Origin of the sequence: Cupriavidus sp. YAF13 (genome assembly GCF_052113425.1) — a bacterium.
Classification (GTDB): domain Bacteria; phylum Pseudomonadota; class Gammaproteobacteria; order Burkholderiales; family Burkholderiaceae; genus Cupriavidus.
This window is the reverse complement of sequence record NZ_JBFRDD010000048.1, coordinates 1-56643: the sequence shown is the minus strand read 5'-3', so window position 1 is coordinate 56643 and position 56643 is coordinate 1. Positions and strand designations below refer to the sequence as shown.

Genomic DNA, 56643 nt, shown 5'->3' with positions numbered 1-56643 from the left:
ATGCTCTGCTACAAGCATCCGAAGAATCAGCAGCACCTGTCGGAGCAGGAACGCGAGTACATCCTTGCCGGCCAGGAGGCACAGCACAAGGATGCCAACGTGGCCAAGGCTAGCTGGCTCGAGATCATGCGCAGCCGGAATTTCTGGTCGATCGCGATCCCCCGCTTCCTGTCGGAGCCGGCCTGGCAGACCTTCAACGCCTGGATACCGCTTTACATGGCAACCGAGCGCCATATGAACATCAAGGAGATCGCGATGTTCGCATGGCTGCCCTTCCTTGCCGCCGACATCGGCTGCGTGCTGGGGGGCTATCTCAGCCCGTGGTTCCACAAGCACCTCAAGGTGTCGCTGTTTACCTCGCGCAAGCTGGTCATGCTGGTCGGCTGCCTGGCGATGATCGGTCCGGCCTGCGTTGGCCTGGTGGACAGCCCGTACAGCGCCATCGCACTGTTGTGCGTCGGCGGCTTCGCCCACCAGACCTTGTCGGGCGCGCTCTACTCGATCACGTCCGACGCGTTCGGCAAGAACGAAGTGGCGACAGCCACCGGCCTGGCCGGCATGAGCGGCTACCTGGGCGCCACCCTGTTCACGCTGCTGTTCGGCATCGCCGTCACGCATATCGGCTACAGCCCGCTGTTCGTCCTGCTGGCAGTGTTCGACCTGATCGCCGCCGCCATCGTCTTCCTGATGGCGCGTGAACGCGCTGCGCCCGCCGCGGCGGCGGCCAACCTCGGCTCCCCCGCACTCCACTCCTGACGCCTGACGAAACACAGGCAGCGACAAGCCTCCTTGGCCCGAACGCTCGCTCGTTCGCGGCCCAGGCGAAGTGCTGCCCACGATTGGCGGATGCACGCCCACCAGTACGGCGCAGGGCGCACGAATAGCGGCTCGCGGCTAGCGGTTGTGCAAAGACATCGGCACGGGACCAGCCGTGCTCGAAAAAACCAAGAACTCTAGACGAGATCGTTGAAATGAGAATGAAATTGCTTGCGGCCACGATGGCTGCCCTGGCCGCTGGCGGCGCAAATGCTCAGTCGAGCGTGACGCTGTATGGTGTGGCGGATGCCGGCCTCGAATACACGAACAAATCCTCCGCGACAGCCGCTGGCGCTCCCGGCGGCAACGCTTACCGGTTGACCTCGGGCAATCAGTCAGGCTCGCGTTGGGGCATGCGCGGCGTCGAGGATATCGGCGGCGGCCTGAAGGGCATCTTTGTCCTGGAAAGCGGTGTGAACTTCGACACCGGCGCGTCGGGCCAAGGTGGCCGCCTCTTCGGGCGCGCAGCCTATGTGGGCCTCCAAAGCCCGTACGGCACGTTCACCCTGGGCCGCCACACGACCCCGTTCTTCGACTTCGGCCTGCTCTACGATCCGATGGCGATCTCGACACGCTACGGCATTACCTCGACCGCGCCGGAATTTGGCTCGCGTGCCGACAACAGCGGCAAGTACATCGGCACGTTCGGCGGCCTGACCGTGTCCGGCCTTTACAGCTTTACCAACAATGGCAACGAAGTGCCTGGGGCATTCACCAACGGCCGCGAATACAGCTTCCTGGCCAGCTATGCGGCGGGTCCCTTGGCGGTGGGCGCGGCTTATGACCAGGCGAATAACACCGCCGCCGCCAGTGCGCAGATGATTCGCCGTGCCACCGCGGCTGGCTCTTACACGCTGGGGGCTGCCAAGGCATTCCTGGGCTACCGTTGGGCAAAGGCTTACAACGGCGCCTCGCTGCCCGGCGGCCAGTTCGCCAACGGCGGGTCGAACCTGTACTGGACAGGCCTGGCCTACCAGCTGACCCCGGCATTTTCGCTCACGGGCGCCGCGTACTACCAGGACTTCCGCAATAGCGGTGCCGACCCATGGGACTTTGTCGCGACAGCGGATTACGCCTTGTCCAAGCGCACCGACCTTTACGCTTCCCTGTCTTACGTCAAGAACAAGGGCAACTCGAACCTGAGCGTGAACGGCTTCAACAACAACAGCCCGACCGATAGTGCGTACGTTCAGGCTGGCGCGAGCCAGATTGGCGCGACGGTCGGCATTCGCCACAAGTTCTGATCCGGTGCGAGACGCCGGCATCCTGACCGATGCCGGCGGCGCGGCGGGGGCGCCAATTCAGGACGTCCCCTCTCTCAGGAACAAGGTGCTGCTCATCAAGGCCTTGGCGACCAGTTCAGCCTGGTTCTCCCCTTCGGCATAGACCGAGACCTCGGTCGCCACCTGGCGGCGCCCTCTGCGCACCACGCTGGCAACAGCGCGCAGGTTGGCCGCGCGGGCCGCTTCGAGATACTGGATATGCAGCGAACTTGTGGCGCCACCGCGCAGGTTGCCGGCATCGGCGCCCGAAGCCGCCGCTGCCGCGCCCGCCACGTCGATCAGGGTGGCGATCACGCCGCCGTGCACGATCTCGCCGACCGTCACGTTGTCGGCCCGGAACGGCAGCAGCAATTCCACCTGGTCGACAGCCAGTACATCCAGCGTGATGCCCAGGGCGCGGGCCACGGGCGAGCCCATCAGCACCTGCTCGACGGTGTGGCGGATACGGGGGTCGACAGGCGGCGTGGCGGCGGCGCTCGCGGCGCTGGACAAGACGGGAATCAGGGACAGCATCATGGGCTCCTCGGGGTGATCGGTACGATCAGGCTGGCTCCAGCGTAAGCGCGCCGGCGGCGCCGCTCAATTACCTCCCACGTCATCAACCGGCGGCCAGGACCGCGCAGCCAGCCGTTTATAATGAGCGCCCATCCGCCCCGCCACCCAGCCGCATGCCGTCAAACCCGCACGACCCCAGCCAATCCGCCCAGCTAACCGATGGGCAGCCGGAGTCACAGCCGGAATCACAGCTGAAATCACAACCGAATTCACCACGCGGCGACGAGAGCCTGTTCGACCGCCCGGACAGCCCGTGCATCGGCATCTGCTCGACCTTGTTCGACGAGATCTGCCAGGGTTGCGGGCGCAGTGCCATGGAAGTCAGCAACTGGGTCTTCATGGACGACGCGGAAAAGCAGGCCGTGTGGGAACGCATCACGCGCGAGGGCAAAGGCAAGCGCTTCCGCCAGGGCTGAGCCAGGGCCGATGCTTCCGCCCGCGGTGGCCCAGCTTAGGCTCAACCACCTGCCAGCCGCCGCTCCATATCCTCCACCTCGCGCCGCTCCAGCCGCTGGCGTGCCAGCTTGCGCCAGTTCTCGGCCAGCGCCGGCAGCGCCGCCATGGCGCACAAAGCGCCCGCATCCAGGCGATCCACATAGAGCGCATGCAGCAGCCGCTGCAGGCTCCAGTCCGGATACGGCCGCTCGACCAGCACCAGGCTGTCGCCCCGCACCAGGCCGCCCTCTTCCAGCACCCGGTAGTACCACCCCGTGCGCAGGCTTTGCTGGACCGCGCGCGCCATGCCGGCGTGCCCGAACCGATGGTTCAGCTTCCAGCAAGGCTGGCGTGCCTGCGACACCTCGACCAACGCCCCGCCCAGGCGAAAACGATCGCCAATGCAGACATCGGCCTCGGTCAGGCCAGTGGTGCTCACGTTCTCACCAAACGCGCCAGGCCGTGCCAGTACCTCTGCCGCCTGCGTGGATAGCGGCGAAAGTTCTTCGCGCCAGGCGGGATAGTGATCGAAGGCGTAGTGGTGGATGGCCTTTTCCGGGCCGCCATGGTGCTTGGGGTCTCCCTGCCCGTCTCCGGCCAAACCCAGCACGGTAACGCGCACCGCCCCGTCCACCGCATGCTTGTCGATGCCGCTAGGCACACCCTTTGGCCCAAACGGGCGCACAGTGCCCAGCAACACGCAGCCAATGGGAATGGACACCTCAGTCATAGTCATAGTCATAGTCATTGCCTGCCGGCCGGCTGCAGCACCAGCGTGTCGAAGGCCTCATTGCCCGGCGCGCGGCGGCCCGGCGCCATGGTGATGTACTGCACCGCGGCCCACTTGTCGGTCCAGTCGCGGTAATGGGTCGACGTCACATTGCCCGATTGCCCGGTCGAATTCATGAAGCGCGACTCGGCCAGGTCGGACAGGTCGTAGATGGCGCGCAGGCTGGCCGCGTGCACGCTCTCGAACGGCGCCGCCTCGTCGCGCAGGTTGTGGCGCCCCACGTTGACCGTATAGGTGTCGCCGCCACTGGGTACCTTGACGTTGAACAAACCCGCCAGGTAAGACTGTTTGCCGAACGGCTTGTGCTCGGAGCGGGCCGCATGCGCCTGGCCCCAGCGCCAGCGCTCAGGCTTGTCGCCGTAGCGCCGGTCCAGGTCGGCAATGGCAAGGTGCCAGGCTTTGGCCACGGCATCGTCGCAGCTCTCCGGCGCCGGGGTCATGTTGTTGTCGCACCAGAATGCGCCCTGCCCCCGCGGATTGCGCAGTACGTTGAGCATGGGCTGCTGCACGTTACGCTGCTCCCACAGGCGGTTGAACAGCGTATCGCCGACCTTGTCCTCGAACAGCACGCGCGACAGCCTGCGCAGCCATGCGGTTGCCACCAGCGGCTCGGACAGCCTGGCCTGCATATCGCCATCCCATTTGCGCAGCGACTCGATCAGCGCGCGCTCGCGCTCGGGCAGGGCCGGGTCGCTGGCGAAGGGAGATGCCAGCAGCAGCGGCAAGGCATCGCGCACGGCGAGCGAGAGCGTGTCTTTCTGGATCGCGCCAAAGCTGTCCATGGTGTGCCGCTCGGTGGCGTCGATCAGCGTGCGGATGCGCTGGTAGCGATACGGCACGGTCCATTCGCTGGTCAGGAAATACGGGTAGTCGTCCTCGACGATCTTCTGGTTGGCGGTGGCAATCACGCCCTCGGGCGGATTGAAGCTGCGCGGTAGTTGCTCGAAGGGGATAAAGCCCGTCCAGTCGTAGCGCGCATCCCAGCCGGGGGCCGGCGCCAGCCCTTTCAGGTCATTGTCGGCGCGGCGCAGCGGCACACGGCCCGGCGCGATAAAGCCGATGTTGCCGTCGACGTCGGCGTAGACAATGTTCTGCTGCGGCGAATGGAAATCGCGCAGCGCCGCCAGGAAGCTGGCCCAGTCGGTGGCGCGGTTCAGCGCCAGCCCGGCCTGCACGGTCCGGTCGTCGGCACGCAGCGCGCTCCACTGGAAGGCCACCACGTACTGCGCCCCGAGCGGGGCCGCGGCGGTCGCCACCGGCTCGGCCGCATCCGAAATCACCGGGCCGTGGCGCGTCTCGCGCACGTTCAGCGTTACGTCGGGCGCGCCCTTGACGTGGATGGTCTCGGTGCGCGTGATGAAGTCTGCCCAGCCGTCCGGAGTCTGGTAACGCTGTGTGCTGCCAGGTTGCACGCGCTCGATATAGAGATCCTGCACGTCCGGCGCGGTATTGGTGAAGCCCCAGGCGATGCGCTGGTTATGCCCGAGCACCACCGCCGGCATGCCAGGCAGCGTGGCGCCTGTGACATCCAGCCCGGGAGCCTGCATCTGGGCGAAGTACCACAGCGCCGGCGCCTGCAGCCCGAGGTGCGGATCATTGGCCAGCAGCGGCTTGCCCGAACGGGTATGGGCGCCCGACACCACCCAGTTGTTCGAGCCCATGCCCTCCACATAGCCTGCCGGCGCCTGCTGCTCGACACGCGCCATGGCCGTGGCCAGCGGCGCCAGGTGCCGGTAGAGATTGCCGTAGTCCATGGTGCGCAGCGGCCGTTCGCCTGGATACGGCGCCAGCAGCTCGTTGATGCGCGACACGGGCAGCACCTGCGCCAGCCGCATGCGCAACGTCTCCTGGGTCCAGTTGCCGCCCAGGTCCCACGCCATCATGGTCTGCCAGGCCAGCGTATCGGCCGGCTCCCAGCGCTCGGGCTGGGTACGCAAGATCAGGAACTCCGGCGGCAACGGCCCCTTGCGGCCATCGATATAGGCATTCACGCCATCGGCATAGGCCTGCAGCATGGCCCGGGTCTCAGCGGAGGATTGGGCCAGGATGGCTTCGGCGTTGCGCCGCACGCCCAGGGTGCGCAGGAAACGGTCGGTATCCAGCGCGCTCGGCCCCAGGATTTCCGCCAGGCGGCCGGACGCGATGCGCTTGTTCATCTGCAACTGCCACAGCCGATCCTGCGCGTGGACGAAGCCGAGCGCAAAGTAGGCATCCTGCGCATTGGCCGCCTTGATATGCGGCACGGCATGACGGTCCCGAACGATCGATACGCTCTCGCGCAGGCCGGGCAGCTTCAGCGTGCCCGCGGTCTGCGGCTGCGATGCCTGGCGATACCAGACATAAGCGCCAAAGGTGCCGACCAGCAGCAGTACCGCCAGCGTCAACACCAGCCAGGTCAGCCGTTTCAACCAACGCATCGATCCCTCTCCCCGCGTGGCGTGTCGCGCCCGCGCTTTTATTTATGTTTTTGGTCCCGTGTTTCTTGCCCCGTCCGCAGGCCGGCGTTCAGTCCCACGCTCAGTCCAGCTTGCCGGCCAATGGAACTTCGGCATTATCGCCGAATCATGCAGGCAACCAACGTGAATCGAGCCAGCGAACCCACCCATGAAAAATGCCCGGACCAGCCGGGCATCGTTCCTCGCCAGCCGCCGGCCTCAGGCAGCCGGCTTCTTCATCTGCAGCGACTTGTACTCGAGGAATTCCTCGAGTCCGTACTTGCCGGCCTCGCGCCCGTTGCCGGACTGCTTGTAGCCGCCAAACGGCGCCTGCATGTTGAACGGGCCACCGTTGATGTCGACCTGGCCGGTGCGGATCCGGCGCGCCACGCGGATGGCGCGCGCCTCGTCGCCCGACCACACGCCGCCGCCCAGCCCGTAGATGCTGTCGTTGGCGATGCGCACGGCATCTTCCTCGGTGTCATAGCAGATGATCGACAGCACCGGGCCGAAGATCTCTTCCTGCGCCACCGTGGCCTTGGGATCGACATTGCCCAGCACCGTCGGCTTGACGAAAAAGCCCTTGTCCAGCCCTTCGGGCGCCTCGGGGCCGCCTGCAACCAGCTCGGCGCCCTCGTTGATGCCGCGCTGGATATAGCCGGTCACGCGGTCCTTCTGCGCGGCCGAGATCAGCGGGCCAAGGCGGCTGGTTTCGAGCAGCGGGTCGCCCACGGTATAGCCCTCGACCACCTTCTTGGCAATGGCCTTGACCTCTTCGTAGCGCGCGCGCGGCACCAGCATGCGGGTATGCGCCGAGCAGGTCTGCCCGGAGTTGAGGAAACAGGCGCCAACGGTACCCTTGACCGCGGCAGCCAGGTCCGCGTCGTCCAGGATCACCGAAGCGGACTTGCCGCCCAGCTCCAGCGCCACGCGCTTGACGCTCTGCGCGCCCAGCTCGGACACCCGCTTGCCGGCGCGCGTGGAACCCGTGAACGACACCATGTCGACTTCCGGGTGGCTGGCCAGTACCTCGCCCACCACCGGACCGTAGCCGGTGACCAGGTTGAACACGCCCGGCGGCAGCCCGGCGGCTTCGATCACCTCTGCCAGCACGWAGGCATTGAGCGGCGCCACTTCCGACGGCTTGAGCACGACCGTGCAGCCCGCGGCCAGCGCCGGCGCCACTTTCAGCGTGATCTGGTTGAGCGGGTAGTTCCACGGCGTAATGGCCGCGACCACGCCCACCGGCTCGCGAACCACCAGGGAATTGCCGACTTCTTCCTCGAACGCGAAGGTATCGAGCAGCTTGGCGGCCTGTGCCCAGTTGTAGACCGGGCCGCCCACCTGAATGGCCCGCGCCATCTTGATCGGCATGCCGACTTCGCCGGCGATCAGTTGCGCCAGTTCCTCGCTGCGCGCCTTCAGGCCCTCCGCAATCTTGCGGATATAGTCCGCGCGCACGCTGGGCGGCGTGGCCGACCAGCTGTCGAAGGCGGCTCGCGCTGCCTGGATGGCATCCTCGGCGTCACGCGCGTGGCCTTCGGGGATACGGCCCATGACGGCTTCGGTCGTGGAGTGGATGACGTTGATCAGGCCGGTACCGTGCGGGGCAATCCACTTACCGTTGATAAAGAGTTTGTCTCGTTGTTGCATGGCCACAGTTTTCAGTTGGGTGAATAGGCGGGTGCAAATTTTGTTACTTTTATGGTGCACCACATTGTAGTGCGCTTTGGCGACTCGTTTTTTTGCAGCGCGCCAGCAGCCCAAACAACGTGGCGATAATCGGCCGGCGAGCCGCATGGCGAAAAGTGCAGCACACAGTACTGCACTGGCCGGTCTATAACAATGGAGCGAGACATGACCGACCCGGTTTTTCATAAGACCGAGCAAGGCCAGGATGAAATCCGCACGCGCGCGCGCAAGCTGGACCATAAACTGCGCGCCTTGCTGCTGATCGTCAATGGCGAGCGCCGGCGCAGCGAGCTGCTGGCCCAGACCGGCGGCATGGGCGTGGGGCCGGAGAGCATCGACGCCCTGCTGGCTGCCGGGCTGATCCGCGCGGAGAATGCGCCACAGCCTGCGGCAGCGGATACCCGCCCCGCAAGCCCGCCAGCCAGCGTGGATCACCATGGCGATGCCAAGGCCGACAGCCTGTTCTCCATGTACAGCATGCGTGGTGCCAATGTGCCGTCATGGGACGACGCCTTGCCCGCGCCAGCCTCCCCGCAACCCGCGGGCGGCACTTACCAGCGGCTTTATCACTTCTATACCGATGTCATCGGCCATCACCTGGGCCTGCGCGGCTACCTGCTGCAAGTCAAGGTGGAAAAGGCCGGCAGCCCGGCGGAACTGGCGGCGCTGCGCGACCCGCTATACAGCGCCTTGCACAAGGCCAAAGGGGAGATTACCGCCGGCGCCATCATCGACCAGCTCGACAGGATGGTGCGCGACGACGGGCATGCATCGGCCTGAGTGGCCGCAATGGCTCCCGGCCGCAAAAACAAGAAGGGCCGCGCTTGGCGGCCCTTCTTGTTTGCCCGAGGCTTTTGCTGCTTAGTCGTTGATACCCTGCGATTCCAGGTACTCGTCATACGTACCCAGGTAATCGGTCAGCGTGCCGTCGTTGCGCACTTCGATCACGCGCGTGGCCAGGCCGCTCACGAACACACGGTCGTGCGAGACGAAGACCAGCGTGCCGGTGAACTTGTCCAGCGCGATCTGCAGCGATTCGATCGATTCCATGTCCATGTGATTGGTCGGCTCGTCGAGCGCCAGCACATTGTGGCGGCCCAGCATCAGCTTGCCCCAGATCATGCGGCCCTTCTCGCCGCCGGACAGCACCTTGACCGACTTCTTGATGTCGTCGGCCGAGAACAGCAGGCGGCCCATGGTGCCGCGCAGCGACTGGTCGTCGTCGCCGGCCTGGGTCCACTGGCTCATCCAGTCGATCAGGTCGCGGTCGACCGGGAACTCCTCGAAGGTGTCCTGCGGCATATAGCCGACATTGGCGTTCTCGGCCCACTTGATGGTGCCGCGATCGACTTCCACGCCGCCCTTGACGGTGCTGCCCAGCAGGCTGCGCAGCAAGGTGGTCTTGCCGGCGCCGTTCTCGCCGATGATGGCCACGCGCTCGCCGGCCTGGATCGCCATCGACAGGTTGTTGATGACCTTGCGGTCGTAGGTCTTGGTGACGCCTTCCGCTTCCACCGCCAGGTTGTGCAGCTTCTTGTCGAACTCGAAGCGGATGAAGGGATTCTGGCGCGACGACGGCTTGATGTCCTCGACCTTGATCTTGTCGATCTGCTTCAGGCGCGAGGTGGCCTGGCGTGCCTTGGACTTATTGGCCGAGAAACGGCGCACGAAGTCCTGCAGTTCGCCGATACGCTCCTTGGCACGGCTGTTGGCCGCCAGTTGGCGTTCGCGCGCCTGCATGGAGGCTTCCATGTAGTCGTCGTAGTTGCCCGGGTAGACCTTGAGCGTGCCGTAGTCCATGTCGGCCATGTGCGTGCACACGGAGTTCAGGAAGTGGCGATCGTGGGAGATGATGATCATGGTGGAATTGCGCTCGTTGAGCACTTGTTCCAGCCAGCGGATCGTATTGATGTCGAGGTTATTGGTCGGCTCGTCGAGCAGCAGCACGTCCGGGTTCGAGAACAGGGCCTGTGCCAGCAGCACGCGCAGCTTCCAGCCCGGCGCCACGTTGCTCATGGTGCCCTGGTGCTGGTCGGTGGGGATGCCCACGCCCAGCAGCAGCTCGCCGGCACGTGCTTCGGCCGTGTAGCCGTCGTACTCGGCATACTTGGCCTCCAGCTCGGCGGCCTTCATGTAGTCTTCGTCGGTGGCTTCCGGGTTGGCGTAGATCGCGTCGCGCTCGGCGGCGGCGGCCCACATCTCGGTGTGGCCCATCATGACCACGTCCAGCACGCGCATGTCTTCATAGGCGAACTGGTCCTGGCGCAGCTTGCCCAGGCGCACGCCCGGCTCCAGCATGACGGTGCCGGCGGACTGCTCGAGATCACCGCCGAGGATCTTCATGAAGGTGGACTTGCCGCAACCGTTCGCGCCGATCAAGCCGTAGCGGTTGCCCTCGCCGAACTTGACCGAGATATTCTCGAACAACGGCTTGGGGCCGAACTGCATGGTGATGTTTGCGGTAGAAAGCACGTCTGGGACCTTGTATGGATGATGAGGCGCGGGACTTGCCGCGCTTGCCTCGGGCTGCCGCCCTGCTGATGGCTGCGCAAATGGCTGTGCGAATTGCTAATTGCCAATTGCTTAGCCTGGCTTGCTTAGCTGCATGAACGGCACAAAGCCAGGCATGGCAACCTGGCGGCGCGTTGGCGCGGGGCCCGGGCAGGGAAATCGGGAAACAACCGGCGATTTTACCACTGGCGGGCAAAGGAACGAAGCGATAAGCCTCAGATGCGGGCGCAAGGCGCCGCTTTCAACACCGGGTAACCCGACAGCGACAGCGAAAACCCGTCCGCACGTGCGCTCAACTGCGCCTGCCCTCCCACCGGCAGGGTCAACTTGCGCGGGCAGTGGCCGAACGGCAGGCCGGTGAGGACCGGCACCGACAAGCGCTCCTGCATGTACGCCACCACGGCGGGCAGGTCGTAGCCGTTGTCGTAATCCGTCACGCGGTAATTGGAAAAGTCGCCCAGCAGGATCGCGCGCTGCGCGCCGAGCACGCCAGCCTGGTCCAGCTGCAGCAGCATGCGCTCGACCCGGTAAGGCGGCTCGTTGACGTCTTCCAGGAACAGGATGCCGCCCTGCACCGCCGGCATGAACGGCGTGCCCAGCAAGCTGCACAGCATCGCCATGTTGCCGCCCCACAGCGTGCCCGACAACGCGCCCGTAAAAGGCTGGCCGCCAGCCTGCGGCGCATCCACGTCGATGGTGTAGGCCGGATCGCGCAGCACGCCGTTGAAGTGCTGCCACATGAACGGATCGACCACGTCCGCGCCAAAATCCGCCAGCAGCATCGGACCGGCAAAGGTAACGCCGCCAGTGGCCGCCAGGTACGCCAGCTGGAAGGCCGTGAAATCGCTGTGGCCGACGATGGGCGTCTGGCTGGCGCGCGCCTGCTCGGCAATGCGGGCAAAGTCCACCTGCTCCAGCAGCCGTGCAATACCGTAGCCGCCGCGCACAGCCAGCGTCAGCTCGTGCGCCGCGCCGGTGCCGATGGCATGCAGGTCGGCCAGCCGTTCGGCATCGCTGCCGCCAAAGCGCAGGTAGCGGCGCGCCAGCACATCCGGGTTGCCGACATGAAAGCCCTGCCCTTTGAGCCAGGCGCAGCCGCGCGCGGCGATGGCGACGTCGTGCGGATAGCCGGAAGACGCAATCAGGCGGACTTCGGTGGCTGGCGTGGGCGTAGGCGTGGGCTGGCTCATGCGTCGGGGTTCTGGTTTGGGTCGGTGTCGGTGTCGGTGTCGGTGTCGGTGTCGATGGAGGCAGCAGGCGCGGCAGCGGCGCAATGCGCGCAGGCAGGCGCATCGCTGGCCCCCACGGCCTGCGCGGCTTCTTGCCCGGCTTCTTGCGCCGCCTTCTGCGCGGCCTTCTGGGCCCGGCGCCTGCCGCCGAAGAAATCCTTCAGCATCCGCGAGCACTCGTCGGCCATCACCCCGCCGGCAATGGTGGTCTGGTGATTGAGCTGCGCCTGCTCGAACAGGTTCAGCACACTGCCCGCGGCGCCGGTCTTGGGATCGCTGGCGCCAAACACCACGTGACGAATCCGCGCATGCAGGATCGCGCCGCTGCACATCACGCAGGGTTCCAGCGTCACGTACAGCTCGCACTCCGGCATGCGGTAGTTGCCGATCACGCGGGCAGCGGCGCGCAGCGCCTGCATTTCAGCATGCGCGGAAGGATCGACCGAGCGGATCGGCAGGTTGTGGCCGCGCGCGATGATGGTGTCGTTCCACACCACGACCGCGCCCACCGGGACTTCGCCAGCGGCTTCGGCCAGGCGCGCTTCGTCAAGCGCGGCCTGCATATAGCGGCGATCGCGCGCAAGCGCAGGATCCATGGAAAGATCCGGGCTTGCCAGGCTGGCCTCGGGCGGCAGGGTCGGCTCGGTCATCGCGGCTGCGTCATGCGGCGAGTCAGTCCTGCGCCGGCAGGCTGAAGGCAGCGCTGACCTCGGCCCAGCAGTTCGGGGTCTCGAACAGCACCAGGCGGGTGAGCTGCAACTGGTGCCCGAAGCAATCCTTGAACACCGGGGCCAGCATGTCAAAGGCGATCTGCGCCAGGTTCTCCACGGTCGGGATGGCATCGAGCACCACCGTCTTGTGCCCGTCCATGGTCTGCAGGAAGTTCAGCAGCGCGGTATCGCCGCGATGGATCAGGAAAGCGTGGTCCCACTTGGACACCAGGTGTTCCGTGGCCAGCGCCTTGATATCGCTGAAGTCCAGGATCATGCCCTCGTCCGAGGCGCCGGCGCGATGCAGCACCTCGCCCGACAGCGTCAGGTCCAGGCGATAGCGATGGCCATGGATGTTGCGGCACTGGCCGCCATGGTTGGGAATGCGGTGGCCGGAGTCGAACTCCAGACGGCGGGTAATGGAAACTTGCTTGTTCATGTGGGCCAATGGGTGCCGAGGTGTGCCGGTGCGTACCGGCGCGATTTGCGCGATTTGCCTACCGGATGCCGAGCAGCTTGTGGGTCTGCAGCGAAAGGCGCCAGAGCGGACGGCGCTGGCAGAACTCCACCGCCAGCGCGGTATTTTGCCGTGCCAGCGGGCCGTCCATGGCCTGCACCAGGAAATAGCGGAAATCAAGGCGCTCGTATGCGGCGAAATCCTGGCCATCCTGCGGGATCACCACCTTGAGTTCGTCGCCGCGCCTGACCACCAGTTCGGAGCCCATCTTGGGGCTCACGCAAACCCAGTCGATGCCCTCGGGCACCGGCAATGTGCCATTGGTCTCGATGGCGATCTCGAAGCCGCGCGCATGCAGCGCGTCGATCAGCGGCGCATCCAACTGCAGCAGCGGCTCGCCGCCCGTGCAGACCACCAGCGGACGCCCGGCGCCGCTGCTATCCACAGCCTGTGGCCACTGGGCCGCTACCTTGTCGGCGAGCGCCTCGGCGGTGCGGTACTTGCCGCCCTCGGTGCCATCGGTGCCAACGAAGTCGGTGTCGCAGAACTGGCAGACCGCGCTGGCACGGTCTTCCTCGCGCCCACTCCAGAGATTGCATCCGGAGAAGCGGCAGAACACGGCTGCGCGGCCCGCGTTGGCGCCTTCGCCCTGCAGTGTGTAGAAGATTTCCTTGACGGCGTAAGTCATGCTGGCTGGTAAAGCTCTGGTAGCTCTTGTAGGTCGTGCTGTGGGTGGTGCAGTGAGGCAGTCGGTGCAGGCGCGCGGCGAATGCCGGGCGGGCAACTGGCGACGCGTGGCGACTATTGGCCAGGAAACTGCGGCGAACTCGCTATTTTCGCACAGGAGCGCAATCCGCTCCAGCCGCCTCCTTGATTTCCCCTATTGCCAAGGCCACGCTCAGGCGCTGGCGCTTGGCCCGCCGGCCTAAAGTTGCGCCCAAGCCGCCTCGCGCAGCTTGCCGCCAACAAAATCCAGGAAGCTGGCGATGCGCGCCGAAAGCTGGGTGTTGAGGTAATAGACCGCGTTGATCGACTGACGTTCGTCGATGGTGTGCGCCATCAGCACCTGCACCAGGTCGCCGCGGCGCCGGTCCGCGTCGGTCATGAAATCCGACAGGCAGACCAGGCCCTCGCCCGCCAGTGCCAGCTGGCGCAGGGTTTCGCCGCTCGATGCCGACAGATGCGGCGTGATCTGCACCTCTTCGCCCACGGCGCCGCGCAGGGGCCAGCGATTGAGCGATTCGGGCTGGTTGAAGCCGATCAGGCTGTGCCCGGCAAGGTCCGCCACGCTTTCCGGGCGGCCCCGCGCCTTGAGATAGGCTGGGCTGGCCAGCACGCGCACACGGCTGCTGGCCAGCGCGCGGGCATGCAGGGTGGAGTCCCGCAGCGCGCCGATACGGATCGCCACGTCGGTACGATGCTCGAGCAGGTCGATGATCTGGTCGTTGGTATTGAGCTCCAGCTCGATTTCCGGATAAGCCCGGCGGAATTCCCCGACCAGCGGCACGATCGCGTGCAGCATGAAAGGGGACGCCGCATTGACCCGCAGCCGCCCCGCCGGCCGCTGGCGGCGCACGGCCATCTGCTCCTCCGCCAGTTCCACCGAAGCCAGGATCGCGCGCGCGTGGGCCAGCAGTGCCTCGCCCTCCTCGCTCAGCGCCAGCCGGCGCGTGGTCCGGTGCAGTAGGGTGGTGCCCACCTTGTCTTCCAGGCGGCTCAGCGCACGGCTGATGCCGGAGACGGTCTGCCCCAGTTGCTCGGCCGCAGCCGTGATGGAGCCGCTGTCCACCACGGTGGCAAAGGCCTGCAGTTCTTCGAGTGTGATCTTCATTGTTGAATACTAATCAAATATCTTATCCAGATCACCCACTTAATCTGCAAGAAAGACAGCGGCAAACTGCGTCCATCCTAATTCCGGACGCTCCTGGAGCCCACCATGCCCATTGCCCTGTTCGCGCTGACCATCAGCGCGTTTGCCATCGGGACCACCGAATTCGTCATCGTCGGCCTGATCCCCACCATCGCCGCCGATCTGCACATCACGCTGCCATCGGCCGGCCTGCTGGTGAGCCTCTATGCGCTCGGCGTGGCCATTGGCGCCCCGGTGCTGACCGCCCTCACCGGCCGCCTGCCGCGCAAGGCGCTGCTGGTATCGCTGATGGCCCTGTTCACGCTGGGCAACCTGCTGGCGTGGAAGGCGCCCGGCTACGAATCGCTGATCCTGGCGCGTATCCTGACCGGCCTGGCCCACGGGGTGTTCTTCTCGATCGGGTCCACCATCGCCACCAGCCTGGTGCCGAAGGAAAAGGCCGCGAGCGCCATCGCCATCATGTTCACCGGCTTGACCGTGGCGCTCGTCACCGGCGTGCCGCTGGGCACCTTGATCGGCCAGCATTTCGGCTGGCGCGAGACCTTCCTCGCGGTGTCGGCGCTCGGCCTGGTCGCCCTTGTCGGCAGCGTGATGTTTGTCCCGGCCAATATCCGCCACGGCGCCCCCGCCTCGTTGCTGCAACAAGCCAAGGTGCTGGCCGAGCCGCGCCTGCTGCTGGTCTACGCCAAGACCGCGATCGGCTATGGCGGCTCGTTCATCCCCTTCACCTTCCTCGCCCCCATCCTGCAGGACGTATCGGGCTTCAGCGCCAGCGCGGTCGGGCTGGTGATGCTGGTGTACGGCGTGTCGGTCGCCGCGGGCAACATCTGGGGCGGCCGCCTGGCCGACCGCCACGGCCCCATTGCCGCGCTCAAGATCGTGTTCCTGCTGCTGTCCATCGTGCTGTTTGCGCTGACCTTCACCGCGCCGCACCGCTGGCTGGTGGTTGCGACCGTGCTGGCCTGGGGCGCCGTTGCCTTCGGCAATGTGCCGGCGCTGCAGGTCTATGTGGTCAAGCAGGCGGAGCGCCATGCGCCGGGTGCCGTCGATGTGGCATCGGGCCTCAATATCGCCGCCTTCAACCTGGGCATTGCCGGCGCGGCCTGGGCCGGCGGCCTGATCGTGACCCATTTGGGCCTGATGCATACACCGTGGATTGGCGCGCTGGTGGTACTGGCGGCGCTTGGCCTGACCGCGCTGAGCGGGCGCCTGGACCGGCTGGAGCAACACCCCTTGGGCGAGCGCAAGCTGGCCGCCGCCAGGGCCTGACCCCGGCGCATCACGCCTGTGCCAGCACGGATGGACACACCGCCGCGCCGCTTCGGGCCGGGATAGGGTAACAGGCTTTGCACCCCGGTCACCGTCAGGCCGGCGCCGATCTCGATCAGGACAGGCCGAGATAGTCGCGCTTGCCCACCGGCACGCCCTTGTGGCGCAGGATGTCGTAAGCCGTGGTCACGTGAAAATAGAAATTCGGCAGCACAAAGCCCAGCAGGTAGGACTTGCCGTCGAACGTGACGGGCTCGGGGCGCAGCTTGAGCTCGATGGTGCGCGTTTCGCTGCCCTCGAGCTGGGCGGGCTGGATGGTATTCAGGAAGGCCACCGTCCTGGCGATGCGCTCCTGCAGTTCCGGAAACGTGGTTTCGGTGTCGGCAAAGGCTGGCATCTCGATGCCAGCCAGCCGCGCCGCGCAACCCTTTGCGGTGTCGCTGGCGCGCTGCACCTGTGCGGGCAGCGGGTCCATGTCCGCCACCAGGCGGGTCTGGATCAGGTCGGCCGGGTCCATGCCCTGCGCCTGTGCGAATGCGGCGCCTTTGTCCAGGATGGCCGACAAGCTGCCAAAAGCCCGGATAAAGGCTGGAATCGATACTTCATACATCGAGAGCGACATGGGGGTGTCCTTGGTTGTGATTGCCAGACGCGGCATCCCGCCGGCGGGCGAATTGCGCCGCGGCGGGTTGCGCGACACGGCGAGGATAAACCTTCCGGCGGTTTCTCGCCGGCCGGCCCGTTCAATCCCGGCAAGGGCCGGCGCCCAGCGGGGCCCTTGATTCTTGATTTAAGATATCCCTCCCCTCCGGATGAGCGCACATCGCCTCGACGACATGAACGCCCCCTTTCCGATTCGCAAGGAGTGTCCGCCAGGCGCCTGCACATGCGGTCGCGAGGCGTTGCTGGACGACCCGCAATCCGACATGCGGATCCTGAGGCTGACCCGGGAAGAGGAAAAGCGACTGATCGCCCGCCTGGAAAGCCTGTCGAGCCTTGCCGAGCTCAAGGACATGGAAAAGCGCATGCATGCGCAACTGGGCATCGTCCTGACGATCACACCTAGCATCCACGAAGTGCGCACGGTGCGCGGCATCAACATCCAGGTGGAAGAGCAAACCGGGCTGTGCCGCAAGACCAAGCAGGCGATTCCCGCGGCGATACGCCGTTGCCTTGAGGCAAAGCCGGATATGGCGTACGCGATCCTGAATGCGCACGACTTGCTGGGCGGCGCCTGAGGCCTCTTCCCCCCTTCCCTCACTCCACTCCTCATTCCGCCACGATCTTCCTGTCGCTGGCGATGTGCTTCCACTGCGCAAGATCCTGCCTCATGCGCGCGCCGAATTCGGACGGACTCATTGCCTTGGGCGCCGAGCCGTCCGGTTCAAGCACGATGCGCACATCCTGCGACGCAGCGATCTCATTGATCTCGCGGTTCAGCCTCTGGACCAGCGGCGCGGGCGTGCCGGCAGGTGCGAGGACGCCGACCCAGATCTCGATCCCGTAGCCTGGCACCGATGCCGCCAGCGACGGCAACTCGGGAAACGCCGGGTTCGGCCGCTGCGAGGTCACCGCCAGCGCCCGTACCTTGCCGGACTTCAACTGCGTCACCAGCGAGCTGTAGTTGGACATCATGACGTCGATCTGCCCCGCGGCCAGATCGATCATCGCGTTGGAAGCCCCTTTGTACGGGACATGCATCATCTGGACTTTCGAGATGTCGCACAGCAATTCCGTCGCCAGTTGCGCCAGCGAACCGATCCCCGCCGAGCCGTAGGTGAGCGCGCCCGGCTTGGCGCGCGCCGCCGCGATCAGCTCGGCCGGCGACCTGATCTGGGTCGAGGACGAGACCGCCAGCAACAGCGGCCCCTCGGCGACCATGGACACTGGCGCAAACGCGGCAAGCGGATCGTAGGGCGAACGAGGCTGGGTGGCGGCAGCGGTCAGGAAGGTCGACGACGTCAGCAGCAGCACGGACCCGTCCCGTGGCGCCTTGGCAACCGAATCGGCGCCAACGACGCCTGCCGCACCCGGCTTGTTTTCCACGATGACCGTAGTCCCCAGGCGCTTTGCCAGCCCCGGCGCGATCGCACGCGCGATCACGTCATTGCTCGCGCCCGCCGAAAACGGCACGACAATTCTTATCAAAGGCGGCACCTTGGCATCGGTCTGGGCCGCGGCCATGGTTACCACGGACATCGCGGCAAGCAACAGCGCAATGTGGGCTAACGTCTTTCGCATTCGGCGCTCCTATCTCAATGGGCAGCAACGGGTAGCAACGGGAGTAATCGGTAGAGCAGCATGGATGTCAGGATCCAGACCCCGGGTGGACACCCGGGGTCCCGTGGAATCCGGCGATGTCCTGCCTAGGCCGGGATATCCAGGTCCAGCAGCGGCGCGTACTGCTGGGCGCCAAAGATGTYGCCATCGCCGGCGCTGCCGCTGGGCCGGGTGCGATAGATCGTGAACTTGATGGCGTACGCGGGATCGTATTCGACGAAATCCGAGATCCGTTCGACCGGAATCCCATAGAGCGCGGCCATGCTTTCCCGGCTCAGCGCGCGCGAGCGCTTGACGCGTTCGTACTCGGCCGCCTCGCGAAAGATGATGTCGAAGGTGATCTTGTTGACCCCCGCGTTCTTGCTGCGGATGGTCTTGGCGAGTTGATGCAGTTTTTGCGTTGTCATTGCTGTCGTCGTAGTCATCGTAGCCGTTGTCGTCGTCGTTGCCATATGCGGCGCCCGTCTCAGACGCCAACTTCAATGAGGTGGGTGGGGAACAGCGCCATGGGGTCTTGCACCTCCACCGTGTGGTTCAGCGTCCAACGGTAGGCCGCGCTGGCGTGCAGGACTTCGTCCAGCGGGAACGACACCGAACCGGCCGTGCCTTTGACGTCAGGCAGCCGCGCATAGAACATCTGGCGCAAGCCGATCATCGTCACCTCCTCGGCCATCTCGCGGGTCGGGGCGACCCCTTGCACCAGCACGCAGAGCTCATGCCCCGGCCGGTCGCGCAGCGGCTCCAGCTCGCCCATCACGCCATCGCGGCCATACACGTTGTAGTGCAGTTGATAGCCGCTGTCGCCAAAACGCGTGCGCACCTGCTCGCGTGCCCACGCAATCACCCGGTCCACGTTGGCGATGGTGTAGGGGTCGCGGATGCCGCACAGGCCGACGAAGCGCTCGCCCACCTTCCCCGCGCCTTCCAGCTTGACCCGGACCGTTTCCGCCTCGATAAAGCGTGAGCCCGTGATGCGCGTGGTGCGATCGTCCACCTGCGCGTAGCGGCAATGCGTCATGTCCAGCCTGCCCCCGGCGACAAACTCCTCATACGGATTGGAGCGCTCGTACATCGCATGGCCGGATACGGAGGCGACGGTGCAGCGCTGCTCGGGATGCATCGCCGTGACCTGGACGTCCTCGTGCGAGATGACGCCCATCACGGTCTCCTTGCCGCCATAGGGCTCGGCGCAGAACGATGCGCACTCGAGCACCTTGCCTAGGTAGTAGGAATGATCGGCGGAAAAGCCGTGGTGCAGTGCCGGCGCGGCAAAGACCGCGGCATCCGAGCTGCGCCCGCCAATAATCACGTCGGCGCCCTGGCGCAGCAGCGCCACATAGGGATGGACGCCCGCCATGGCGACGATACGGTCGGTTGCATCGAGCTCGCTTTCGGTCAGGTCTGCAAAGCCATCGAGCCCGCTTACCGTCTTTCCGCGCCGCATTGACTCGCGAAGGAAAGCCTTGTCCACCTCGGAATAGAAGTAGCCGACCCGGAACTTCTTCAGGCCATGCTTGGCGGCCAGTTCGCCGATGATCCGCACGAACAGGTCCACACGGCTGTTCGACCCCGTGTCGCCGGCCGAACCGATGATCATCGGTACGCCGAGACGGCGCGACGCCAGCAGCATTTGCTCCAGATCGTGGCGTTGCCAGGCTTCGGGACTCGTCGAGGTGTCCGACCCCAGCGGCACCGGGCCCACGTCGTCGCTTCCCGAATCGGCCGCGATGTAGTCAGGGCCCGCCTCCACCCCCAACCCAAAGCTCTCGGTGCGCAACGGGGCGAAGCCGAGATGGCCATTAGGACAAATGATCTTCAGGGACTGCATGCAGTGTTCTCCAGATGGTGTCTTCCCCAAGCCGGGCTTGACGAATCATCTAGAGCAGATTGCATGCCACAGGGCGAATTTTGAAAATATCTTTATATTTCATAGATTTAGCGTAACGCCCTTCACCTTCCGCGTGATTCTCACGCGGAACAGGCGCCGCAATTGCGTGAAATTCACGCATCGTCCTCGTCGCTTCCGGCAGTCGGGGCCAGCAGGCCCAGCTTCATCATCTGGTGCCGCAAGGCATGCCGGCTCAACCCCAGTCTCTCGGCCACCGCACTGAGGTTCTGGTGGCACGACACCAGCGTCTGCTCGATCAGCGCACGCTGGAAGCGAGCCGTGGCCTCGTGATAGTCCTGCCCCGGCTCGGACCCGGCACGCCCGTTCATTGCATCCGGCTGCGCCACGGCATCGTCCAATGCGTCCGCAGGCCGCGCCACGTCCCGCAGGATGCGCGCCGGCAGGTGGCACGGCCGGATGCAATCGCCCTCCTCCAGCAGGCAGATGCGCTCCAGCAGGTTTTCGAGTTCACGCACATTGCCCGGCCACCGGTACGCGCGGAAAATGCGCTCCACCTCCGGATCCAGCCGCCGGAAATGGCTGCCGTACTGGGCGTTGTACTTCGCCAGCGTGTTGCTCGCGAGCAGAAAGATGTCGTCGCCACGCTCGCGCAGCGGCGGGATATTGATGGCGATCACCTGCAGCCGGTAATACAGATCCTCGCGAAACTTGCCGGCCTTGACCTCGCTCAGCAGGATCTTGTTGGTCGCTGCGATAAAGCGGGCGTCCACGCTGATGGGACGCACCGCGCCGACCCGCCGGAACCGCCGCGTGTCCAGCAGCGTCAGGATCTTGGACTGCATCACGGGATCCAGCTCGCGGACTTCGTCCAGGAAGACCGTGCCGCCATTCGCCGCCTCGATCAGTCCCTCCTTCCTGCTGACCGCGCCGGTAAACGATCCACGCTCATGGCCAAACAACTCGGATTCGAGCAACTGGGCGGGAATCGCAGCGCAATTGATATCGATGAACTCGCGCCCGGCCCGATTGGACTGCGCGTGGAGCATGCGCGCCACCAGGCTCTTCCCCGTCCCGGTCTCGCCATAGATCAGCACGGTGCTAGCCTGGCTGCGCCCAACGCGGGCGACCAGTTCACGCAGAGCGACGATGGAGGCATGCTCCCCAACAAGCTGCGGGCGAGAAGGTTCGTTCATCTTGGGATACGAGAGCCGGCCGCCCGGGTGGAGGACGCCCCGGCGGCCGGCGAGTTGAGGCCGATCATCTGCGCGGAAGATTAACCTATTCCGGCACGGCGACGGGGGGGCGGGCGGATGGGTGCATGCGCCAGGGGACAAACACCGCGGCGGCGAGCCGTGTTCAACGCACGGCTTGGGCCAGCATCGCTTCGATCTGCCGATCCTTCTCCTCCCACAGTTGCGTCAGCCAGCGATGAAACTCGCGGCGGAACGCGGCATCGCCATCGTAGTCACCGCTGCAGAATTCGACCGGGATCGGCAGTTCGCGAATGCGCACGACGACGCGTCCGGCCCGGCCGCAGGCTAGTTGCCAGAAACTGGGGGTGCCGTCGGGATAGACGATGCTCACGTCCAGCAGCGCGCGAAACTGCGTGCCCATCGTATTGAGCGCCAGCGCCAGTGCGCCGGCCTTCGGCTTGAGCAAGTGCCGGTAGGGTGAAGACTGGGCCCGGTGCTTGGCGGGGGTAAAGCGGGTGCCCTCGGCAAAATTCATTACGCTGGTCGGCACCAAGGCGAACTTGGCGCAGGCACGCCGCGTGGTCTCACGGTCTTGCCCGCGCAACTGCGGGCGCTTGCGCAGCGCCGCCTTGGAATGCCGGCGCATGAACGGAAAATCCAGTGCCCACCAAGCCAGGCCGATCACCGGCACATAGACCAGTTGCTGCTTCAGGAAGAATTTCAGCAACGGGATGCGCCGGTTCAGGATGCGCTGGAGCACGAAGATATCGACCCAGGAGCGGTGGTTGCAATTCACGAGATACCAGCCGGCATAGCGCAATTGGTCCACGCCTTCCACATCCCAGGGCTCGCGTTGCAGAAGGCCGATCCAGGCATCGTTGCAAGTGATCCAGGCAGTGGCGAGGCGATTGAGGACAGGGTCTATGCGTAACCGTACGGCGGGAAACGGCAATAGCAACTTCAACACCGCGAGGATGAAAAGCGGTGTGCACCAGAACAGTGTGTTCAGCGCCAGCAGCGACAAACTGAGCAGGCCGAGCATGGCGATTTCCTCGAATGAATGAAAAGAGCTCCGGAAACGAGCATGCCATGCATTCTGTCTTCTTGGCTTCGCAAAACAAGCATGATGAATGCGCATTTTAGAAAAGCCTGACCCAGATCAAGTGCCTTCCCGGCGACTGCTCTGAAGACTTGCCGAGCCAGGCAATCTGGTGCGGGCCAGTGGCGTGAAACGCCGGGCAGTGATTGTCAAACGGTGGCAATCAGGGCATCCCGACATGCCCGCTGTGCCCAGCCTCCCGCCGATCCGGGTGCCGGGGTGGCAGCCCGCCCGTGGCCATGACATGGCGGAAACACCGCACAGCGCGCAGCAGTTGCAGGCCGAGCCAGACGTTGGCAGCCGCGAACAGCACGCCACCGGGCCAAGCCAGCCATCGCGGCGCCAGTGGCAGCGCCAGCAGCAGGACATAGGCGAGCAGCAGCAAGTTGGCTTGCCAGCGCTGCTGCCCGGGTGAAATCATCGCTTGCATGGCGGGGATCCGGGCCGGCAGTGGCAACCGGCGGCGCAAATGCAGCCAGATCAGGAAAGGCACGATCTTGCCAGTCATCGCCGTTACCGGCAGCACCCCGCATCCGACCAGCACGGCGCATCCTATCCACCACGGGATCGCGACGGCCGTTGGCAGGGCGATGGCCGCCAGCGACAACGCCACCGCGCCCAGGGCGCTCGCGCAGGCGGCCGCCCAAAGACGCCAGCCGGGATCATGGCGGCGCCGCGCACGCAGCATGCCGCCCAATCCGAATGCCGAGAGTGTCCCCAGGAGCAGCAGAAGAGGCGCCGCGCCGGCGCCGGCGCGCTGCGGCAGATCGATCACCGCGCCGCTATAGCCCAGCAGAAGCAACCAGATTCCCCAGGGCAAGAAGCGCTCCAGGCCGGCAGGCAGGCGCCTGGTCTGCCAGAACATCGGCACCACCGTGGTCGCGACACCGGTCGCGAGCGTGGCCAGCCAGCCAACCAGCCCCCAGGCGACATGCAGTTGCAGCAGCGGCCCCAGCGCTAGCTGCCATTGCCCGCCAAGCACGCCAGCCAGCGCCGCGCCGGTCGTGACCGTCGCGATCAGCGCCGCGCCTATGCCTGCCAGGGTGCGCGTGGTGGCGTCCACGGCAACCACGCGCGCGCCCGCCCGCAGCAATGCCAGTCCGACCAGGCTGAGAAAAGGCGCCCCCAGCATGATGGCCACGCGAAAGCCGAGTGGTCGGCCAGCAAGGAATCCACCTGCCAGCGCGAGCGCGGTGCTCCCTCCTGTCAACGCGACCCAGGGTGCCAGTCCGGCAGTCCCGCGTATGCGCACCCCGGCGACCACCGGCATCATCTGGAACAGTGCCCCCAGCATGACGGGAACCAGCATCCCCAATGCGAGCAGATGGACCGCCGCCAGCACGGTTGGGGAGAACCGGGATGGCAGGCCGTCCGCGGAGCCGAAGGCCAGCAGCAAACCCGCGGCGGCGCCAAGCCATGGCGCCGGCAGCAGGCAGCCAAGGACCACCGATGGGCCGGGGGCATTCTCGTATTTCAGGTGCGCGGTCTTCATGCTCGCTGCCATGCCGCAAGATGCTCTCGGGATAGGGGATGTGGCGCACAGGGGTCCTCGCAGATATCGGAAGGGGAAAGTGGTCTCGGCATCGTGTCAATCTCCGCGCTTAGGCAAGTGGGGGGCGGGCAGCGGCTGCCCTGCCCTCGCTGTCAATCTTGGCGCAGCCATGCTAGCCGCCAAAGACCGGCGCTGTCCTTGATCGCGGTAAAGCGTTGCACTACTGGCGAAGGGGCGAAGGCCGCCAGCGGGCCATCACCGCGACTGCTTGCGCTATCTCAAAAAGGCGCGCCGCGCTTCGGGCGATACTTGAAACCAGACCAGTCTGTCCGCGCCTGGCCGAACCCGGCAGCGGGCGATTGGCGATGGCCTGGCCAGGCCAACCCGGAGCGCGACAATGTTTTCTCCCATCGCCAGTCTTCCTGGCTTCGATTCACCGATTGAGATGCTGCTGGCCTGCCACGACAAGGTGCGGCGTTTCGCCGGCCTTTGCCCCAGGCTGGAACAGCATGTGGCGCTGCACGGCGCGGATGAAGAGGCACGAGCCGCCGCCGCCAGCGTGCTGAGGTACTTCCAGCTGGCTGCGCCGCTGCACCACGCGGACGAGGAGGAGGACCTGTTTCCCGCACTGCGCGAGCTGGGTGATGCCAGCTTGACTGCGCGAATTGACGAGCTCGATGCCGAGCATGGGCACCTGGGCGAGCTGTGGTACTGCGTGCAGCCCTGGCTGGAGGCGATGTCGCAAGGGGCAAGGCACCCTGCCCCGCCAGAGCTCGGCGCGTTCGCCACCCTCTATCCCGAGCACGCATCGCGGGAGGAGCGCGAGGTTTATCCTGCAGCCGTCCGGCTGCCGCCCGATCGCCTTGCCGGAATTGGCCAGCGCATGGCGCAAAGAAGAGGCGCCCGCTAGTGACCGCGCGCAGCCATCCGTGCGTCACGTCATTTGCGGCGAAGCTTCCCAGCCAAGGCGGGATGACTTGATCTGCCACAAGATCCGTTTGGGCCTGGCGTGGAATCCTACGGGCTACAAGCCTGTCGTGGCGCTCCGGATACGCAACCATGTTCCCGCCCCGCGCGGCCGGTTTGCCCTGGAGGCTTGCTCCGATGGATTGACAGATGCAACTACCCCCACTGAGGCACGCCATGCGCCACAAACTTAACCTCGATGGACTGCTTGGCAGCTTGCCGCTGTTCCGGAACCTCGATGCAACCCAGTTGGCCGAGCTTGCGGGTTCCTGCCATGAGGTCAGAGTCCCCAAGCACAGCCATGTCTTCCGGCGCGGCGACGCGGCTCCAGGTCTATATGTCGTTGCTGTTGGCCAGATCAAGCTGGCCCTGCCGTCGGCGCACGGCAATCCCGAGAAAGTCGTCGAGTTCTTTGGCCCCGGCGAGGCATTTGGGGAGGCCGTCATGTTTCTTGACCGCCCCTACCTGGTGGATGCCCAGGCGCTCGAAGACACGCTGCTTATCCTGCTCGACAAAAAGGATATATTCGCCGCCATCGATCACGACCCGTCCTTTGCGCGCCGCATGCTTGCCGGGCTGTCGATGCGTCTGCATGCCCTGGTGCAGGATATCGAGACGGTGAACCTGCACAACTCGCAGCAAAGGGTGATCGGCTACCTGCTGAACGGGCCGCGAGAGGGTAACCTGACGCGCTTTGCCGTCAACAAGAACCTGATCGCCTCCAAGCTGGGGCTGTCGCCGGCCACGCTCTCGCGCACCCTGCAGCGGCTCAGCGAAGCTACCTTGATCAGCGTGGCCGGCCCCGAAGTCTTGATTCACGATATCCAGGCGCTTCAGCGCCGGTTTGCCGGAGGCTAAACGCCTCATGGCGGTGCCGAACCCGAAGCGGAATCCATGCGATGCGCCTTACCACCATGACCGACTACGCGCTACGGCTGCTGATCTACGTGGCGCGGCATCCAGACCGGATGTGTACCAACAGCGAAATCGCGCAGGCTTACGGCATCTCCAGGGCCCACTTGGTCAAGGTGACGCACAAGCTGAGCCGCCAAGGGTGGATCGCGACCGTGCGCGGCAGAGGCGGTGGCATGCAGCTGTCATCCGGGCCAGGGAGCATCAATCTAGGCGACGTGGTTCGCAGCGTGGAGCCGGATTTCGATCTGGTTGCCGGCCTGGCCGACGGCAGCGCCCGCAAGTTCGCGAGCGACGAGCATCTTTGCTGCGTCATGGATGGCGCTCGCAGGCGTTTCCTGCAGCATCTTGAAAGCTATACCCTCGCCGACGTGCTGGCGCGGGCGTTCCCGGCCGCGCCACATGCCGCCGCAGTCGCGGTGAATCCGCTCGGAAATTGAGGGCATCGCAACTGGCGCCGACGTGGCCACATGCCGGCGGCGTCTGGTGGCACGATCAGGGCTGCCGGGAACGCGGCGCCGCGCGGACTCGCCATGCCCGCGCCGCGGCGGCCATGACGGCAATGAAGACCAGGATGGCAGCAACGTTGCCCGTCGCCGCCACGGCCTTGACTGCCGGCGACTGGTGGCCAAGGCTCAGCCGTGCGGCCAGCGAAAGGTGCAGCATGGCAAGCGGCACATAGAAACTGTTGCCGAACCGCAGCTTGATGCGCGTGATCGCCGGCAGGATGACAGGCGCATGTGCCATCACCATGCTGACGATGAAGCCCAGTCCCAGCGCATGGAGCGCCGCGTCGCGCCAGGGCCACCCCGCCGCGGTGCCCGCCCACGCCACGCCGGCCACCAGCAGCCAGGCGTAGCCCAGCAGCAGGCAGACCGCCATGTAGCGGCTCAGTCCGGGGCTGCGCACCGTACGGCGCGCAATGTCGAACAGTGCCAGCCAGGCGGCAAGCAACACCAGCGATGCACCATACACGACACCCCCGATCCTTCCCGCGTTCCCTTCCAGCGCCGAGCCGGCAGCGCCTAGCACAAGCGCCGCCAGAATGGCAAGCAAGGCCGCTTGCGCGCCGGGTCGGCGGCGCATCAGGCGTGTCATTTCAAGCCGCTCGGCGGCCACCGTGACAACCAGGAAAATAAAATACCAGGCGTTGACCGAGGCCAGCCAGCGGCCTGAGGCCAGCCCCGCGCTGCCGGCCAGCCAGGCGACCGAGGCAACCAGCAGCAAGGCGGTATGGGCAGCCGCCTGGCGCCGCAGCACCGCCACGCTGACGCCCACGAACACCAGCGCACCCGCCGCCATGGCCCACGCGCCAGCGGCAGGAAATCCCGCCACCATCAGCAGCGCACCCAGCCCCGACGCCACCGGCGCGGCGAAGGCGGCGGGACGGCCGAGCGCCACCGCGCGCTCGATGCCGATGACCGTGCCGAAGAAGCCGCCAGTCATCAACGCACCGTGGAATAACAGCGCTTGCCAAGGCAGCTTGTAGCCGTCTGCCCCGGGCAGCGCCACGCCGGCGCGCAACAGACCGCCGAGCATGCCCGCGAGCAACGCGATTGCCGCCAGCAGCAGCACCGCCAGCCGAGGCCAGGTCTTGCGCTGGCGCCCTTGCGCGCCACGCGCGGCCGCGCTCACCATCCCATGGCGTGCTTTGCGCTGGCGCTCATGCGCTCTGGCGTCCATGGGGGCTCCCAGCATAATTCCAGTTCGATCGAGTACCCCAGCGGCATCACGCCTTCAAGCTCGAGCTGGACGTCGTCCAGGATCATGTCGGCCACCGGGCATGCGGCGGACGTCATGGTCATCGAGACATGGACTGTGCCCTCCGATACGGTGACGGCGTAGATCAGGCCAACGTCAAGGATGCTTAGCGCTAGTTCCGGATCCACCACGCGGCGCAGGGCTTCCCTGATCGGCATGCGCCACGCCTCTGGACCCTGGTAATCGAACCTGTCCGTCGCGTTCGAACTTTGTCTGGTGAGCATGCTGGCCTCCTTGCGCATTCCCGTTGGTTTCCTGTTGGTTTCCAGTTGGTTTCCTGTCACGCGTCATCCCATCGTAGTACGGACCACGCTGGCTGCGTGGCCCCTACCCGCCGATCGATTGACATAGCGCAATGCCGACGCTTCCGTCACGCCTTGCGCAGCGTGAAACTGCTGAAGTGCGATGCCAGCCGGTCGATATCGCGGCGGTCAAGCGAGGCGCTCGCGCCGCTGCCGCGGCACGCCTGCAACGCCCAATGCGTCACGCCAAGCGCGGCGATTCTCTGCGCCAGCGCATGCAGCTCGGCGATATCGAACAGGCCGGCGTGCCAGGTGGTGCGGCACTCGCCGGCCACGCCGCTGGCAAGCCACCGGCGCAGCGATTCCCAAGCCCTCTCCCCGCTGCCCGGCACCCGTGTCATGGCGTCATAGCGATGCAGGGGTGCCTTGAGATCGAGGCCGATCCAGTCCAGCCGGGGCAGGATGGCGGCCAGGCGATCGGGGTACATGCCGGCGGTGTGCAGCGCGACCTCGAAGCCCCTGGCCCGCACGTCCGCGATGGCGCCGGCCAGGGCCGCCTGCAGCGTTGGCTCGCCCCCGGAAAACACCACGCCGTCGAGCAGGCCCTGCCGCGTTTGCAGGAAGGCCAGCACGTCCGTCCAGGCGACGGCGGACGGTGCGCCGGCATCCAGCAGGTCCTGGTTGTGGCAATAGCCGCACCGCCAGGGACAGCCCTGGCAGAACACGACGGCGGCCAGACGGCCGGGGAAATCGATCGTGGTCAGCGGCGTCATGCCGCCAACGCGCAACGTGGCCGAGTCGTGCCGGCGCCGGGCCGCCGCCGCGCGTACGTCAGGCGTCGGTGGCATGGGGCTGCGTGAAGAAGCGCCGCTCGCGGTGCTCGCCCTGCTTGCCGGTGTTGAAGCTGGAGACCGGCCGGTGGTAGCCCATCACGCGGGTCCAGACCTCGCAGGGTTGCCGCTCCTCGTCGCGCAGCACGGCGCTGCAAGGTTGGGATGGCGTGGATGGCGAGGATTGAAATTGGTGAGTCGATTGGTGCGTCATCAGATTTACTCCGTCTTGAGAGTGGGTTGAAAAAACAAGGGCACGAGAAGAACGGCTGATCCTGGTCAAGCGGCGATCCGGTCCCGCTTGCGCGCGAGGATCTCTTCATCGCAGCGCGGCCAGAACGGATGCTCGCCGGCGAGGTAACCGTGCGTGGGGCAGATCGAGAACGTCGGCGTCACCGTGATGTACGGCAGGCGAAAGCGCGTCAGCGCGCGCCGCACCAGTTCGCGGCAGGCCTCGCCGCTGGACAGGCGCTCGCCCATATACAGATGCAGCACCGTGCCGCCGGTGTACCTGGACTGCAAGACCTGTTGCCGCGCCAGCGCCTCGAAGGGGTCGTCGGTCCATCCCACCGGCAGTTGCGAAGAGTTTGTGTAGTAGGGCTGTGCCGCCGTGCCGGCCTGGCGGATCTCCGGCCAGCGCTTGCGGTCTTCGCGGGCAAAGCGGTATGTCGCCCCCTCGGCCGGCGTGGCTTCGAGATTGTAGAGATGGCCGGTTTCCTGCTGGAAGGCCACGATGCGCTCGCGCACGTGTTCCAGCAGGCGCAGCGCGAAGGCATGGCCCCATTCCGAGGTGATGTCGTGCAGGTCAGCGGTGAAGTTGCGGATCATCTCGTTGATGCCGTTCACGCCCAGCGTTGAAAAATGATTGCGCAAGGTGCCGAGGTAGCGCTTCGAATAGGGGAACAGCCCCTGATCCATCAGGCGCTGGATCAGCTTGCGCTTGTTCTCCAGGCTCTCTTTGCCCAGTTCGAGCAGACGGTCCAGCGCGCGCAGCAGCGCCGCTTCATCGCCGGCATGCAGGTAGCCCAGGCGTGCGCAATTGACCGTGACCACGCCCACGCTGCCGGTCTGCTCGGCACTGCCGAACAGGCCGTTGCCGCGCTTGAGCAGCTCGCGCAGGTCCAGCTGGAGCCGGCAGCACATGGAGCGCACCATATTTGGCTCCAGCTCCGAGTTGATGAAATTCTGGAAGTACGGCAGCCCGTACCTCGCCGTCATCTCGAACAGCCGCGTGGCATTCTCCGATTCCCACGGAAAATCGCGCGTGATGTTGTAGGTCGGGATGGGGAAGGTAAACACCCTGCCCTTGGCATCGCCCGCCGTCATCACCTCGATATAGGCGCGGTTGATCAGGTCCATCTCTTCCTGCAATTCGCCGTAGGTGAACGGCATCTCCTGGCCGCCGATGACCGGCAGCTGTTCGCGCAGGTCGTCGGGACAGGTCCAGTCGAAGGTCAGGTTGGTAAATGGCGTTTGCGTGCCCCAGCGCGACGGCACGTTCAGGTTGTAGATCAGCTCCTGGATGCACTGGCGCACCTGGGCATAGGACATGGCGTCCTTGCGCACGAATGGCGCCATATAAGTGTCGAACGACGAGAACGCCTGCGCACCGGCCCATTCGTTCTGGAGCGTGCCGAGAAAATTGACGATCTGCCCCACGGCCGACGACATGCGCCTGGCCGGCCCCGCTTCCACCTTGCCCGGCACGCCGTTGAAGCCCTCATGCAGCAGCGTGCGAAGCGACCAGCCGGCACAGTAGCCGCTGAGCATGTCGAGATCGTGGATATGGATATCGCCGTTGCGGTGGGCCTCGCCGATTTCCGGCGCGTAGACATGGGACAGCCAGTAATTGGCGGTAACCTTGCCCGCCACGTTCAGGATCAGCCCGCCCAGCGAGTAGCCCTGGTTGGCATTGGCATTGACGCGCCAGTCCGCCTTGCTCAGGTATTCGTTGATCGACGCCTCCACGTCGACCAGGGCCTTGCGGTCCTCGCGCAACCTGGCGTGCTGGCCACGATAGGCAATAAACGCGCGCGCCGTGTTGCTGTAGTTGGCGGCAATCAGCACCTGCTCGGCCACATCCTGAATCTGCTCGACACCGGGTGTCTGGTCATGGAAGCGGTGCGCCAGGACCCTGCACACCTGCTCGGCCAGGCTGGCTGCCTGCGCTTCGCCGAATTCGCCGGCCGCGGCGCCGGCGCGGCGCAATGCGGACCGGATGCGCTCGATGGCGAAAGCGGTTCTTTCTCCATCGCGCTTGACGACCTCCCCGGGCAGGCTGGCAACGACGGCTTCCGTACTGTGTTCCATATCTTCTCCCAACAGCATTCACATTCACACTAGATGTGGGATAGAGCGTACCGGGCAAACACTATATGTAGATTGACGGCGGGCAAGCGTATGCCATCTTTTCCAGTCTTTTCCAGTCTTTGCCGGCGGCACGGGAGTCCGCGCCGCCGGACTGGCTTCAGCGCGTAGTGCCCTCCCGGTAGATCGCCGGGTCGGCCTTGCCGGCGACATCCAGCACGCCGACCAGGCCCTTGCCGGCACGGGACAGCGCATGGTCCACCAGCAGGTAGCTGCCGGGGTACTGCACTTTCAGCTCGACGATCGTGGCGCCGCCGGGCGGCACCAGGGTGGTCTGCACATCGTGCTTGATGCTGCTCAGCGAGCCCTCGCTGTAGACCGTATCGAATACCTCGCCGATCACGTGGAACGATGACACCTTGTTGGGACCGCCCACGCCGAAATAGATGCGCACCGTCTCACCCACGTTGGCAAGCAGCTTGTGGGTCTTGGACAGCGAGCCGACCGCGCCGTTGAAGACGTAGTAATCCGGCAGCTCGGCGGCCATCTTTTCGAGGTCGGCTTCCTGGTGCACGGGCGCGCCATGCGGCCGCGTGGTGTACATCTCGCCCTGCATCACGTAGTACTCGCGATCGACCTTCGGCAAGCCACCCTCGGGCTCGACCAGGATCATGCCGTACATGCCCGCCGCGATGTGCTGAGGCACCAGCGGCGTCGCGCAGTGGTAAACGTACAACCCCGGATTGAGCGTCTTGAAGGTGATCGTCTTCTCCTGCCCCGGCGCCACCTGCGTATGCGCGCCGCCGCCGTGCCCGCCGGTGACCGCGTGCAGGTCGATGGAGTGGATCATCTTGCTGTCGCGGGCATTGGCCAGCGTCAGCTCGATGGTGTCGCCTACCTTGGCGCGCAGCATCGGCCCGGGCACCTTGCGGTCGAAGGTCCAGTAGGTGAACGAGGTGCCATCGTCGAGATGCCCGGCCAGCTCGACCGTCTCCATGCGGTACTTCAGTGTCTGCGGGGCGCGCGCGCCGATGGGCGCGGGCACGGCGGCGGGATCACCCGCGACGCTGACGGCGGCCGGGTCGGGTGCGCGCGGCGACGCTGCCGCCACGGTGTACAGGGCAGTGGCCGAGCGGCCGGCCTCGCCCTGCGCCGAGGCGGGCGTGCTGGCCGTGCCGCCGACCTCGAACACGCCTTCCATGCCGATCTGCCGGTGGCCGGCCACGGTGCAGATGTAGACGAACTTGCCCGGCTGCGTCACGGTAAAGCGCAATGTCGCCGGGCCGGTGGCGGCGCTGAAACGCTTGGATGCGACGTTCAGCCCGGGAATGGCGAGGTCATGTTCGGCACCCTCGCCGCTGGCGATGGAGATCTCCACCGTATCGCCGACTTCCGCGCGCAGTACGGGGTTGACCTTGCCCGCCTGGTCGACGAACACCATCTTGCCGTCGACGATATTGGTTTGCAGGTCGTAGCGCTTGAGGCCAGCCTGCGCGACACCGACCGGTCCACGATCGTCAGGCGCTTGCCCGGGTGCGGCCGCCAGGCCGCCCGTGGACAGTGTGCCCGCCAGCACTGCGGCGGCAATGGAAATGGAAACGGGAGAGAAGAAGCGGCGTGTTTTCATGATGATGTTGTTCTTGTTGTTGACTTCAACCAAAGCGGGTTGCCGCGGCAGGTCCGCCGCAACCCGCTGCCTGCTCACTGTTGCGCTGCGTTCAGGCGCCTTTCCGGCGCAGTCAGCGCCGGTGCCTTGCCGGCGAGGCCCAGTACCACTTGCAGCGCCATCGAGAGCGCGCCGGCGATGAACACCACGTCGCCGAAGGTGCGCACCCAGCGCAGCGTCTGCAGGATGGGCTGCTGCATGAAGGCCTCGCTGCGCGCATACCACAGCCCCTGGCTGACGCTGGCGTGGAACTGGATGATGCCGATGGGCAGCAGGCTGGTGCCGATCATCAGGACCAGGCCCGCGTTGAGCCCCCAGAACGCCGTCTTCATCAAGCCTTGGTTCAGCGCATAGGCAGGCCGTATATAGCGCAGCACCAGCAGCGTGAAGCCCAGCGCCAGGAAGCCGTAGACGCCGAACAGCGCGGCATGGGCATGCACCGGTGTGGTGTTCAGGCCCTGCACGTAATACAGCGAGATCGGCGGGTTGATCATGAAGCCGAATACGCCGGCGCCCAGCATGTTCCAGAACGCCACGGCGACGAAGCACATCAGCGGCCACTTCAGGCTGGCCATCCACGGTGCGCGGTCCTTCAGGCGCCAGTTCTCCCAGGCTTCGTGGCCCAGCACGATCAGCGGTACGACTTCGAGCGCGCTGAAGCTGGCGCCCACCGCCATCACCGGCGTCGTGGTGCCGGCGAAGTAGAGATGGTGGAAGGTGCCAGGCAAGCCGCCCAGCATGAACAGCGACGCCGATGCCAGGCTAGCCGCCGTGGCCATCGGCCGCGACACCAGGCCAAGCGTGGAGAAGATAAAGGCCAGCGCCGTGGTGGCGAACACTTCAAAGAAGCCCTCGACCCACAGGTGCACGACCCACCAGCGCCAGTACTCCATCACCGACAGGTTGGTGCGCTCGCCGTAGAACAGGCCGGCCCCGTAGAACAGGCCGATGGCCACCACCGAGGATGTCAGCAAGGCCAGCAGGTTCTTGTCGCCGCCCGGCGTGCGCAGCGCCGGCGCGATGGCGCGCAGCATCAACACCAGCCAGAACAGGATGCCGGCGAACTTGCCGATCTGCCACAGGCGGCCCAGGTCGACGTACTCGTAGCCTTGATGCCCCAGCCAGAAGTTCAGGTTCTCGGGCATGACCTGCGCGATCGCCAGGTAGTTGCCGGTAAACGAGCCCACCACCACGACCACCAGGGCCCAGAACAGCACGTCCACGCCAAGCTTCTGGTACTTCGGGTCCTTGCCGCCGTTGATGAGCGGCGCCAGGAACAGGCCGGCGGCCAGGAAGCCGGTGGCGATCCAGAACAGCGCGCTCTGGATGTGCCAGGTGCGCAGCAGCGTGTACGGGAACCACTTCGACAGCTCAAGGCCGTAGAACTTCTGCCCTTCCACCGTGTAATGGGCCGTCAGGCCGCCGATCAGCACCTGGAACACGAACAGCGCCACCACCAGGAACAGGTATTTGCCCAGTGCGCGTTGCGACGGCGTGAGCGCGAACGCCGTGAGCGGGTCGCGCGCGGCCACGGCGGGCGGTGCCTCTTCATGTCCGCGCAGGAATGACCAGGCCCAGACCAGGAAACCAACGCCCGCGAGCAGCACTACCACGCTGGCGATGGACCAGATGATGTTCTCGCTGGTGGGCTGGTTGCCGATCAGCGGCTCGTGCGGCCAGTTATTGGTGTAGGTGGCGGTGAGGCCGGGGCGCTCGGTGGCGGCAGCCCATGCGGTCCAGAAGAAGAAGTGAGTCAGCTTCACGCGGCGTTCGGCGCTGGGCAGCGTGTTCTCCTTCATGGCGAAGCTCTCGCGGCTCTTGCGCAGCTCCGGTGCGTCGGAGAACAGCCGTTCGTAGTAAGCGGCGGTGGCGGCAATGGCCTGCGCCCGGCGCCTGGAGACAGTGAGCACGCCGCTGTCCTGGTCGGCGCGGTTGCCACGGTACTCGGCGCGGAGCTGCTCGCGCAGCGCGGCCTGGGTTGGCCCGTCGAGCGCGGCATAGGTGCGGGCGTAGGTATCGCGCGCGGCCAGGTCGAGCCAGGCGGTCAGCTCGCGGTGCAGCCAGTCGGCGGTCCAGTCCGGCGCCTGGTAGGCGCCGTGGCCCCAGATGGAGCCGAGCTGCATGCCGCCGACGGATTGCCATGCGGTCTGGCCGTCGAGGATATCGTCCTTGCTGAACAGGGCCTTGCCGTCAGCGGTCGCGACTTGCTGCGGAATCGGCGGCGCCTTGCGGTAGACCTCGGTGCCGTAGTACCCAAGCAGCGAAAAGGTGACCGCCACGACGGCGATCAGGGTGAACCAGAGTCTTTTGTATTGTCCCATGATGGGTCTCGCTGTGATGCGTGTGCCTGTCGCGGTGGGATCAGGCGTGGGCCGGAGCGGCTTGCTCAGCGTTGTCGAACAGGATGTTGTTCTCGAGATGGATGTGTTCCATCAGGTCTTCGCGCAAGGTACGCAGCCCGAGGTACAGCGCGCGCCAAGTGTTGCACGCGGCGCGGGGCAAGGTAATGTCATTGGTCAAGGCATTGAGCTGTTGCAGCGCCTGCCCGTGCTCGTCGTGCTCCATGCGCATGACCGAGATGGGGCCACCCGCCATGTTGCCGAGCTCGCGTGCAAGCAACGGGAACAGGACCTGCTCTTCCTTTTGCATATGGCTCTCCAGCTCCTGCTGCATGACCCCGAGGTGGTCCGCCAGGCCAAGCGGGCAATCCTCGCGGTCGCCATGCACCTGCTCCACCCGGCGCGCCAGGCGGATCAGCTCGGGCAGTTGCTGGCGATGCACCTCGTGGTAGCGCGCGAGGATATGGGCGATCAGGTCGGCCGCGGACGCGGTGCCCCAGTCGCGGCCGTCGCGCTGCGCCTGGGCTTGCAGCAATAGTAGGCGTGCCTCGATCGCCTGCGCATCCAGGCCTGCTGCTTGCGCGGCCTCGCCCAGGCTCTGCTTGCCGCCGCAGCAGAAATCCAGCTGGTAGTCGTGAAACACGCGGGTAGCGCCGGGGATCTTGCGGGCAAGCTGGCCCAGCGATTGTTCAGTCATGCTCATGATGTTCTCCTTTGTAAGGGGTGCGTCACTCACATAGCGAAACCCGTGCCTGAAAAATTCATGCAAAGAATCAATGACTTAATTTTTTGAGGGTATTATTTACCCTTACCGAACAGGGGTGAAAAATACCCAATAGGGTTTAATTGACCATGATGGAGAATCTCTTGCTGACGGACCTCGTTGCCGACCTTCCGCAGGCAGTGCGGCTGCAGCGGCTGGTCAGCAGCCTGCGTGCCCACTTCCGCTGCGGCGCCGTCGCGCTCCTGCAACTGGAAGAAGATCAACTGCGGCCGGTGGCGATCGACGGACTGGTGCGCGATGCCCTCGGGCGGCGTTTCGCGGTGGGACTCCATCCACGGCTGGCCGCCATCCTGGCCAGGCGCGGCGTGACCTGCTTCCACCATGACAGCGTGCTGCCCGACCCCTACGACGGGCTGATCGACGAGCACGTGGGCGAGCCCCTCCCGGTGCACGACTGCATGGGCACGAGCCTGCATGTGGAAGGCCAGCCGTGGGGCGTGCTGACGCTCGACGCGCTGGCCGTCGGCACCTTTGGCGAAGCGGCGCAGGCCGATTTGCGGCAGTTGACGGTAGTCGTCGAGGCCGCGATCCGCACGACACGGCTGGAAGCCGAGATCCGCGCGCTGCGGCTTACGCGCGGCGAAGCCCCGCTGGGCGACACGGCCCGGGACGATGGCGAGATCATTGGCCAGAGCGAGGCGATCGGCCGCTTGCTGCATGAGCTCACGGTGGTGGCCGACTCGGAGCTCCCGGTGCTGCTGCTGGGTGAAACCGGCGTGGGCAAGGAACTATTCGCGCACCGGCTGCACCGGCTCTCGCGGCGGCGCGCGCAACCGCTCATCCATGTCAATTGCGCCGCCTTGCCGGAATCGCTGGCCGAGAGCGAGCTGTTCGGGCACGCCAAGGGCGCGTTCTCGGGCGCGGTGGGCGAAAGGCCTGGCCGCTTCGAAGCGGCCGACGGCGGCACGCTGTTCCTTGACGAGGTGGGCGAGCTGCCGCTCTCGATCCAGGCCAAGCTGCTGCGCACCTTGCAGAACGGCGAAATCCAGCGCCTGGGTTCCGACCGGCCGCGCCGCGTCGACGTGCGCATCATCGCGGCCACCAATCGCAGCCTGCGCGATCACGTGCGCGACGGGTCGTTTCGCGCCGACCTGTATCACCGGCTCTCGGTCTACCCGATCCCGATTCCGCCGCTGCGCGAGCGCGGCAACGACGTGCTGCTGCTGGCGGGCCGGATGCTGGAACTCAATCGCGCCCGGCTCGGCCTGCGCAGCCTGCGCTTGTCCACCGCCGCGGAAGCCGCCCTGCGCCGCTACCCGTGGCCGGGCAATGTGCGCGAGCTGGAGCATGTCATCAGCCGGGCGGCGCTCAAGACCGTCAGCCGCGGCGCGAACCGCAACGATATCGTCACCCTGGAGGCGGAACGCCTCGATCTCGATGGGCTGGAGCCGGCGCCGGCCGGTGCCGCAGCCCCGCCCCCAAGCGCCGAGCCGGTTGCGTTCGCGCCTACGGCAGCCACCTTGCGCGAGGCGATGGACCAATGCCAGCGGCACTGCATCGAGCAGGCACTGGCCACGCGGGGCGGCAACTGGGCACAGGCCGCCCGCCAATTGGGCGTGGACGCGAGCAACCTGCACAAGCTTGCCCGCCGGCTCGGCATCAAGCACGACGACAGGCCGCAACGCAACGCGGGCTGAACGTATCCCGACACTTGGCCTGGCGCCTCTTCCACGGCGCCATGTCTGCCCCGAGCGGGCACACCCCTCCCCATTGGAACTAGCTCCACCGGCACCTGCACATGTGCTGCCGGCGAATGGTCAATTGCGGTCGCGCTCTCTACGCTGGGAGCCAATCGTCATTGTTGACACAGGAGCATGGCCATGGCCACCCAACCCCTCCCGCGCGAGCCGGTACCACGCCGCGCCTATGCGGTGCTGGCATCCAGCACCTTCGCCTTCACCATCTGCTTTGCCATATGGATGATGTTTGCGGTGCTGGGCATTCCCATCAAGCAGCAGCTCGGCCTGTCTGAAACCCAGTTCGGCCTGCTGGCCGCCACGCCCGTGCTCAGCGGCGCGCTGGTCCGCCTGCCGCTGGGTATCTGGACCGACCGCTACGGTGGCCGCATCGTCTTCTTTGTGCTGATGCTGGTCACGGTCATCCCGATCTGGATGATCTCGCATGCCACCACGCTCCCGCAGTTGCTGATCCTGGGCTTGTTCGTGGGCCTGGCGGGCGGCTCGTTCTCGGTGGGCACGCCCTATGTGGCGCGCTGGTTCCCGCGCTCCCGCCAGGGCCTGGCCATGGGCATCTTCGGCGCGGGCAACTCCGGCTCGGCCCTGACCAAGTTCGTGGCACCGGCGCTGATCGTTGCCGCCGGCGGCAGCTGGACCGTGGTGCCGCGCGTGTATGCCATCGCCATGCTGGTCACGGCGGTGCTGTTCTGGGTGTGCTCGTCCAGCGATCCCGCTCACCGCGCCACGTCCTCGGCCAGCCTGCGCGCCCAGCTCGCCATGCTGCGCGACCCGCGCGTGTGGCGCTACTCGCAGTATTACTCGGTGGTGTTCGGCGGCTATGTCGGCCTGTCGCTGTGGATGACCAAGTACTACATCGGCGAGTATGGCTTTGACATCAAGATCGCCGCCCTGCTGGCGGCCTGCTTCTCGCTGCCGGGAGGCGTGCTGCGCGCCATCGGCGGCTGGATCTCCGACCGCTACGGCGCGCACCGCACCACTTGGTGGGTGATGTGGGTGTGCTGGGTGGCGTTCTTCCTCCTCAGCTATCCGCAGACCGATTTCATCATTCACACGGCGCGCGGCCCGCAGGCTTTCCATATCGGCCTGTCGGCGCTGCCTTTCACCGCGCTGCTCTTTATCGTCGGCATTGCCATGGCGGTGGGCAAGGCCTCGGTGTTCAAGTTCATCGCCAACGATTTCGGCCACAACCTCGGCGCCGTGTCCGGCGTGGTGGGGCTGGCCGGCGGCCTGGGCGGCTTCATCCTGCCGGTGCTGTTCGGCCTGCTGGCGGACCTGACCGGCGTGCGCAGCAGCTGCTTCATGCTGCTGTACGGCACCGTTTGCGTGAGCCTGGTGTGGATGCACTACAGCCAGCGCGGCAAGGGCGCGGGCGCCGGCCAGCGCGTGCTGGCGGCGCAGCCGGCCTGAACCGGCGTTGCTCCTCCCCGATTTCCCGGTTCCCCGATTCCCCGATTCCCCGGTTTCCCGATTCCTCATTCCTCCTTCCGTCACATAGGACATTGTCATGTCTAGCTCCGTACTAACCCGCTGGGAGCCCGAAAGCGCGACCTTCTGGCGCACCCATGGCGAGCGCATCGCCTACCGCAACCTGTGGATCTCGATCCTCGCCCTGATGCTCGCCTTCGCGATCTGGATGCTGTGGAGCGTGGTGGCGGTGAACCTGGACCGTGCTGGCTTCCGCTTCAGCAAGAACCAGCTGTTCTGGCTCACCGCGCTGCCCGCGCTCTCGGGCGCCACGCTGCGCATCTTCTACGCCTTCCTGGTGCCGATCTTCGGCGGCCGCCGGTTCACGGCCATCTCCACCGCCACGCTGCTGGTGCCGGCGCTGGGCATGGGGTTCGCGCTGCGCGACCCGGCCACGAGCTATCCCACCTTGCTGGTGCTGGCGCTGCTGTGCGGATTCGGCGGCGCCAACTTCAGTTCCTCGATGTCCAATATCAGCTTCTTCTTCCCCAAGGCCAAGAAGGGCCTGGCGACGGGGCTCAATGCCGGCATCGGCAACCTGGGCGTGTCGGTGGTGCAGTTCCTCACCCCCTTGGTGGTCTCCGTGGGGCTGTTCGGTGCCTTTGGCGGCGAACCCCAGACCTACCAGGCCGGCGAAGTCAGCAGGAGCCTGTGGCTGCAGAACGCCGGCTTTATCTGGGTGCCGTTCATCCTGGCCGCCACCCTCGCCGCGTGGTTCGGCATGAACGACATTGCCGATGCGCGCGCCTCGTTCGCCGACCAGGCGGTGATCTTCAAGCGCAAGCACAACTGGCTGATGTGCTGGCTGTACGTGGGCACCTTCGGCTCGTTTATCGGCTTCTCGGCCGGGTTCGCGCTGCTCACCAAGTCGCAGTTTCCCGGCGTCAACCCTACCGCCTACGCCTTCCTCGGGCCACTGGTGGGCGCGCTGATGCGGCCGGTGGGTGGGTGGGTGTCGGACAAGCTGGGCGGAGCACGGGTCACGCTGTGGAGCTTCGTGGCGATGATTGCCGCCGTGTTCGGCGTGCTGGCCACGCTGCCGCATGACGGCGCCGGCGGCAGCTTCCAGGGCTTCCTGGCCGCGTTCGTGGTGCTGTTCGCGCTGACCGGCATCGGCAATGGCTCGACCTTCCGCATGATCCCGGTGATCTTCCTGACCGAGCGCCAGCGCGCCGCGCGCGGCAAGGACGCCGCGGCGCAAAAGCAGGCGCTGCTGGACGCCGGCAAGGAATCGGCCGCGGTGCTGGGTTTTTCCGGCGCCATCGGCGCCTACGGCGGCTTTTTCATTCCCAAGAGCTTCGGCACCTCGCTGGAGTTGACCGGCTCGGCGGACGCGGCGCTGTACTGCTTTGTCGTCTTCTACGTGAGCTGCGTGCTGGTGACCTGGTGGTACTACGCGCGCAAGAACGCGCCCATGCCTTGCTGAACGGCGCCGGCCGGCCTAGTTCTTTCGAACTAGGCGGCCACGGCCGGACTAGCCCGAGCGCATCGCACCCTACTCCTCCACCAGCGAATGGGCACGGCCGGGCCCTGCCCATAAGCTTGGAACATCCCTGGACCGATTGCCCAACGGTCAGCAAAAGCACTCGCGGAGAACAACAATGAGCCATTTTCTGGATCGACTGAAATTCATGTCGCGCGTCAAGTCCACCTTCGCGGGTGGACACGGCGCCGTGGTGGACGAGGACCGCCGGTGGGAGAACGGATACCGCAGCCGCTGGCAGCACGACAAGATCGTGCGTTCCACCCACGGCGTGAACTGCACGGGTTCGTGCTCCTGGAAGGTCTACGTCAAGAACGGACTGATCACCTGGGAGACGCAGCAGACCGACTATCCGCGCACCCGGCCCGACCTGCCCAACCACGAGCCGCGCGGCTGCCCGCGCGGCGCCTCGTACAGCTGGTACGTCTATTCGGCGCAACGCGTGAAGTACCCGATGATCCGCGGCCGCCTGATGGAGATGTGGCGCGAAGCCCGCAAGACCATGGACCCCGTGGCCGCCTGGGCCTCGATCAGCCAGGATCCCGTCAAGGCCAAGCGCTACAAGAGCGTGCGCGGCCTGGGCGGATTCGTGCGGGCCGACTGGGACACTGCCACGGAGATGATCGCGGCGGCCAATGCCTTTACCATCAAGCGCTTCGGCCCGGACCGCGTGGTCGGGTTCTCGCCGATTCCGGCCATGTCGATGGTGTCCTACGCCGCCGGGGCGCGCTACCTGAGCCTGCTGGGCGGGGTCTGCCTGTCCTTCTATGACTGGTACTGCGACCTGCCGCCGGCCAGCCCGCAAGTCTGGGGCGAGCAGACCGACGTGCCGGAATCGGCCGACTGGTACAACTCCACCTACCTGATGGTGTGGGGCTCCAACGTGCCGCAGACGCGCACCCCGGACGCCCACTTCTATACCGAAGTCCGCTACAAGGGCACCAAGACCGTGGCCGTGTCGTCCGACTTCGGCGAGATGGTCAAGTTCGGCGATATCTGGCTGACACCCACCCAAGGCACCGACGCCGCCCTGGCCATGGCCATGGGCCATGTGGTGTTGAAGGAATTCCACCTGAACGCACGCTCCGCCTATTTCCGCGACTACATCAGGCAGTACACCGACATGCCCATGCTGGTGCTGCTGCGCGACAACGGCGGCACGCTGGTCCCCGATCATTTCCTGCGCGCCTCCCACCTGGCCGGCGCCCGCGGCGAAGCCAACAACCCGGAATGGAAGACCCTGGTCATCGATAGCGCCAGCGGCGACTTCGCGGCCCCCAACGGCACCATCGGCTTTCGCTGGGGCGAGGCCGCCCACAACGACGGCGAGAAGGTAGGCCGCTGGAACCTGGAAATGAAGGACGGGGGCAGCGGACGCGCGCTTGACCCCCTGCTCTCGCTGATGGCGGCCGAGCACGAAGTAGCCGAAGTCGGCTTCCCGTATTTCGGCGCGGAGCACGATGCCTTGCTCAAGCGCCGCGTCCCGGCCAGGCGCATTACGCTGGCGGACGGCGGCAGCGCGCTGGTGGCCACGGTTTATGACCTGCAGATGGCCAACTACGGCGTGGACCAGGGCCTGGGCGGCGACAACGTGGCCACGTCCTTCGACGACGACGTGCCCTACACGCCGGCCTGGCAGGAGAAGCACACCACGGTACCGCGCCACCTGGTGATACAGGTGGCACGCGAGTTCGCCGACAACGCCGATCGCACCCAGGGCAAGAGCATGGTGATCGTCGGTGCCGGGCTCAACCACTGGTACCACAACGACATGATCTACCGCGGCATCATCAACCTGCTGATGRTGTGCGGCTGCGTGGGCAAGAGCGGCGGCGGCTGGGCGCATTACGTGGGCCAGGAGAAGCTGCGCCCGCAATTCGGCTGGGCACCGCTGGCCTTTGGCCTGGACTGGGCACGCCCGCCGCGCCAGATGAACGGCACCTCGTTCTTCTACAGCCACACCAGCCAGTGGCGCCACGAGAAGCTCGCCGTGGACGAGATCCTGTCCCCGACCGCCGACAAGGCCAAGTACGAGAACCTCTCGCTGCTCGACCTGAACGCCCGTTCCGAGCGCATGGGCTGGCTGCCCTCGGCGCCGCAGCTGAGCAGCAACCCGCTCGATGTCGCCGATGCCGCCGCGGCGGCTGGCCAGGACCCGGTCGCCTATACGGTCGAACAACTGAAGTCCGGCGGCCTGCAGTTCGCCTGCGACGACCCCGACAACCCGGAGAACTTCCCGCGCAACATGTTCGTCTGGCGCTCGAATATCCTCGGCAGCTCGGGCAAGGGACACGAGTACTTCCTCAAGTACCTGCTCGGCACCCAGAACGCCGTGTTCGGCGACGAGGCCGACGCCATCACGCCAAGCGAAGTGAAGGTCCGCCCCGCCGCCGAAGGCAAGCTCGACCTGCTGACCGTGCTCGATTTCCGCATGAGCACCACCTGCCTGTACGGCGATATCGTGCTGCCGACCGCGACCTGGTACGAGAAGGACGACCTCAACACCTCCGACATGCATCCCTTCATCCACCCCTTGTCGGAGGCGGTGCAGCCGCTGTGGGAGAGCCGCACGGACTGGGAAATCTACAAGGCGATCGCCAAGAAGTTCAGCGAGATCGGCGGCGCCCACCTGGGCACCCGCAAGGACCTGGTCTGCAGCCCCTTGCTGCATGACACCCCGGGCGAGCTGGCCCAGCCGTTCGAGCCGAAGGACTGGAAGCGCGGCGAATGTGAGCTGATTCCCGGCAAGACCGCACCATCGATGACCGTGGTGGAGCGCAACTATGCCGACATCTACAAGAAGTTCACCTCGATCGGGCCGCTGCTCGACAAGCACGGCAACGGCGGCAAGGGCATCAACTGGGATACCCGCCACGAAGTCAAGGAGATCGGCGCGCTCAGCAAGACGGTCGACGAACCCGGCGTGAGCCAGGGCCGGCCGCGGCTGGATACCGCCATCGACGCCGCCGAGATGATCCTGACCTTCGCACCGGAAACCAACGGGCACGTCGCGGTGAAGGCGTGGGAGGCGCTGTCGGCCATCACCGGGCGGGATCACGCCCACCTGGCCGCCGGGCGCGAGCACGACAAGATCCGCTTTCGCGACGTCCAGGTGCAGCCGCGCAAGATCATCTCCGCGCCGACCTGGTCCGGGCTCGAATCCGAGGAAGTCAGCTACAACGCGGGCTACACCAATGTGCACGAGCTGATTCCCTGGCGCACCCTGACCGGCCGCCAGCAGTTCTACCAGGACCATCGCTGGATGCTGGACTTTGGCGAGGGCAACTGTGTCTACAAGCCCGCCATCGACACCAAGACCGTCGCACCGATGCTTGGCGCCAGGCCCAACGGCAATACCGAGCTGGTGCTGAACTGGATCACGCCGCACCAGAAGTGGGGCATCCACTCCACCTACTCGGACAACCTGCGCATGCTCACGCTGTCGCGCGGCGGGCCGCATGTCTGGATCTCCGAGACCGAGGCCAAGGCCAGYGGCATCCGCGACAACGACTGGGTGGAAGTCTTCAACGTCAATGGCACGCTGACCGCGCGGGTGGTGGTGTCCCAGCGGGTCCCCAAGGGGATGTGCCTGATGTACCACGCCCAGGAGAAGATCGTGAACGTGCCCGGCGCCGAAACCAGCGGCATGCGCGGTGGCATCCATAACTCGGTGACCCGCACGGTCACCAAGCCCACCCACATGATCGGCGGCTATGCGCAGCTGGCCTACGGTTTCAACTACTACGGCACCGTCGGCAGCAACCGCGACGAGTTCGTGATCCTGCGCAAGATGAACAAGGTCGACTGGCTGGAAGGCCCGCTGGTGGAAAAACAAGCCAAGGAAGGAGCTGAGCAATGAAAATCCGCGCCCAGGTAGCCATGGTCCTGAACCTGGACAAATGCATTGGCTGCCATACCTGCTCGATTACGTGCAAGAACGTCTGGACCAGCCGCGACGGCGTGGAATACGCCTGGTTCAACAATGTCGAGACCAAGCCCGGCATCGGCTATCCCAAGGAATGGGAGAACCAGGACAAGTGGCATGGCGGCTGGACGCGCAATGCCGCCGGCAAGCTCGAGCCGCGCCAGGGCAGCAAGCTGGGCATCCTGGCGAAGCTGTTCACCAACCCCAACCTGCCGCAGATCGACGAATACTACGAGCCGTTCACCTACGACTACGAGCACCTGCAGAAGGCCCCGCTGGTGCAGACGCCGCCCACCGCCCGTCCGGTGTCGGTGCTGACCGGCAAGAAGATGGACAAGATCGAATGGGGCCCGAACTGGGAAGACGACCTGGGCGGCGAGTTCAGCGCGCGCAGCAAGGACAAGCTGTTCGAAGACGTGCAAAAGGAGATGTACTCGACCTTCGAGAACACCTTCATGATGTACCTGCCGCGCCTGTGCGAGCATTGCCTTAACCCGACCTGCGTGGCCTCCTGCCCGTCCGGCTCGATCTACAAGCGCGAGGACGACGGCATCGTGCTGGTCGACCAGGACAAGTGCCGCGGCTGGCGCATGTGCATCTCCGGCTGCCCGTACAAGAAGATCTACTACAACTGGCAAAGCGGCAAGGCCGAGAAATGCCTGTTCTGCTATCCGCGCATCGAAGCGGGCCAGCCCACCGTCTGCGCGGAAACCTGCGTCGGCCGGATCCGCTACCTGGGCGTGATGCTGTACGACGCCGACCGCATCCAGGAAGCCGCCTCGGTGGAGAACACACAGGATCTCTACCAGTCGCAGCTGGACATCTTCCTGGATCCGCATGATCCGGCCGTCCAGGCCGAAGCGCTGCGCCAGGGCATTGCGCAAAGCTGGCTGGACGCCGCGCGCAAGTCGCCGGTCTACAAGATGGCCTGCGAATGGAAGGTGGCCTTCCCGCTCCACCCCGAGTACCGCACGCTGCCGATGGTGTGGTACATCCCGCCGCTGTCGCCGATCCAGTCGGCCGCCGAGGCTGGCCACATGGGCATGAACGGCGTGATTCCGGACGTGAAGAGCCTGCGCATCCCGGTCAAGTACCTGGCCAACCTGCTGACCGCGGGGGAAGTCGCGCCGGTGCTCAAGGCGCTTGAACGGATGCTGGCCATGCGCGCCTACAAGCGCTCGGAAGTGGTGGACCGCGTGCAGGACCTGGCTGTGCTGGAGCAGGTCGGCCTGACGCCGGCACAGGTGGAAGACATGTACCAGATCATGGCGATCGCCAACTATGAGGATYGTTTCGTGATCCCGTCCTCGCACAAGGAAATGGTGGAGGACAGCTTCAACGACAAGGCTAGCTGCGGCTTCACGTTCGGCAACGGATGCTCGGGCGGGACGTCGGACGGCTCCCTGTTCGGCAAGAAGCCGCAAGGCAGCGTGATGTTCGCGGACATGCCGAAATCGCGCAAGAAAGCCGTGGCGGCGTCATGACCTGCGCCTGACTTCCTGCCCCGCCCCCGTTGGCAAACGGGGGGCGGCCGGCACCCGCATTTTCGCCATCCATACAGAACAGGAGCCTTCCCATGCCGCTTTACCCCATCCTTAGCGCCCTGCTGTGCTATCCCGAGCAGGATCTGCTCGACGCCTTGCCTGAAATCGACGCCGCGCTGGCCGAGTGGCCGCAGGCCCAAGCCACGCTGGCGCCGCTGGGCGATCTGTTGAAGACGAACACGCTGATCGAGCTCCAGGAGAACTACGTCGCCACCTTCGACCGCAACCCCGCCCACTCGCTGCACCTGTTCGAACACGTGCACGGCGAGAGCCGGGATCGCGGCCAGGCAATGGTCGACCTGATCGACGAATACCGTCGCGGGGGCTTCGAGCCCGCCGAGGCGGAGCTGCCCGACTACGTGCCGCTGTTCCTGGAGTTCCTGGGCGCGCTGGCTGCAGACGGCAAGGACGCGCATGCCGAACAACTGCTGGGCGACGCCATCCACGTGCTCGCCGCGGTCGGCGACCGGCTGGCGCGCAACGAGAGCCCGTATGCCGCGGCGTTCGCCGTACTGCGCACGCTCACGGACGTGCAGCCGCAACCCCAGACCGAGCCACCGGTGCGCGACATGGACGAAGCGCTGGAGACCTTCGGCCCCGGCGCGGACGGCGTGGAGCCGCTGCTCGCGCCGCGCCCGCTGGGCGACCAGCCCGTGCACTTCTACGCCCGTGGATCCACGCCACCCCGCACGCCACCCCGCACGCCACCCCGCACGCCAACCCGCACGCCAACCCGCCCGCCCATGCCCACCGCTTGCTGAGGCATCGACCATGAACCTGCTCAACCAATTCCTCTACGGCATCTATCCGTACATCGCCCTGGTCGTCTTCCTGTTCGGCAGCCTGGCGCGCTTCGAGCGCGAACAGTACGGCTGGAAGAGCGACAGCTCGCAGCTGCTGCATCGCGGCAACCTGCGCGTGGGCAGCATCCTCTTTCACGTCGGCATCATCGGGCTGTTCTTCGGCCATCTGACGGGCCTGCTGACGCCGGTGGCGGTCTGGGACGCACTAGGTGTCTCGCATGGCTTCAAGCAAGGCGTGGCCATGGCGGCCGGCGGCCTGATGGGCACCATGTGCCTGTCCGGCCTGCTGATCCTGCTCCACCGCCGCTTTACCAATGCCCGCGTGTCCGCGGTCACGCGCACCGGTGACAAGGTGCTGCTGCTGTGGATCCTGGTGACCTTGCTGCTGGGCCTTTCCACCATCTTTGAATCGTCCCGCCATATGGACGGCCACATGATGGTGCAGCTCATGACCTGGGCGCAGCACATCGTCACCCTGCGCGGGGACGCCGCCAGCTATATCGCCGACGCACCGCTGCTGTTCAAGATCCATCTGTTCATGGGGATCTCGCTGTTCGTCATCTTCCCCTTCACCCGGCTGGTGCACGTGTGGAGCGGTTTTGGAACCGTCGGCTACCTGGGCCGCGCCTGGCAACTGGTGCGCAGCCGTTGAAGCCCGCCCCGCGAACCCGCCATCCTGCAAGGAGAAAACCATGCCCATCTTAGTCAACGGCGTCGAACTGGAAGATGCCGAGATCGAACGCGAACTGGACCATCATACCGACTCGCATGAGCCCACCCGGCATGCCGTGGTTACCCTGATCCTGCGCCATCTGGTGCGTGCACAAGCGCGGCAGCTCGGACTGCCCGGCAGCGACGACGAAGCACTGACGCAAGCTCTGCTGGAGCGGGAAGTCGGGCTGCCCGAACCGGACGAGGCCAGTTGCCGCCGGCATTACGATAGCCACGTGGAGCGCTTCCGCGAGGGCGAATGGGTCGAGGCCGGGCACATCCTGTTCCAGGTGACGCCACGCGTCCCGCTCGATGCGCTGCGCGAAACGGCCGAGGCCACCCTCGCGCAGGTGCTGGCCGATCCTTCGGCATTCGACGGGCTGGCCAGAGCGCGCTCCAACTGCCCCACCGGCGCCGGCGGCGGGCGCCTTGGCCGCGTGTTCCGCGGCGAGACCGCGCCCGAGTTCGAGCGCGCCATCTTTGCGGCACGCAACCCCGGCGTGCTGGCCCGGCTGGTCGAAACGCGCTATGGCCTGCACGTGGTGCGGGTCATCGAGCGCTGCGAAGGCGTGCAACTGCCGTTCGATGCCGTGCGGCAATCCATCGCCCGCGCCCTCGCGGCGGCGGCGCGCGACCGCGCCTGGAAGCAGTATGCAAGCCTGCTGATCGGCGGAGCCAGCATCGAAGGGATCGACCTGGGCGGCGCCGGAACGCCGCTGGTGCAATAAGCAACCTTCACCGCCACCTCCGGCAACAGGCCCTGGCACTGGCAAGCCAGAGGCGCACGCATCGTGCCCCTCTGGAACGCGCGCCGTGCTTCGCCAGTCAGCCTGCCCGGACGCAATCCATGGGAGAACAGTCATGCAACCCGCCATCATTGGCATCGCCGGCACCTCGGGCAGCGGCAAGACCACGCTGATCACGGCCATGCTCGCCTGGTTCCGCCAGCAAGGGCTGACCGTCAACGTCATCAAGCATAGCCACCATCCCCTCGAACTCGAGCCTCCGGGCAAGGACAGCGCGCGGTTTCGCCAGGCCGGTGCCGGCGAGGTACTAGTGGCCTCGCCATTCCGTTTCGCCATCCTGCACGACCTGAACGGCGCGCCGGAGCCCACCTTGCGCGAGCAGGTGGCACGCCTGGCGCCGGCGGACCTGACCCTGGTGGAAGGCCTCCGCAGCGAAGCCATCGCGCGCATCGAAGTGTATCGGCCGGCGCACGGGCGCGCGCCCTACTACCCGCGCGACGCGTCCATCGTCGCGGTGGCCAGCGACGTGCCGCTCGATATCGGCATGCCGTGCCTGCCGCTCGACCAGGCTGCCCAGGTGGCGCGCTTTATTCTCAGGCTGTGCGAGCTGGACGGCGCTGCCGCGCCGCGTGGCGAACGCCTCGCCGCTTTGTCCGCGGGCATCACCCGATGCGAGCCGTCGGCGATCGCTTCCTGAGGGCTTTCCGACGTTCCCAAAGACCGCACATCAAGTCCGGAGATATCTCAATGCCCAAGGCTGACACCACATCCTTGCCCCTCGTCTATGCTTGCTCCGGCTGCTCCAGCGTGGCGCAGCTCGCCAACACCTTCGCCGTGCGGCTGGACCGCAGCGGGATGGCCGAGATGTCCTGCATCAGCGGGGTTGGCGGCGGCGTTGCCGCGCTCACCAGGGTGGCCCGTTCGGGCCGCCCGATCCTGGCCCTGGACGGCTGCCCGCTGGCCTGCGTGAACGCCTGCCTGGCCAGCGCCGGGGTGGAACCCGACCAGCATCTGGTGCTCAATCGCCTGGGCGCCACCAAGCGGCAGCACGGCGAATGCAGCGAAGCGGAGGCAGGCGCGGCCTGGCAGGCCGTAATGTCGGCGCTGTCGGCGCTGTCGGCGCTCAAGGATGCGTCGCCCCGGTTTGCTGACAAACCGGCGGCATTGGCCGAGGGCGACAAGATGCGCCAAAACAGCTTGGAATGACGACGGCTGTCTCTCCCTCTCCCACAAGTGGGAGAGGGGAGCAAACCAACAGCGTCGGCCGAAGCCGCAGGATGCGCCGAAGCCGTTTGTCATGACGACGGCTTTGGCTCCCTCTCCCCCAGCCGCCCTTGCCGCGTCGTCAGCTAGCCTGCGGCGTGACGGCATCCGCCGCCAGATGCCTGGTCAGGCCGGTGAGCCATTCCGGCCGGTTCACGGTGTCCAGCCAGTACTTCACCTCCAGCCCCAGCGCAGTATCCCCACCGATCGCCAGGCGCCGCTGGAAAAACAGCGTATCGGTATCGGCCTCCCCGCCCAGCAGACGCAGGTAATCGACAGCGTTGGCGCGCAACGTCAGCTCCGGCGGGCTGCCATCAAAGGGCCCGGCGGCAAAACGGCCGTCCGTGCAGCGAAAGCGCACCCGCAGGCCAAGATCCTCCACCGTGAGCAGGAAGCAGTGGCCGTCGAGCGCCGCCGGTGGCTGCAGCCACCCACGCCGCCGCGCGAGCTCCAGCGCGGCCACCAGGGGTAAGGCCTGGGCCTGCGCCGGCACCGCGCGGTGCAGCCGTGCGAGCATGGCTTTGGGGCCGATCATGCGTGCGCCTCCTGCCAGGCGATGCCGGCGCGTCCATCCCAGTAGCCATTGCTGGGCTGCGCCCCCGCCGGCAGCAGGCCGCCGGGGACCGTGGTCCGTGCGCCGTACCGCAGTCCCGCCAGCGCCGCCACCACATCCAGCGTGGCGCTGGCATGCGGGCTGACGCGCACCGAGCCAATGCCCATGGCCATCAAGGCCGGCACTTCGGCGCACAGGTCGAGACAAGTCGCGGACTGGATCTGCACCCCGTTGAGCGTGAAGAATGGCTGGCCCTCTCCGGTCGAGGCCACCAGGCCATCCGGGTAATCCAGACAGCGGAACTCGCAGTTGTCCTTGCGCAGCCTGTGATGGCGCGCTGTGAAACAACGCGCCGAAAACGCCAGCGGCATGCGGCCCCAGACCAGTACCTCCAGCCCCGTGGCCGCCGGGCGAGCCGCCGCAAGCGCCGCCAGCGCGGTGCGGTCCATTTCCAGCGGTGGCACGCATGCGATGGCACCCAGCCCGCTCAGCCAGGCAAGCGTATCCGCGTGATACACGTTAAGATGCGGCCCGCAGATAAAGGGGCGTCCATCCATCCGGTTGACCGCGCCGAGGTCGTTGGCCTCGACCAGATATTCGGTCTGCTCGCAAACGCGCTGCATGCAGGCGATATCGCTGTCGGACTCGACCAGCACCGGGGTCGAAAGCACGACTTCCTTGCCGGCGTCCCGCAGCATCTGCGCGATCTCCAGCCAATGCGCATGGCGCAGTTCATGGCGGCGGGTGCAAACGGTTTCGCCCAGGTAGACGCGGTCGACCGCGGAGTCGGCGACCTCGGCATAGAACTGCATGACCGTGGCACGCGGCCAGTAGTACAGCAGCGGGCCGAGCGAGATGCCGAAGCGGGCCGCCGTGGCTGCGGCGGGGTCGATCATCGAATCGTTCATTGGCAGTTTGGTTCCAGAGGAAAGTTGGATGCCGTGAGGCATGAGGAATGCGGCAGGCAAAGGCACGGCGGACCTCTCTTAGCGCCACGGCCGGTCGTACGCGCCCTGGGTAACCTGGTCACCCTCGGCGTGCCGGCCAAGCACGCCCTGCCATTCCTGGCGTGCTGTGAAGCGCGCCGGATCGATGCAGGCCGCGTCGATCGCCGCACGCAGCACGCCGACCACATCGCCCACATAACGCGGGCTGCGCTGGCGGCCTTCGATCTTGATGGCAGCGATGCCCATGCCGATCAGCGCCGGCAGCAGCGACAGCGCGTTGAGGCTGGTCGGCTCCTCGAGCACGTAGCCCCGTTCGCCTTCCACCTCGAACCGCCCTTTGCACAACGTCGGGTAGCCGGCGGGCTCGCCCGGTGCGTAGCTGTCGATCAGGATGCCGGACAGCCGCGCCTGCATGGTTCCCTCGCGCTCTTCCCAGCGTACCGCGTGCGCGGGCGAGCAGACCCCCTTGTTGTTCGGCGAGTCGCCGGTCGCGTAGGAAGACAGCAGGCAGCGGCCTTCGGCCATCACGCACAGGCTGCCGAAGCCAAACACTTCGAGCTCCACATCGGTTTGGCGCGCAAGCTTGCCGATCTGCGCCAGCGTCAGCACGCGCGGCAGCACCACCCGGTGTATGCCGAAACGCGCGCGCATCAGCGCGATGGCGTCGGCGTGCGTGGCCGAGCCTTGCACCGACAGATGAAGACGCAATTGCGGATGGCGCTCGCGGGCATAGGCCATGAGACCGGGGTCGGCCATGATGACAGCGTCAGCGCCCAGTTCCGCCGCGGCATCGACGGCGCGATGCCAGCTCGCCACCGCGCCCATCTGCGCGAAGGTATTGATGGCGAACAAGACTTCCGCGCCTTGCGCGTGGGCCTCGGCCACGCCTGCCTGGATGTCGGCCTCGGTGAAGTTCAGCCCGCCGAAGTTGCGCGCATTGGTGGCGTCGCGCAGGCCGAGGTAGACGGCGTCGGCGCCACGTTGCAGCGCCACGCGCAGCGCCGCCAGCGAGCCGGCGGGCGCAACCAGTTGCGGTCGGCGCGTTGCGCCGGATGTGTTGGATGTCATTGGATAGGCTCAACGGGGTTTCGGAGTCCGCATGCGCCACGGCGGCGGCGAACGCCTGTGAGCCAGGATCCTAGCCAAGCCCCGCGACGAACCAGTTGACCAGGCGCAAAAGCGTGCGCGGCGGCGCGCGCACCGGACGAGGGCCATCCGCCGAGTGGCATAGGCCATTGGTATCGTGCCGTGCGCTGATTGATCCAGCGCAAATTTCCCGGCGCGCGTCCATGCAAACCTATGCCGCTTTCCTGCCGCGCACGGCATCTCCGCCGGCGAGCGGGATGCCTCACCGAGAGTGATATGCAACAACATTGGCTGAAGCTGATTGGCCGCCGGCTGGTCCCGGTGGTACAGGGCGGCATGGGTATCGGCATTTCCGCGCACCGGCTGGCGGGCGCGGTGGCGAGCCAGAACGGCATGGGCACCATTGCCAGCATCGACCTGCGCCACCATCACCCGGACCTGCTGGCGGCCACCGCCAGGTCGCGCGACAAGGCCAGGATAGAGGCGGCCAACCTGGTGGCACTGGATCGCGAGATCCAGGGCGCGCGGCGCCTCGCGGGCGGGCGCGGCGCCATCGCGGTCAACGTCATGAAGGCCGTCAGCTCGCATGCCGCGCTGGTCCGGCAGGCGTGCGAGAGCGGTGCCGATGCGATCGTGATGGGCGCGGGACTGCCGCTGGACCTGCCCGACCTCACGGCCGGCCACCCGGACATTGCCTTGATCCCCATCCTGTCGGATTCGCGCGGCGTGGGGCTGGTACTGCGCAAGTGGATGAAGAAGAACCGCCTGCCTGACGCCATCGTCATCGAAGATCCGGCGCACGCCGGCGGCCACCTCGGTGCCTCGCGCATCGACGATATCGGAGACGGGCGCTTCTCCTTCGCACGCGTGCTGGCCGAATGCCGTGAAGTGTTCGCCGGACTGGGGCTGGCCTGGGAAAGTGTGCCCCTGATCCTTGCGGGCGGGATCAACAGCCACGCCAAGGTCCGCCACTGGCTGGGTGAAGGCGCCAGCGCCGTGCAACTGGGGACGGCGTTCGCCGTGACCGAGGAAGGGGATGCGCACCCGGCTTTCAAGGAAGTCCTGGCCAGCGCGCGCCCCGAACAACTGAGCGAATTCACCAGCGTGGCAGGCCTGCCGGCACGCGCCGTACTGACGCCATGGCTCAAGCGCTACCTGTCGCGCGAAGCCACGCTGCAGGCCCGCGCCAAGGTCCGCGACTGCCTCGAAGGCTTCGACTGCCTGCAGGCCTGCGGCCTGCGTGACGGCATCGGCCGTGTCGGCCAGTTCTGTATCGATCTCAAGCTGGCCCAGGCCATGCGCGGCGACGTGGAGCGCGGGCTGTTCTTCCGTGGCAAGGGGGGCCTGCCGTTCGGCGAGGCCATCCGCCCGGTACGCGAACTGATGCACTACCTGCTCACCGGCGAAATGCCTACAGGCCTGGGCACGCCACAAGGCGCGGCAGCCGCGGCGGCCTGACGGCCTCGCGCGGACGGCGGGCAGGTGACCTAGGTCGATGCAGGCATCAAGGGCGTGGCCGGGCTGCTGAGCGAATGCAAGCGCGCGGCGCAAAGCCGTTGGCGGCGGTGTCCGGCAGGCTTTCCGAGCACGTGGCCCGGCGCCGCGTCATTGTGTCACGCCATGATATTTTCAGAAAGTGCACCAGGAACTACCTGTAGCCGCATATGACCTTGATCTGGCGCAAGCCCGCTCGCCGGCTTGCCGTCAATAATGCGACAAGCCCCTGAAGCGCCGTTCCAGAGCGCAAACCTGATGCCAGGGGCCGGAACCCCATGGTAGACCTCACGCCCCCTTGCCCACCCGCTCCCGCCACGGAGCCGTCCGTCACCCCACCGCGTACCCAGGCAGCGTTGCCAGGCTTGCGCCACCGCCTGTCGACGCGGATCGTCTCGCTCTCGCTGGGCGCGCTGCTGATCGTGCTGACCATGATCTCCGGGACGCTGTGGCTGTCATGGCAACTCGAAGGCGCGGGCGCGGCCATCAACGATGCCGGCAGCTTGCGCATGCGTGCCAATCGCGTCGCCATCGAGCTCGCCAGGGCACGGGCCGGCGCAAGCCATCAACTGGAGGCTCAGATCACCGGGCTGGATGCCACCCTGGCACGCCTGCGCCAGGGCGATCCGGCACGCCCCTTGTTCCTGCCGGACGACCCTGGCATCCACGCGCAACTTGACCGGGTAGACCTTGACTGGCACCGGCGTATCAAGCCGCTCGCGCTCGCCGACCTGGCCGCCGCGAACGGCGAACCGCCCACCTACCCGGCGGCGCTGGCTTCCTTCGTGGATCAGGTCAATCGCCTGGTCAGCATGATCGAGCAAGAGAACGCCATGAAGACCACCCTGCTGCGGTTGTCGCAGGCGGGACTCGCGGCCATGGCCTGCATGGGCACGGTAGCCGTCATCTACCTGCTCTACATCTGGATCATCCTTCCGGTCATGCGCTTGCAGGACGGCTTGTACCGCATGGCCGCGCGGGAGTTCTCCCTGCGGCTGCCGGTGGAAACCAGCGACGAGTTCGGCATGCTGGCGCAAGGCTTTAACCAGATGGCAGGCGAACTGCAGGGGCTATACCAGGATCTGGAAGCGCGCGTGGCGCAGAAGACGGCGGAGTTGGCGCGGCACAACCGCGACCTCGCGGCGCTCTACGACATGGCCGCCTTCCTGAATATGCCAAACGACGGCGAGGCGCTTTGCCGCGGCTTCTTGCAGCGCGTGATGAAGCAGTTCGATGCCGACGGCGGCAGCGTGCGCATGATCGATGCGGACCACAACCAGCTTCATCTGCTGGTATCGGTCGGCCTCTCCGCGGAACTGGAAGAGGCCGAGCACTGCATGAAGGTGGATGCGTGCTTCTGTGGCGAGGCGGCGAGCGAATCGGTCGTGCTGATCGAAGACCTCAACAAAGGCCCGGCGCTGTCAGCCAGCGGGCCGTCAGCCGGTGTGCGCTTTGGCTGCGCAAGGGAAGGCTTCCCGGGGCTTGCGGTGTTCCGCATCGAAACGCAGCGTGCGGTGCTGGGCACCTTCTCCCTGCATTTTCGCGATCCCTTGCAGCTGCCCGCTTCGGACATACGCCTGCTTGAGACGCTGGGGCAGCATATCGGCGTGGCGCTCGATCATCTGCACCTGTCGGAAACCGCACGCCAGCTCGCGGTGGTGGAAGAGCGCAACCTGGTGGCGCAGGGCCTGCACGACAGCATTGCCCAGGGCCTTAACTACCTGAACCTGCAGGTGCAGGTGCTGGAAGATGCGGTCTCGCGCAACGATATGGACGAGACGCGCGCTATCGTGCCGCTGTTGCGTTGCGGTGTGGAAGAAAGCTACCAGGATGTGCGTGAACTCCTGCTCAACTTCCGCAGCAAGCTGGCGCATGGCGAGCTGCGCCAGGCAGTGGAAGACACCGTGGCGCGATTCCGGCGCCAGAGCAGCACGGAGCTTGCCCTGGTGTTCAATGACGCCCAGGGCGGGCCGCCCCTGCAGCCCGAGCAGCAACTGCAGGTGCTGTTCATCCTGCAGGAGGCCCTTTCCAATGTGCGAAAGCATGCGCGTGCCGCCTATGCCAGCGTCATCGTGCGCAATGGACGCACCTTCAGCATGATCGTGGAGGACGACGGCGATGGCTTCGACCCCGCGGAGCCGGCGGCAGACGATCAATCCCATGTGGGATTGCACATCATGCGCGAGCGCGCGGCCCGGCTATCGGCCACGCTGCGGATCGTTGCCGAACGGGGCACGGGCACGCGAGTTGAGCTCATCCTGCCGCGCTAGTGAACGGCACGGCCACCAAACTGTCTCGCCAGCTTTTTTTTCAAGGTGAATATCATGACCATCCGTATCCTCCTGATAGACGACCACTCCCTGTTTCGCTCGGGTGTGCGCGCCCTGCTTGCGCGCCAGACCGATTTCGAGATCGTCGACGAAGCGGCGGATGGCGTAGAGGGCGTCAAGCGGGCCAAGCAGCACCGGCCCGACGTGATCCTGCTGGACCTGAACATGCCCGGCCTGTCGGGGCTAGAAACCCTGCAGCTGCTGGTGGAAGACTTGCCCGACACTGCCGTGGTGATGCTCACCGTGTCGGAGGAAGCCGAGGAACTGGCGGCCGCCCTGCGCAGCGGTGCCCGGGGCTATCTGTTAAAAAATATCGAAGCGGAAACGCTGACCAGCGCCATCCGCCGCGCCGCGGCGGGAGAGGCGGTCATTTCTCACAGCATGACGGCAAAACTTGTCGCGCAATTCCGTGCGCCCACCAACCCCGCCGCGACAGCGGCAGCCAGCGCGAGCGACGAGCCCCGGCTTACCTCGCGCGAACATGAGATCGTGCGTGGCCTCACGCGCGGCGAAAGCAATAAGGAGATCGCGCGCGAGCTGGGCGTGGCGGAAAGCACCGTCAAGATCCATGTGCAGAATATCCTCAAGAAGCTCAACCTGACGAGCCGCGTGCAGATCGCGGTCTACGCCGTCGAGCGCGGGCTGACTGCGCCCGGCTGAAGCGGCCGCGCATCAATTGCCCTCAAGCCATGACCGAATCCGTCATTCCCATTTTCGACCTGCGCGACCATCGCTACCGCTCGATGACGCCAAGCATTCCGGCCGTGCTCGCCGCACCAATCGGGCTGGTTGCCGACACGCGCGGCAGGCCGCTCCATGATCATC

Annotated in this window: 50 protein-coding genes (1 of these 50 only partly in view); 22 read left to right on the top strand and 28 right to left on the bottom strand. The window is 66.1% G+C overall.

The window, feature by feature from the left end; all coding sequences use genetic code 11:
* Positions 1-756, top strand: partial view of an MFS transporter gene (locus AB4061_RS30745; RefSeq protein ID WP_441640002.1) — the 3' portion only. It extends 543 nt beyond the left edge of the window; the window shows 756 of its 1299 coding nt (coding positions 544-1299); its start codon lies beyond the left edge, outside the window; the stop codon is at positions 754-756.
* A gap of 215 nt (positions 757-971) precedes the next feature.
* Positions 972-2060: a porin gene (locus tag AB4061_RS30740; protein ID WP_441639989.1), complete on the top strand. Its 1089-nt coding sequence runs from the start codon at positions 972-974 to the stop codon at positions 2058-2060.
* 57 nt (positions 2061-2117) lie between these two features.
* On the opposite strand, the gene AB4061_RS30735 is transcribed toward AB4061_RS30740, so the two are convergent.
* Positions 2118-2612 (bottom strand): PaaI family thioesterase, encoded by a 495-nt coding sequence (locus AB4061_RS30735; RefSeq protein WP_441640001.1) that lies wholly within the window; start codon positions 2610-2612, stop codon positions 2118-2120.
* 233 nt (positions 2613-2845) lie between these two features.
* Here AB4061_RS30735 and AB4061_RS30730 point away from each other — a divergent pair, with 233 nt between their 5' ends.
* Positions 2846-3070: a DUF1289 domain-containing protein gene (locus AB4061_RS30730; protein WP_441640000.1), complete on the top strand. Its 225-nt coding sequence runs from the start codon at positions 2846-2848 to the stop codon at positions 3068-3070.
* 41 nt (positions 3071-3111) lie between these two features.
* On the opposite strand, the gene AB4061_RS30725 is transcribed toward AB4061_RS30730, so the two are convergent.
* The 3 genes from AB4061_RS30725 to AB4061_RS30715 all read right to left on the bottom strand — a co-directional run bounded on the left by AB4061_RS30725 (position 3112) and on the right by AB4061_RS30715 (position 7967).
* On the bottom strand, positions 3112-3831 hold the full coding sequence (locus AB4061_RS30725; RefSeq protein ID WP_441639988.1) for an MOSC domain-containing protein: 720 nt from the start codon (positions 3829-3831) through the stop codon (positions 3112-3114).
* Between the two features lie 2 nt (positions 3832-3833).
* Positions 3834-6296, bottom strand: coding sequence for a penicillin acylase family protein (locus tag AB4061_RS30720; RefSeq protein ID WP_441639987.1), 2463 nt, complete (start codon positions 6294-6296; stop codon positions 3834-3836).
* A 237-nt stretch (positions 6297-6533) separates the two neighbouring features.
* Positions 6534-7967 carry an aldehyde dehydrogenase family protein gene (locus tag AB4061_RS30715; RefSeq protein WP_441639986.1) on the bottom strand — a complete coding sequence of 478 codons (1434 nt, stop codon included), beginning with the start codon at positions 7965-7967 and terminating at the stop codon, positions 6534-6536.
* 204 nt (positions 7968-8171) lie between these two features.
* Here AB4061_RS30715 and AB4061_RS30710 point away from each other — a divergent pair, with 204 nt between their 5' ends.
* Positions 8172-8786, top strand: a complete 615-nt coding sequence (locus AB4061_RS30710; protein WP_441639985.1) for a hypothetical protein — start codon at positions 8172-8174, stop codon at positions 8784-8786.
* Between the two features lie 81 nt (positions 8787-8867).
* On the opposite strand, the gene AB4061_RS30705 is transcribed toward AB4061_RS30710, so the two are convergent.
* The 6 genes from AB4061_RS30705 to AB4061_RS30680 all read right to left on the bottom strand — a co-directional run bounded on the left by AB4061_RS30705 (position 8868) and on the right by AB4061_RS30680 (position 14744).
* Positions 8868-10478 (bottom strand): ABC-F family ATPase, encoded by a 1611-nt coding sequence (locus AB4061_RS30705; protein WP_441639984.1) that lies wholly within the window; start codon positions 10476-10478, stop codon positions 8868-8870.
* A gap of 254 nt (positions 10479-10732) precedes the next feature.
* Positions 10733-11707 (bottom strand): muramoyltetrapeptide carboxypeptidase, encoded by a 975-nt coding sequence (gene ldcA, locus AB4061_RS30700; protein ID WP_441639983.1) that lies wholly within the window; start codon positions 11705-11707, stop codon positions 10733-10735.
* Entirely contained in the window at positions 11704-12396 is a 693-nt protein-coding gene (tadA, locus tag AB4061_RS30695) for a tRNA adenosine(34) deaminase TadA (protein WP_441639982.1), read from the bottom strand. The genes ldcA and tadA overlap by 4 nt, the downstream gene beginning before the upstream one ends.
* Before the next feature lie 22 nt (positions 12397-12418).
* Positions 12419-12895, bottom strand: coding sequence for a 6-carboxytetrahydropterin synthase QueD (gene queD / locus AB4061_RS30690; protein ID WP_006159634.1), 477 nt, complete (start codon positions 12893-12895; stop codon positions 12419-12421).
* 58 nt (positions 12896-12953) lie between these two features.
* Entirely contained in the window at positions 12954-13601 is a 648-nt protein-coding gene (queE, locus tag AB4061_RS30685; RefSeq protein ID WP_441639981.1) for a 7-carboxy-7-deazaguanine synthase, read from the bottom strand.
* A 237-nt stretch (positions 13602-13838) separates the two neighbouring features.
* Positions 13839-14744 carry a LysR substrate-binding domain-containing protein gene (locus tag AB4061_RS30680; protein ID WP_441639980.1) on the bottom strand — a complete coding sequence of 302 codons (906 nt, stop codon included), beginning with the start codon at positions 14742-14744 and terminating at the stop codon, positions 13839-13841.
* A 105-nt stretch (positions 14745-14849) separates the two neighbouring features.
* Here AB4061_RS30680 and AB4061_RS30675 point away from each other — a divergent pair, with 105 nt between their 5' ends.
* Positions 14850-16052 (top strand): MFS transporter, encoded by a 1203-nt coding sequence (locus tag AB4061_RS30675; protein ID WP_441639979.1) that lies wholly within the window; start codon positions 14850-14852, stop codon positions 16050-16052.
* 115 nt (positions 16053-16167) lie between these two features.
* Here AB4061_RS30675 and AB4061_RS30670 read toward each other — a convergent pair whose 3' ends face one another.
* Positions 16168-16674, bottom strand: a complete 507-nt coding sequence (locus AB4061_RS30670) for a DUF1993 domain-containing protein (protein ID WP_441639978.1) — start codon at positions 16672-16674, stop codon at positions 16168-16170.
* 214 nt (positions 16675-16888) lie between these two features.
* Between AB4061_RS30670 and AB4061_RS30665 the strand changes: the two genes are divergently transcribed.
* On the top strand, positions 16889-17290 hold the full coding sequence (locus AB4061_RS30665) for a hypothetical protein (RefSeq protein WP_441639999.1): 402 nt from the start codon (positions 16889-16891) through the stop codon (positions 17288-17290).
* Between the two features lie 31 nt (positions 17291-17321).
* Here the strand turns inward: AB4061_RS30665 and AB4061_RS30660 are convergent, their stop codons facing one another.
* The 6 genes from AB4061_RS30660 to AB4061_RS30635 form a co-directional block, all read right to left on the bottom strand.
* Entirely contained in the window at positions 17322-18293 is a 972-nt protein-coding gene (locus AB4061_RS30660; protein ID WP_441639977.1) for a tripartite tricarboxylate transporter substrate binding protein, read from the bottom strand.
* 125 nt (positions 18294-18418) lie between these two features.
* Positions 18419-18739, bottom strand: a complete 321-nt coding sequence (locus tag AB4061_RS30655) for a DUF4387 domain-containing protein (protein ID WP_441639976.1) — start codon at positions 18737-18739, stop codon at positions 18419-18421.
* Between the two features lie 59 nt (positions 18740-18798).
* Complete coding sequence (locus AB4061_RS30650; RefSeq protein ID WP_441639975.1) at positions 18799-20160, bottom strand: acyclic terpene utilization AtuA family protein; 1362 nt, start codon at positions 20158-20160, stop codon at positions 18799-18801.
* A gap of 173 nt (positions 20161-20333) precedes the next feature.
* Entirely contained in the window at positions 20334-21374 is a 1041-nt protein-coding gene (locus tag AB4061_RS30645) for a sigma-54 interaction domain-containing protein (RefSeq protein WP_441639974.1), read from the bottom strand.
* Between the two features lie 163 nt (positions 21375-21537).
* Positions 21538-22416, bottom strand: coding sequence for an acyltransferase (locus tag AB4061_RS30640; RefSeq protein WP_441639998.1), 879 nt, complete (start codon positions 22414-22416; stop codon positions 21538-21540).
* Between the two features lie 220 nt (positions 22417-22636).
* Entirely contained in the window at positions 22637-23977 is a 1341-nt protein-coding gene (locus tag AB4061_RS30635; RefSeq protein ID WP_441639973.1) for a hypothetical protein, read from the bottom strand.
* Positions 23978-24362: 385 nt separating this feature from the next.
* On the opposite strand from AB4061_RS30635, the gene AB4061_RS30630 reads away from it, so the two are divergent.
* The 3 genes from AB4061_RS30630 (at position 24363) to AB4061_RS30620 (ending at position 26283) form a co-directional block, all read left to right on the top strand.
* Positions 24363-24875, top strand: a complete 513-nt coding sequence (locus AB4061_RS30630) for a hemerythrin domain-containing protein (RefSeq protein WP_441639972.1) — start codon at positions 24363-24365, stop codon at positions 24873-24875.
* A 233-nt stretch (positions 24876-25108) separates the two neighbouring features.
* Positions 25109-25789, top strand: a complete 681-nt coding sequence (locus AB4061_RS30625; RefSeq protein ID WP_441639971.1) for a Crp/Fnr family transcriptional regulator — start codon at positions 25109-25111, stop codon at positions 25787-25789.
* A 41-nt stretch (positions 25790-25830) separates the two neighbouring features.
* Positions 25831-26283 (top strand): RrF2 family transcriptional regulator, encoded by a 453-nt coding sequence (locus AB4061_RS30620; RefSeq protein ID WP_441639970.1) that lies wholly within the window; start codon positions 25831-25833, stop codon positions 26281-26283.
* Between the two features lie 55 nt (positions 26284-26338).
* Here the strand turns inward: AB4061_RS30620 and AB4061_RS30615 are convergent, their stop codons facing one another.
* From AB4061_RS30615 to ytfE, 8 genes are all read right to left on the bottom strand, one after another.
* Positions 26339-27526: a hypothetical protein gene (locus AB4061_RS30615; protein WP_441639969.1), complete on the bottom strand. Its 1188-nt coding sequence runs from the start codon at positions 27524-27526 to the stop codon at positions 26339-26341.
* Entirely contained in the window at positions 27475-27828 is a 354-nt protein-coding gene (locus AB4061_RS30610) for a metal-sulfur cluster assembly factor (RefSeq protein WP_441639968.1), read from the bottom strand. Before AB4061_RS30610 ends, AB4061_RS30615 begins: the two co-directional genes overlap by 52 nt.
* A gap of 146 nt (positions 27829-27974) precedes the next feature.
* Positions 27975-28694, bottom strand: coding sequence for an anaerobic ribonucleoside-triphosphate reductase activating protein (locus AB4061_RS30605; protein WP_441639967.1), 720 nt, complete (start codon positions 28692-28694; stop codon positions 27975-27977).
* Positions 28678-28890: an anaerobic ribonucleoside-triphosphate reductase gene (gene nrdD, locus AB4061_RS30600; RefSeq protein WP_441639966.1), complete on the bottom strand. Its 213-nt coding sequence runs from the start codon at positions 28888-28890 to the stop codon at positions 28678-28680. Before nrdD ends, AB4061_RS30605 begins: the two co-directional genes overlap by 17 nt.
* 65 nt (positions 28891-28955) lie before the next feature.
* Positions 28956-30986, bottom strand: coding sequence for a ribonucleoside triphosphate reductase (locus AB4061_RS30595; RefSeq protein WP_441639965.1), 2031 nt, complete (start codon positions 30984-30986; stop codon positions 28956-28958).
* Positions 30987-31143: 157 nt separating this feature from the next.
* Positions 31144-32610 carry a copper-containing nitrite reductase gene (nirK, locus tag AB4061_RS30590; RefSeq protein WP_441639964.1) on the bottom strand — a complete coding sequence of 489 codons (1467 nt, stop codon included), beginning with the start codon at positions 32608-32610 and terminating at the stop codon, positions 31144-31146.
* Positions 32611-32684: 74 nt separating this feature from the next.
* Positions 32685-34970: a nitric-oxide reductase large subunit gene (locus tag AB4061_RS30585; protein WP_441639963.1), complete on the bottom strand. Its 2286-nt coding sequence runs from the start codon at positions 34968-34970 to the stop codon at positions 32685-32687.
* Positions 34971-35010: 40 nt separating this feature from the next.
* Positions 35011-35691, bottom strand: coding sequence for an iron-sulfur cluster repair protein YtfE (ytfE, locus tag AB4061_RS30580; protein ID WP_441639962.1), 681 nt, complete (start codon positions 35689-35691; stop codon positions 35011-35013).
* A gap of 149 nt (positions 35692-35840) precedes the next feature.
* Here ytfE and norR point away from each other — a divergent pair, with 149 nt between their 5' ends.
* The 10 genes from norR to AB4061_RS30530 all read left to right on the top strand — a co-directional run bounded on the left by norR (position 35841) and on the right by AB4061_RS30530 (position 49351).
* Positions 35841-37409, top strand: a complete 1569-nt coding sequence (gene norR / locus AB4061_RS30575; RefSeq protein WP_441639961.1) for a nitric oxide reductase transcriptional regulator NorR — start codon at positions 35841-35843, stop codon at positions 37407-37409.
* Positions 37410-37592: 183 nt separating this feature from the next.
* Positions 37593-38876, top strand: coding sequence for an MFS transporter (locus AB4061_RS30570; protein ID WP_441639960.1), 1284 nt, complete (start codon positions 37593-37595; stop codon positions 38874-38876).
* Positions 38877-38973: 97 nt separating this feature from the next.
* Complete coding sequence (locus tag AB4061_RS30565) at positions 38974-40359, top strand: NarK family nitrate/nitrite MFS transporter (RefSeq protein ID WP_441639959.1); 1386 nt, start codon at positions 38974-38976, stop codon at positions 40357-40359.
* A 175-nt stretch (positions 40360-40534) separates the two neighbouring features.
* On the top strand, positions 40535-44275 hold the full coding sequence (locus tag AB4061_RS30560) for a nitrate reductase subunit alpha (RefSeq protein WP_441639958.1): 3741 nt from the start codon (positions 40535-40537) through the stop codon (positions 44273-44275).
* Positions 44272-45825, top strand: a complete 1554-nt coding sequence (gene narH / locus AB4061_RS30555; protein WP_441639957.1) for a nitrate reductase subunit beta — start codon at positions 44272-44274, stop codon at positions 45823-45825. The genes AB4061_RS30560 and narH overlap by 4 nt, the downstream gene beginning before the upstream one ends.
* A 92-nt stretch (positions 45826-45917) precedes the next feature.
* Complete coding sequence (gene narJ / locus AB4061_RS30550; protein WP_441639956.1) at positions 45918-46646, top strand: nitrate reductase molybdenum cofactor assembly chaperone; 729 nt, start codon at positions 45918-45920, stop codon at positions 46644-46646.
* A 10-nt stretch (positions 46647-46656) separates the two neighbouring features.
* On the top strand, positions 46657-47340 hold the full coding sequence (gene narI, locus AB4061_RS30545) for a respiratory nitrate reductase subunit gamma (protein ID WP_441639955.1): 684 nt from the start codon (positions 46657-46659) through the stop codon (positions 47338-47340).
* 40 nt (positions 47341-47380) lie between these two features.
* Positions 47381-48127 carry a peptidylprolyl isomerase gene (locus AB4061_RS30540; protein ID WP_441639954.1) on the top strand — a complete coding sequence of 249 codons (747 nt, stop codon included), beginning with the start codon at positions 47381-47383 and terminating at the stop codon, positions 48125-48127.
* 133 nt (positions 48128-48260) lie between these two features.
* Positions 48261-48842, top strand: coding sequence for a molybdopterin-guanine dinucleotide biosynthesis protein B (gene mobB, locus AB4061_RS30535; protein ID WP_441639953.1), 582 nt, complete (start codon positions 48261-48263; stop codon positions 48840-48842).
* Between the two features lie 50 nt (positions 48843-48892).
* Positions 48893-49351, top strand: coding sequence for a putative zinc-binding protein (locus AB4061_RS30530; protein WP_441639952.1), 459 nt, complete (start codon positions 48893-48895; stop codon positions 49349-49351).
* A gap of 139 nt (positions 49352-49490) precedes the next feature.
* Here the strand turns inward: AB4061_RS30530 and ubiT are convergent, their stop codons facing one another.
* The 3 genes from ubiT to ubiU form a co-directional block, all read right to left on the bottom strand.
* Positions 49491-49943, bottom strand: coding sequence for a ubiquinone anaerobic biosynthesis accessory factor UbiT (ubiT, locus tag AB4061_RS30525; RefSeq protein ID WP_441639951.1), 453 nt, complete (start codon positions 49941-49943; stop codon positions 49491-49493).
* Entirely contained in the window at positions 49940-50869 is a 930-nt protein-coding gene (locus AB4061_RS30520; RefSeq protein ID WP_441639950.1) for a U32 family peptidase, read from the bottom strand. Before AB4061_RS30520 ends, ubiT begins: the two co-directional genes overlap by 4 nt.
* 78 nt (positions 50870-50947) lie before the next feature.
* A complete protein-coding gene (ubiU, locus tag AB4061_RS30515; protein WP_441639949.1) occupies positions 50948-51976 on the bottom strand; it encodes a ubiquinone anaerobic biosynthesis protein UbiU in 1029 nt (342 codons plus the stop codon).
* Positions 51977-52270: 294 nt separating this feature from the next.
* On the opposite strand from ubiU, the gene AB4061_RS30510 reads away from it, so the two are divergent.
* From AB4061_RS30510 to AB4061_RS30500, 3 genes are all read left to right on the top strand, one after another.
* On the top strand, positions 52271-53452 hold the full coding sequence (locus tag AB4061_RS30510) for an NAD(P)H-dependent flavin oxidoreductase (RefSeq protein ID WP_441639948.1): 1182 nt from the start codon (positions 52271-52273) through the stop codon (positions 53450-53452).
* A 314-nt stretch (positions 53453-53766) separates the two neighbouring features.
* Positions 53767-55758 (top strand): type IV pili methyl-accepting chemotaxis transducer N-terminal domain-containing protein, encoded by a 1992-nt coding sequence (locus AB4061_RS30505; RefSeq protein ID WP_441639947.1) that lies wholly within the window; start codon positions 53767-53769, stop codon positions 55756-55758.
* Between the two features lie 54 nt (positions 55759-55812).
* Complete coding sequence (locus AB4061_RS30500; RefSeq protein ID WP_441639946.1) at positions 55813-56478, top strand: response regulator; 666 nt, start codon at positions 55813-55815, stop codon at positions 56476-56478.
* The last annotated feature ends 165 nt before the right edge of the window (positions 56479-56643 follow it).

What these genes read in the sequence shown, in the direction of transcription:
- AB4061_RS30740 (WP_441639989.1), top strand. Translation starts at nt 972, where the DNA reads ATGAGAATGAAATTGCTTGCGGCCACGATGGCTGCCCTGGCCGCTGGC.
- AB4061_RS30735 (WP_441640001.1), bottom strand. Translation starts at nt 2,612, where the DNA reads ATGCTGTCCCTGATTCCCGTCTTGTCCAGCGCCGCGAGCGCCGCCGCC.
- AB4061_RS30725 (WP_441639988.1), bottom strand. Translation starts at nt 3,831, where the DNA reads ATGACTATGACTATGACTGAGGTGTCCATTCCCATTGGCTGCGTGTTG.
- AB4061_RS30720 (WP_441639987.1), bottom strand. Translation starts at nt 6,296, where the DNA reads ATGCGTTGGTTGAAACGGCTGACCTGGCTGGTGTTGACGCTGGCGGTA.
- AB4061_RS30710 (WP_441639985.1), top strand. Translation starts at nt 8,172, where the DNA reads ATGACCGACCCGGTTTTTCATAAGACCGAGCAAGGCCAGGATGAAATC.
- ldcA (WP_441639983.1), bottom strand. Translation starts at nt 11,707, where the DNA reads ATGAGCCAGCCCACGCCTACGCCCACGCCAGCCACCGAAGTCCGCCTG.
- tadA (WP_441639982.1), bottom strand. Translation starts at nt 12,396, where the DNA reads ATGACCGAGCCGACCCTGCCGCCCGAGGCCAGCCTGGCAAGCCCGGAT.
- queD (WP_006159634.1), bottom strand. Translation starts at nt 12,895, where the DNA reads ATGAACAAGCAAGTTTCCATTACCCGCCGTCTGGAGTTCGACTCCGGC.
- queE (WP_441639981.1), bottom strand. Translation starts at nt 13,601, where the DNA reads ATGACTTACGCCGTCAAGGAAATCTTCTACACACTGCAGGGCGAAGGC.
- AB4061_RS30680 (WP_441639980.1), bottom strand. Translation starts at nt 14,744, where the DNA reads ATGAAGATCACACTCGAAGAACTGCAGGCCTTTGCCACCGTGGTGGAC.
- AB4061_RS30675 (WP_441639979.1), top strand. Translation starts at nt 14,850, where the DNA reads ATGCCCATTGCCCTGTTCGCGCTGACCATCAGCGCGTTTGCCATCGGG.
- AB4061_RS30670 (WP_441639978.1), bottom strand. Translation starts at nt 16,674, where the DNA reads ATGTCGCTCTCGATGTATGAAGTATCGATTCCAGCCTTTATCCGGGCT.
- AB4061_RS30665 (WP_441639999.1), top strand. Translation starts at nt 16,889, where the DNA reads ATGAACGCCCCCTTTCCGATTCGCAAGGAGTGTCCGCCAGGCGCCTGC.
- AB4061_RS30660 (WP_441639977.1), bottom strand. Translation starts at nt 18,293, where the DNA reads ATGCGAAAGACGTTAGCCCACATTGCGCTGTTGCTTGCCGCGATGTCC.
- AB4061_RS30650 (WP_441639975.1), bottom strand. Translation starts at nt 20,160, where the DNA reads ATGCAGTCCCTGAAGATCATTTGTCCTAATGGCCATCTCGGCTTCGCC.
- AB4061_RS30645 (WP_441639974.1), bottom strand. Translation starts at nt 21,374, where the DNA reads ATGAACGAACCTTCTCGCCCGCAGCTTGTTGGGGAGCATGCCTCCATC.
- AB4061_RS30640 (WP_441639998.1), bottom strand. Translation starts at nt 22,416, where the DNA reads ATGCTCGGCCTGCTCAGTTTGTCGCTGCTGGCGCTGAACACACTGTTC.
- AB4061_RS30635 (WP_441639973.1), bottom strand. Translation starts at nt 23,977, where the DNA reads ATGGCAGCGAGCATGAAGACCGCGCACCTGAAATACGAGAATGCCCCC.
- AB4061_RS30630 (WP_441639972.1), top strand. Translation starts at nt 24,363, where the DNA reads ATGTTTTCTCCCATCGCCAGTCTTCCTGGCTTCGATTCACCGATTGAG.
- AB4061_RS30625 (WP_441639971.1), top strand. Translation starts at nt 25,109, where the DNA reads ATGCGCCACAAACTTAACCTCGATGGACTGCTTGGCAGCTTGCCGCTG.
- AB4061_RS30620 (WP_441639970.1), top strand. Translation starts at nt 25,831, where the DNA reads ATGCGCCTTACCACCATGACCGACTACGCGCTACGGCTGCTGATCTAC.
- AB4061_RS30615 (WP_441639969.1), bottom strand. Translation starts at nt 27,526, where the DNA reads ATGGACGCCAGAGCGCATGAGCGCCAGCGCAAAGCACGCCATGGGATG.
- AB4061_RS30610 (WP_441639968.1), bottom strand. Translation starts at nt 27,828, where the DNA reads ATGCTCACCAGACAAAGTTCGAACGCGACGGACAGGTTCGATTACCAG.
- AB4061_RS30605 (WP_441639967.1), bottom strand. Translation starts at nt 28,694, where the DNA reads ATGCCACCGACGCCTGACGTACGCGCGGCGGCGGCCCGGCGCCGGCAC.
- nrdD (WP_441639966.1), bottom strand. Translation starts at nt 28,890, where the DNA reads ATGACGCACCAATCGACTCACCAATTTCAATCCTCGCCATCCACGCCA.
- AB4061_RS30595 (WP_441639965.1), bottom strand. Translation starts at nt 30,986, where the DNA reads ATGGAACACAGTACGGAAGCCGTCGTTGCCAGCCTGCCCGGGGAGGTC.
- nirK (WP_441639964.1), bottom strand. Translation starts at nt 32,610, where the DNA reads ATGAAAACACGCCGCTTCTTCTCTCCCGTTTCCATTTCCATTGCCGCC.
- AB4061_RS30585 (WP_441639963.1), bottom strand. Translation starts at nt 34,970, where the DNA reads ATGGGACAATACAAAAGACTCTGGTTCACCCTGATCGCCGTCGTGGCG.
- ytfE (WP_441639962.1), bottom strand. Translation starts at nt 35,691, where the DNA reads ATGAGCATGACTGAACAATCGCTGGGCCAGCTTGCCCGCAAGATCCCC.
- norR (WP_441639961.1), top strand. Translation starts at nt 35,841, where the DNA reads ATGATGGAGAATCTCTTGCTGACGGACCTCGTTGCCGACCTTCCGCAG.
- AB4061_RS30570 (WP_441639960.1), top strand. Translation starts at nt 37,593, where the DNA reads ATGGCCACCCAACCCCTCCCGCGCGAGCCGGTACCACGCCGCGCCTAT.
- AB4061_RS30565 (WP_441639959.1), top strand. Translation starts at nt 38,974, where the DNA reads ATGTCTAGCTCCGTACTAACCCGCTGGGAGCCCGAAAGCGCGACCTTC.
- narJ (WP_441639956.1), top strand. Translation starts at nt 45,918, where the DNA reads ATGCCGCTTTACCCCATCCTTAGCGCCCTGCTGTGCTATCCCGAGCAG.
- narI (WP_441639955.1), top strand. Translation starts at nt 46,657, where the DNA reads ATGAACCTGCTCAACCAATTCCTCTACGGCATCTATCCGTACATCGCC.
- AB4061_RS30540 (WP_441639954.1), top strand. Translation starts at nt 47,381, where the DNA reads ATGCCCATCTTAGTCAACGGCGTCGAACTGGAAGATGCCGAGATCGAA.
- mobB (WP_441639953.1), top strand. Translation starts at nt 48,261, where the DNA reads ATGCAACCCGCCATCATTGGCATCGCCGGCACCTCGGGCAGCGGCAAG.
- AB4061_RS30530 (WP_441639952.1), top strand. Translation starts at nt 48,893, where the DNA reads ATGCCCAAGGCTGACACCACATCCTTGCCCCTCGTCTATGCTTGCTCC.
- ubiT (WP_441639951.1), bottom strand. Translation starts at nt 49,943, where the DNA reads ATGATCGGCCCCAAAGCCATGCTCGCACGGCTGCACCGCGCGGTGCCG.
- AB4061_RS30520 (WP_441639950.1), bottom strand. Translation starts at nt 50,869, where the DNA reads ATGAACGATTCGATGATCGACCCCGCCGCAGCCACGGCGGCCCGCTTC.
- ubiU (WP_441639949.1), bottom strand. Translation starts at nt 51,976, where the DNA reads ATGACATCCAACACATCCGGCGCAACGCGCCGACCGCAACTGGTTGCG.
- AB4061_RS30510 (WP_441639948.1), top strand. Translation starts at nt 52,271, where the DNA reads ATGCAACAACATTGGCTGAAGCTGATTGGCCGCCGGCTGGTCCCGGTG.
- AB4061_RS30505 (WP_441639947.1), top strand. Translation starts at nt 53,767, where the DNA reads ATGGTAGACCTCACGCCCCCTTGCCCACCCGCTCCCGCCACGGAGCCG.
- AB4061_RS30500 (WP_441639946.1), top strand. Translation starts at nt 55,813, where the DNA reads ATGACCATCCGTATCCTCCTGATAGACGACCACTCCCTGTTTCGCTCG.